The organism is candidate division KSB1 bacterium, from assembly GCA_034506255.1.
GTDB classification, from domain to species: Bacteria; Zhuqueibacterota; Zhuqueibacteria; order Zhuqueibacterales; family Zhuqueibacteraceae; genus Coneutiohabitans; species Coneutiohabitans thermophilus.
The window spans coordinates 1-57,671 of record JAPDPX010000015.1 but is presented as its reverse complement, the minus strand read 5'-3'; the positions used below and the strand labels follow the sequence as shown (position 1 = coordinate 57,671).

The window sequence follows — 57,671 nt, the reverse complement described above, 5'->3', positions numbered from 1 at the left end:
TCGAAAAACACGTCTTTCCACCACTTGCCGCCAAAGCCGCGCCGCTCTACGGCTTCCCCATTTACGGCTACTGGCGTGATGTCGGCACGCCGGAGGACCTGCGCCTGGCCAATTTGGAATTTCTCGATGGCAGACTGCCGGCCGCGTTCCTGACGCGCGCGGAAGCCGGCAGCCACCGCCATCAACGCGGCATACTCACCCGGGACGGGCGGAGTCACATCGCCGGCACCGCCCTGCTGTCACAATCTGTCATCCATCGCGGCTGCCAGATTGCACCGCATGCCCGCATCACCCGCAGCGTGCTGCTCGAGCATGTGAGCGTGGGTGAAGAAGCGACCATTGATTCCGCGATCGTGATGGACCATGCGCACATCGGCCCGGCCGCCCGGCTCCTGCCGAACAGCCTGATCGGCGAGAGCGCGCAGATTGAGGCACATGCTGTCATTCAAGCCAATGGCATCGTGCCGCCGCGGCAGCGCGTGGCCGCCGGGCAAATCGTGCCCACGCAGCGTGTGCTGCCCATCGGCTATTTGCGACGCTTCATCGACGGCGGGGAGGTGGTGGCAGCCCATTTCAGCGCGGAATTCCTGAACTGGCTGGGCAGGGCTTTCGCTGCACAACAGCGCCGCCGGGGCCGTGTTGCCGTGCCAGCAGGGCCGGCGCATGCCGGGGGCGGGCGCGCCAGGATTCTGCTGGCGGCGTCACCGGAAATGGGGTCGGCAGCGGAAATCACGCCGCTGCTGGAAGGGCTCACTGCAGCCGGGTGCGAAGTGGCTTTGTTGCAACCAGCCAGCGTCCCGCTGGCGCGGCACGCACTGCTCTCCCGCCAGTGTGCCGGCGGCGTTTATCTCGGCAAGATTGGAGAGGCAAATCTGCAGCGACTGATTCTGCTGGACCAGCAAGGCCACAATTTTTCGGCAGCCGCCACCTGCGCCCTCGAGTTCGAAGAAATCTCCCTTTCGCAGGGCGCTGGCCGGCACGAAGACCTGAATGCGGCACAGGTGCGCTGCACCTATCTCAACGCGCTGGCCGGCTTTCTCGCCCTATCATCCGCAGAAATACCCGCCGCACACGTTCATGTCGGCGATGCCGGACTGGCGCAGCTCGCCGCACACTTCGCAGAAGTATTTGCCTGGCCGCTGGCCGTCGTGGTGGATGAGCCGGCAGCAGGGCCCGACACCGTGTGCAACCGGCAGGAGGAGTGGTGTTTCTCGCTGAACGGAAACGGTGAGCGGCTGCGGTTGCGTGAGGCACACACCGGCCGGCCGGTGAGCGATATGCTGTTCAGCCTGATGCTGCAACAGCAGGATGGTTCTGCCGTCCAGATTTTCAACTGGCTGATGGCTGCGCTGGCCGGCACCATGCCCGCCCGCCGGGGGGTGTTGACGCTTGCGGGTGTGCAGCCGCGCTTTGCGGAGTTTGCCCGCATGAAGGGCCTGGCATCCTGGTTTGGTTTTGATGGCCGTGGCGGCATCATTGATTCCGCCTGGCAAGCCCAGCCGGATGCCCTGCTGACGCTCGCCCGGGTGCTGCCGCGTCTCGCTTCCCTGGCGCCGGCCGATTGGCAGGCGGGTGCCCTGGGCCGGCAATTCTTTTCCTGCCCGGCCGGGCTCAAAGCCGGCCTGATGCGCCGGCTGCTCGAACATTTCGCAGAACAAGTGACGGGCATCAGTGACGGCGTGCGATTGGGCGGGGGATGGGATTGGGTCATTGTGCGGCCGTGTGCCGGCATGGCGGCACTGGAGCTGTTCTATTGGGAGAACGCCGGGCACCGCGCCGATTCCCTCATCGCGCGGGTGTGGCACAGGCTGCAGGAGTGGCGGCAGGAGAGGGAAGACAAACTCGACCCGGAACGGTGGGAATAGAAATGCGCTGGTGGCCGGCACGGCCGCGCTTACATATCTTCGTAGAATGTGATTGCCACGATTTCGACCTTCTTGATGCGGCGGGGCAGTTTGATCTCGACGAGGTCACCCACCTTGTGCTTCATCAAAGCCTGGGCAATCGGTGATTGATAACTGATGATGTTTTTTTCCAAATCGGTCTCCCCGTCACCGAGGATGATGTACTTTTCCGTTTCTTTGGTGGCGGTGTCGACAATCGTGACCATCTTGCCCAGCGTGACAATGCCCTCCGGCAGGTCGCCCTTGCGGATGATGCGCGCATTCTGAAAGCGTTCCTGCAGCATGCCGAGCTTGGCCATGTAGTTGGCCTGTTTGTTCTTGGCGGACTCGTATTCGGCATTTTCGCGCAGATCGCCGTGCTCGCGCGCAGTTGCAATTTCCCTGGCGATGTCGTTCTTCAGATATTTTTCGATGCGCTCGATTTCCTTGCGCAGTTTTTCGTAGCCGGCTTCGGTGAAATAGTACTGCTTCATGACTGAGAGCTCCTTGAACAGGGTGAGACGGCGCCGTCTGATGGTTGAGATTGCCCGCGCAGGATAAAGCAAAGCCATTCCACAAGAAAGCGCTGGAATGGCTGAAGGGTGATCACGTGATTTTGAAAGCGCGCCAATATACAAAATTCACCCGCCGGTATCAACTGCTTTTCTTTCTCTGGAAATTTTTCCGGCGGGCCGGCTGCCAAATTTCAAGTTGCGAATCTCACCGTCCGGCCTTACATTCGCCCGCGGAAAAACGATGCCACGCACGATTCCCGATTTACATGTCCACCTGGATCGCATCCCGCCTGCTCGACGCCGGGCGTTGCAACACAAGCTGCTCCACTGGTACGCGGCGGCACAGCGTGATCTGCCCTGGCGCCGGCAACGCGACCCCTACGCCATCTGGGTCGCGGAAGTGATGCTCCAGCAAACGCAAACCGCCAAGGTCGTGGCCTACTACGACCCGTTTTTGCAGCGCTTCCCCACGCTGACAGCGCTGGCACGGGCCCCGCTTGACGATGTGCTCAAGGCGTGGGAGGGCATGGGTTATTATGCGCGCGCCCGTCATCTGCACCGGGCGGCACAATATGTTCATGAAGCCTGGCAGGGTGAACTGCCGCGCGACTATGACGGGCTGCTGCAGATTCCGGGCATCGGACCTTACACGGCGGCGGCGATTGCCAGCATCGCCTTCAACCGCGATCAGGCCGTGGTGGATGGCAATGTCGAGCGCGTACTCAGCCGGCTGTTTCAGGTGACACTGCCCCCGCGCGAACCACCGGGCAAAAAACTTTTTCGTGCCCTGGCACAAGCGCTGCTCAAAGCCGGCCGGGCGCGTGACTGGAACCAGGCCATGATGGAGTTGGGGGCGTTGGTGTGCACCCCGCGCCGCCCGGCCTGCGGGCAATGTCCCGCAAAGAACTACTGTTGTGCCTACAATCATCTGCATGACCCGGCGCAATTGCCGGCGCGCCGCCGCAAGCCGCCGCTGCCGCATCATCACCTGGCTGTGGCGCTGGTGTGGAAGCGTGGCCGGGTGCTCATCAATCAGCGCCCTGCCCGCGGCCTGCTCGGCGGATTATGGGAGTTCCCCAATACCGCGCTGCAGCAGGGTGAGCGGCATGCCACCGCGCTCCGGCGTGCGCTGCGCCGGCAGTTGGTCATCGAGGTCAAAGTCGGCAAAAGCCTGATGACGATCGAGCATGGCTACACCCATTTTCGGGCAACCCTGCACGTCTACCATTGCGCTTACCTGCGCGGTCAGCCGCAGGCGCTGGCCTGCCAGCGCTGGAAATGGGTGGCGCCTGGTGACCTGCACCAATATGCCTTCTCCACCGCGAACCGGCGCATTATTGCCGCGCTGGCAAACGAAAATGGAGTCGTATGAGCAGTCGCGCTGTCTTGTCTCCCCGGCTGGAGTCCCGATGGCGCCTCTGGCTGGGGCTTCCCACTCCCGTTGCCGATGAAGAAACCGTTGTCGAAGATGACACCGGCTCCCGCATCGGCGAACCCTGGAAGGTGATTCTCTACAACGACGACGTTCACACCTTCGACGAAGTCATTCTGCAGTTGCAAAAGGCGCTGGCATGCAGCCAGCAGCACGCTGAAAAAATCGCCTATGAGGCGCACACCCGCGGCAAGGCCATCGCCTATGACGGCGAATTCGCCGAGTGTTTTCGCATCGCCGGCGTGTTGCGCGAAATTCAACTGCTGGTCGAAATCGAAGGCTGAAGCCGTTCACCGGCTGCCGCGGCACATGAGCCCGGCCGGCTGCGCCTCGTCCACCCCCGCCCCCGCCATGGAAGACCGGCACTATCTCCTGTTCAACGAGGTGCAAGACTCGCACTGGTGGTTTCAGGCGCGCAATCGCATCATGCGCACGCTGCTCGCCGAGCACCTTTGCGACCGGCAGACCCGGTCACGTCCCGCCGGGCTGGCTCTGTTGGACGTGGGCTGCGGCACCGGTGCCATGCTGCCAATGCTGCGCGAATTCGGTGCCGTGACCGGCGTCGAGATTTCGTCGCAGGCCGTCACCCTCTGCCGGCAACGCGGCCACCATCGGGTTTTCCTCGACAGTGATCCCGCCTGGCAGCAGACCCGCTATGATGTGCTCACCTTCTTCGATGTCCTGGAACATGTCGATGATGATGCCGCCACCCTGGCGCATTACTTGCGCTGGCTCCAGCCGCATGGCCTGGTGGTGATCACCGTGCCCGCGTTCATGTGGCTCTGGAGCGAGCACGACGAGATCAACCAGCACCGCCGGCGCTACAACAAAACCCACCTGCGGCGGCTGCTGCAAGTCACCCGCCTGCAGCCGTTCCGCCTTTCCTATTACAACAGCCTGCTCTTTCTCCCCATCGCCGGCTTGCGGCTGCTGCAAAAAGCCCTGCCCGCACGGCGGCAGCCGCCGCGCTCCGATTTTGAAAAACTGTGTTCCGCCAACCGCTGTCTCGAAGCCATCTTTGCGGCTGAACGGTTCTGGCTGCGGCGACATTCCGCGCCGCTGGGCTTGTCGTTGTTGTGTCTGGCGAAACGAGGGGAGCCGGCGGAAGCAGGGAACACCCACCCGGATGGGATAAACAGCCGCATCAGATCGCATGCCGGAGGCTGCGGAGGCGCCCGGTCAGGTTTGTGACCCCGCCACCTGCAACATGCGCTGTTTGACGCGAAATTCCTGCGTGGTGTCCACCTCTGCCAGCCCTCTCTTGAGCAGGTGCATGTTGATGAAGGTTTTGTTCTTCAAATAAAGATAGGCCCAGCGCCGGTTGTTTTCGTCATATTCCGGCTGATCGAATTTCAAGAACACCTTCTGGCCGGCGACCAGCTTCTGCATGAATTCGATTGCGGCGCGTTCTCTTTCGGGAAGCGGCTTGATCCCCAGCAGGCGGATTTTGAGGCCGCCGCTGAGCTCGAGCAAATGCGGCGCTTCGACGCGCGCCACCGAGTAATATGTGATCTCTTCCTGCTCGCGGCCGCTGATTTTTGAGCCGAAATGCCGCCGGCGCGGATCGACTTTCCGGTCGAACCTCACCCGGTCGCGGAAAATGTAGGGCAGCTTTGCAATCTCGGCATGGAAGTCGATGCGGCGAGGCGGCTGTTCGATGATCTGCACGTCGGGCGCGATTGCGGCGCCGAACAGGCTGTCTTCCACGAGGCCGAGCCGGTTTTTGATGACCGGCAGAAAGGCGCGGTTGATTTCGTATCCAATCGCGTTGCGGCCCAAAGCCTGCGCCGCCACCACGGTGGTGCCGCTGCCCAGGAAGGGATCGAGCACGGTCTCGCCGGGGAAGGAGAACATGCGAATCAGGCGCCGCGGCAGCTCCACCGGAAACGCTGCGAGATGCTGATTCTGCTTCTCGCCGGGAAAATTCCAGTGGCCGTGAAAATACTCGTTCCATTCCTCCGTGGTCATCGCCGCGCCTTCCTTTTGCGCCGGTGCCGGCTTGGGTGCTGTGCCGGGTTTCTTGAACAGCAGAATGAACTCGTAATCGAGCTTGACGATGCCGTTGCGCGGATGGGGAAACGACCCCATGATGGTCGCACCGCCGCTGGTGTTGGTGGTGGTCACCTTTTGCCAGATGATCGCGCCCATGTAGTCGAAACCGATGGTCTCGCAAAATTTGATGATCTCGGTGCGGATGGGAATGATCTTGTAGCGGCCGTAATAGGCCGCACGCGCGAACTGATCGCCGATGTTGATGCACAGCCGGCAGCCGGGATGCAGAACACGGTGGCATTCCTGCCAGACAAGGTTGAGATGGTTGATATACTCCTCGTAACTGTCGTTGAAGCCGATTTGACCGGCATGGCCGTAATCCTTGAGCTGCCAGTACGGCGGGGAGGTGATGATGAGATGGACGGAGGTATTCGCCAGCTCGGTCATGGCACGGGCATCACCGAGGATGATTTTGTGTTGCGGGGTCATTCTTCACACTCTTGAAGTTCAATGCAACGGCCTGCTGTCCCGCCGCCCGCCGGCGCGGATGAATCCGTGTGCGCAACAAACGGGGGGCGGCCATGTTTCTCCCGTCCACGCTGTGCCGTTTTGCCTCGACACCGGGTTGGCCGCGCCCATCTCGCGGCGCGGGCTGCGAACCTGCCGGCAAAACGGTGCAGGCCGGGGCCTGCTCTGCAAAATCTTCACGCCCGCCCTGCTTCTGCCGCCATCCTGCTGCAATCACAACAAGCGCTGCAATGCCGCGGCAAAAGCGCCGGCAGTGGCGTAACGCCGTTCCCGATCAGGATGGAGTGCCTGCAGCAGGATTTCATCGAACGCCGCCGGCAGTCTGGGGTTGAGGGTCGTGGGCCGGGTCAGCCGGCCTGCAAGAATCTGGGTGGAAATCGCCGCGACGTTATCCCCGGCAAACGGCCGTTGCCGGGTGGCCATCTCATAAACCACTGCCGCCAGTGAAAAGACATCGGCGCGACCGTCGATCTTCTCTCCGCGCAATTGCTCCGGCGACATGTAACAGGGCGTGCCCAACACCGCACCCTCCTGGGTCAGCGTCGACTGGGCGAGATGGGCGATGCCAAAATCCAAAATCTTCACCGTGTCGCCGGCCAGGATCATCAAATTCGAAGGTTTGATGTCGCGATGCACCACGCCGCGACTGTGGGCATAATCCAGGGCGCTGGCGACCTGCGTCGTCAGACGGTGCAGGCGCGGCAGCGGCAGCGGTGCCTGCTGTTCAAGCATTTCGTCGAGCGGCTCGCCTTCGAGAAATTCCATGACAATGAAGAAATGGCCGGCCGCTTCATCCGCCTGGTGAATGGTGACGATGTTGGGATGATTCAAACTGCCGGCGGCGCGCGCCTCGCGCAAAAAACGCTCACGCATTCGCTGCCGGCCGGCGGGGGAGAGACCGGGCATCGGATGCAGAATCTTGATCGCGACTTTGCGGCCGATGGTGGGATCGATCGCCGCATAAATTTTCCCCATCGCGCCCGCCCCGGCCTCGGCGATAATTTCGAATCGGCCGAGGCGGCGCAACCCGCCGCGGTCGGTAATCACCTCGGTCACCGCGGTCGAGGGTGATGGGACCACCGGAGATGCGGCCGGGCCTTTCTTCTTTTCTGCCAGCAGCAGCGTACTGCCGCCTGTCAGAACCGGCGCCAGCGCCAAGCCAAGGCTGTGCAACCACAGTCTGCCGCCTGCAAAAGCGGCAAAGCCAAGCACCCACAGCAGCAACGCCAACCCCGCCAGCAGGACAGCGCCCGGGGTCTGCGGCCAACGCCGGCAACCCCAGAAGGCCAGCATGCCGGCGGCAAACATCAGCAGGATTTCCACTGCCACCAAATAATCCGGTCGCTGCAGCATCTCCTGCCGCAAAATGTTGGCGGTGGAGGTGGCGAGTTTTTCCACACCCGGCAGCCGGCTGGCAAAGGGCGAAGCCAGAAAATCCTGTGTGCCGGCAGCCGTGACCCCCACCAAAACGATTTTGCCCGCGAGTGCCGGCGCCCGGCCCTGCAAAAACTCCACCGCAGAAATTTGACGAAATCTACCCGCCGGGCCATAATAGTTGATGAGCGTGCAGCCGGCGCGATCAGTGGGAATGAACCGCTCGCCGAGTTGAATCCCTTGTCCGGCTTGCAAACGAATTTGGCCGCGCGTGAGTTGTTCCGCCTGCGCTGCAATCTGCAACGGCAGGGCGGGCAGATAGTACCCGCCATATCGCACGATCTGTGCCTCCCAGCGCACCACCTCGCCGCCACCGGCTTCCGTGCTGATGAGATTGATGTGGCCGCCCGGCAGGCTGGCAGAGAGCAAATCCAGCGAGGCATGATTGAGACCGGCGGCATGCAACCACGGCAGCCGGGCCACCTCCTGCGGCGGCGCATCGAACAGGATGAGGGCGCTGGCGGCGACGGGGGCGGGTGGTGGCTCACTGTCGGGCACCGGCTGCCGGCTGATCCGGGAGAAGTAATAGGGCAGAATCACGCCGGCACCGCCTTGCATGCGGCTGTCGCGCATCACCCGCGCCAGTTCCGCAGTGCCGGCGGCCTCCTCCGGCCGCGCCGGCAGAATGACATCCAAAACCACCAGCCGCGGTTGCGCCGCGAGTATGTTTTGCAGCAATCTGGCAAGTGTATGCCGCGGCCACGGCCAGGCACCCACGCGCATGAGACTGGCATCATCGATGGTCACCAGCACCACACTCGAATCGGCAGGCAGGGGGCCGCGCAACCGAAAGCAGAGATCGAGATTCTGGCGCTCGAACCATTCCAGTGTGTTTGACAACGGCAACAGGCGCAGGTGTAGCAGTGCGGCGAGCAACAACAGCACACTGGGGACAATGAGTGAAAGAGAGGGGCGAAGCGATGGTTTGGTCATCATAAACCGGAGAAGCAGGCATCACCATTCCCCTCGGAACGGTGACAAGGCATGGCCAAAAGATTCTGCCGCTGCATTGCAACGTTTGGCAATCGCGTTCCGCCCGCAGATGTGATCTCCCGTGACAGCTCACCACACAGGATCTGCCACGGCTGGGCCGCGGCATGAAGCTTCACCAGTGGGGGCAAATGCAGGCCACGGCCACAGCTTGGCTGAGCTGTCATGAATTCACCGGCGCACGGCGGAATGCATGGTGTTTTTGCAGAAGGCACCTCCCGGCGTGTTCTGCCTCTTCGGGGATGACAAACTTGGCGTGGCCGGAAACATGCCTTTTCCGAAGAAATCACGGCTCGGTATCGAGCTCGCGGTCACGCTGTTGATTCCAGTGCACCCAATCCAGCTCCGCGCCCTGGTCGCGAAACGCGCGTGGATCCGAAGGTCTGCCGTTTTTGGCAATGTGAATTTCCTGGTAAGCACGCACGAGTTTGATCCAGGTGTCGAGTGATACTTGTGCGGGCCCCGGTACCTGCTGCGGCGGGCCGATGCGTTGCGGCGGGCCGCGGCGGCCGGCGGCCGGACTGTTGCGCACTTCGACGGCGCCGTCATATACCCGCACGGTGGTGGCGCTGTCCGGCGCGACCACCGTGCGATATGTGGTGCCCTGCACCCCGGCAATCGCCGTGGGAAACTCGACCTCGATTTGCGGCTTCTGCTGCAACAATTTGGTGATGCGGGTCCACAGCGAGCCGACAGCAAATGCAAACCTGGCTTGATAGGTGCCGGCATGCTGCAACGCCGCAATGCGCAAATGGGAATTGGCATCCAGGCGCAGGACGCTGCGGTTGTCCAGCACCAGTTCCGCGCGGCCGTTTTTGCCGGTCTTGATTTCATCGCCGCTGCGCAACACCAGATTGGGCCGCGCCGCGACAAACGCCGGGCTGTACTGCGGCCGGCGACAGCTCACTTCACCCTCCAGATAGGTCAGCACCGCGCCGGCCGCCGCACTCTGCAGCACCTCGGGGAGAGCTTGATTCCCCGGCCGCGGCGGAAAGGTCAGCGTGTCACCGGCCTGCAGCTCATTCAGGTTCTTCGCAGGATTGGCGGCTGCCAGCACCGCCTGGAGGGAATCATTGAAAAAGCCGTAGTAGCGCAGCGCCAGAAAGCTGAGCGTGTCGCCGCGCCGGGCAATGACTTGTTTGGCGGACTGCTGCAGCGGAGCATGCCTTCCCGGAGAGCCGGGCCACAGCAGGGCCAGACAGGCGAACACCGGCAAAGTTGCTCTTTGATTCATCCCATGGCACCATCGAGGTTGGAGGGACCGCATCGTTGCTGCTCCCAAAGATCAGGCATTCATGATGGCGCCCGCCGGCGCCCGCGCGCTGGATTTTTTCACCGCCTAATATAGCACCGTGCCGCCCCGGGCAAAAGCGTTTTTTTGCAGGGATCTACGTCCGGCGCAGCACAAAATGACGGTCGCCGATTGCGATGACGTCGTTGTAGCGCACTTCCGCATTCATGGTGAGCAAACCATTGACCCGCACGCAGGGTGCACCGGTTTCGCTGCACAGGAAGAAACAATCGCCGCGGCGAAACAGGGAGGCACGCAGCGGCTCTTTGCCCTGCACCTGAATATCGACCCGGCCATAATTGCCGAGCACAATGCGATCCTGCGTGATCGTGAAAACCAGTTGCCCGGCTTCACTCACCAGTGCGCCGCCGGTGGTGGCCTGGGGCTTGCGCTCCCTTTTGCGGGTTGCCGGCGCAAACAAGGCCTGCAGATGATCGGTGGTGCTGCCGGATTCCGCGGCAAAACGCAGCAGGTAGGCGCCGATCCTGATCTCGTCGCCGTCCTGCAGCCGCGCCGGCCGCGTCAGCTTCCGGCCATTGCACATGATGCCGTTGGTGCTGTGGTTGTCTTCAAGCAGATAGTCGCCGGAGGGTTCGCGCTGCAGGCGTGCATGACAGCGCGAAACCGAAAGATCGCCCAGGCGGATGGTATTGCCCTCGGCGCGGCCGATGGTTACTTCGGCCCCCCGCAGCCGGACTTTGAAGAGCAGCACGTCATCTTTGGTGACGAATAATGAGGCCATGGCAGGACGAGATTGCGGTTGTCTCAGCTCTCCGGGCGGCGGGCCGCTGCGCCTCGTCACATGCCGCGCCGGGCGGCGGGGTGCAATCAGCGCAGCGGTCGCAGCGGTTTTGCCGGCGCCGGCCGGTTTTGCGCAAGCTGTTCCATACCTGCCCGAAATCAGGAAATTTCGAAGGCAGACTGCAACGGGCTGGCCGGGACCGCCTGGCTGAAGCACCCGCCCAGCCGGGGTTGGAACCTTCCCGGAACGACGCCGCTCACAGCGGCTCCCAGGGTTTGAAGCCATTGGTGATCGGCATGCGACGGTCCTTGCCGAAATTCTTGGTGCTGATCTTGATGCCGGGTGCAGCCTGCTGGCGCTTGTATTCCGCGCGATCAATAAGCCGGACCACCTGCTGCACCACACCGGCAGGCAGTCCCCGGCTGATCATTTCCGGCACACTGCGATCCTCTTCGACGTATTCTTCGATGATGCGATCGAGCAGATCATAGGGCGGCAGCGTGTCCTGGTCGGTTTGGTTGGGACGCAGCTCCGCTGTGGGCGGGCGTTCAATGGTGCGCGGCGGGATCACAGGCTGGGGAAAGCCGTGCTGGTTGATCCAGCGGGCCAAAGCATAGATCTTGCTCTTCGGCACGTCTTTGAGGACGGCAAAGCCGCCGGCCATGTCGCCATAAAGCGTGCTGTAGCCGACCGCGGTCTCGCTCTTGTTGCTGGTGATGAGCACCAGCCAGTTGAATTTGTTGGAGAGCGCCATCAACAAGTTGCCGCGGATGCGTGCCTGAATGTTTTCTTCGGTGACGTCGCGCGGCCAGCCGTGAAAGACCGGCGCCAGGGTTTCGTCATAGGCTGCCATCAAGTCGCGGATGGGAAGGGCGAGGGTCACAATGCCGAGGTTGCGCGCCAGGGCGAGCGCATCTTCATTGCTGGCCGCGGCAGTGAACGAGCTGGGCAGCAGGACGCCCACGACATTTTCCGGGCCCAGCGCGGCCACGGCAATCACGGCGGTCACCGCCGAATCGATGCCGCCACTCAAGCCGAGCACGACTTTTTGAAAGCCGTTTTTGCGCACATAATCGCGCGTGCCCAACACCAGGGCGGCGAAAATTTCATCGGCTTCTTCGCGCACGCGCGCGACGACGGGTGGCGGCGGAGCGCCAGCGGCGGGCAGAAACGGCAGGGGAATCACCGCCTCGGCCAGCTCATAACGTCCTGCCAAGCCCAGCGCCGGCCGCGGCAGACCGGTGTCTATGGCCGCTTCGGTGATGATCAAACGATCTTCGAATTGCTCGCTGCGCAGCAACAGGCGGCCCTCGGGATCAAACAGAAAAGCCTGGCCGTCAAACACCAATTCGTCCTGGCCGCCGACCATGTTGACATAGGCGAAGTAGGCGCGTGCACGCCGCGCCAGGGCAGCCACCAGGTGCTCGCGCTCGAGCCCCTTGCGAAAGTGATAGGGCGAGGCCGAAATATTGACGAGCAGGTGGGCGCCGCCCGCCGAGGCCTCAAACTCCGCGATCGGTGCCGGAGTCCAAATGTCTTCGCAGATGTTGATGCCGATGCGCAGCGCGCCCCACTGCACGACGAGCGGCCGGCTGCCGGCTTCGAAATAGCGGCGCTCATCGAAGACCCCATAGTTGGGCAGGCAAATTTTGTGATAGGTGGCGAGCCGGTGGCCGTCGACGCACACGGCCGCGGCATTGTAGATGCGGTGCGCCAGGCGCTCGGCAAAGCCGACGATGGCCACCAAGCCCTGGCTGGCGCGGGTGATCTGTTCGATGGCCGCCAGGTTGGCGCTCACGAAGTCATCGCGCAGGATCAGGTCTTCGGGGGGATAGCCGGTGACGGCCAGTTCGGGAAAGAGGATGAGCTGCACGCCCTGGCGGCGCGCCGCGTCAAGATATTTCAGGATGAGCTCGAGGTTGCGGCGCAAATCGCCGACGGTCGGATTGATTTGGGCGAGGCCGATGCGAAGGTGCTGAATCATGGCTGTACCTGTCTGAATGCAAAAACCCATCGCGGCGAGCCGGGATGGGTTTTGAAATCAGACGCGTTGATGAAGGCACGAGCAAAGCCGGAAAGGGCGGCGCACAAAGGGCATTGCCCTGCCAGCTGAAGCGTGATCGCCGGGCACGAGGTTCGGCGGCCCGCTCAGTTTTTGAGCGCCGCGTCTTTGGCGGCTTTGGCAATGCGAAATTTGAGCACGGTTTTGGCGGGAATCTTGATCGCTTCGCCCGTCTGCGGGTTGCGTCCCATGCGTGCCTTGCGCTTGACCACCACCAGTTTGCCGATGTCGGGGATGGTGAAGCCGCGCTTGGCCTCCTTGGCCGCCAGGCGGGCCAGCTCCTGAAACCACTCCATGGATTGCGCACGCGTCATATCGAACTTTTCGGCAAAATGCTTGATCAATTGTCCTTTGGTCATGGGACCTGCGCTTGCCATATTGCTCTTCTCTCCTCGATTAGGTTGTGAATAACAAATGATACCGCGGGTGCATCAACGCGCCGTGCACAGGCGGCGGGCTTGTCGCGTGTCAATGAACGCGGCTAAGATATATAGAAAATCCAGTGAAGGCAAGTGTTTTCTCGTGGGAGGGCCACCAAAACCGCAAAAAATGCGGTTTTTTTGCAGATTTTGTCCGCGTGCCGGTGACACCAGCTGCAACATGGCGCCCCCGGCCCGCACCCATACTGCGTCCAATCGCACCGGCAGCCGTCACTTTTGATGCCACTATTTTCGCGCCTCGCAAAATTCGTCTTGCATATCGCAAATTGAACGATTATTTTTTTTGGTGCGTTAAGCGAGCCTAAATCACGCGTGCGATACGCAATTCCCAAACTCTTTTGTGGAGGAAGCGATGGACAATTGGCCTTACGCCCCCTCAGATGACGACGACGAGGAGAGCTACGATCCCGCGGATTCCGAGGTGACCCCGACAGAGTCTGACGAGGACGAACCCTTTGGCGGCTCGTTGTCGGATTCCTCCTGGTCGGAGGGAGAGGAGGAAGAAGAGGAGGACACGAGCGCCGGGATGCCAGAAGCCGGCATGGAACCGCTGCCCGCGCCGATGCCAGCCAAAGCCGCCCCCAAACCGGCCGTGAAGAAGAAAGCAGCAGCCAGAAAAAAAGCCGCCAAGAAAACGGCCAAAAAGACGGTCAAAAAAGCTGCAAAAAAGGCGGCCAGGAAAAAAGCTGTCAAAGCTGCCAGGAAAAAAACAGCCAAGAAGGCGGCCAAGAAAAAAGTCGGACGTTGAAGAGGCCTCCTGCCGCTTCCACTGCGGTGAAACTCGCTTTGCCGGCAGCCGTGTGCTGCCCTCGTTGCCTTTGCACTTACCCTCCGCTCACTTTCCTTGCCCGCAGCGCAAGGGTCGGAGGGTAATTCGTTTGGGGCGGGCACCGCATGCCCGCTGCCCCGTGCAGAAAGTGCCATCAAACCAGTCCCAAACTCCGGCCGCCCACGGGCCTGCCCGCTTTGCTTGCCCTGTCATGAATGCCCAAAACCTGCAAACCCGCCTGGATGCCGCGCTCGAAGCCTGCTGGCGCGCCGGCAAGATCACGCTGGAATATTACCAAGCCCACCCCCTCACCGAAATCAAGGCCGACGGCTCTCCCGTCACCATTGCCGACAAGCGTGCCGAGCAGGAAATTCGCCGCTGGCTGACAAAATATTTCCCGCACGATGCCATTGTCGGAGAGGAGGAGGGCGCGGGGCCCAAGTCCGAGACCGGCACCTGGTACATCGATCCCATTGACGGCACCCGCAGCTTCGTTTGTGGCGTGCCCTTCTATGGCGTGCTGCTGGCCTATGAAATGCATCAGGATGTCCTGCTCGGCGTGATCAACTTCCCCGCCCTGGAAGAAATGGTCTGGGCCGCACGCGGCTATGGCTGCTTTTGGAACGGCCGGCGCGCGCACGTCTCCGGGGTCACGGAATTGCGTGAAGCCACCCTGCTCGCCACCGATTTCTTCGCCATGGACAAACTCGGCCATGCCGCAGCACGAGAACATTTGTGTGCCCTCACCAAACTGCAGCGCACCTGGGGCGATGCCTATGGCCATTTTTTGGTGGCCACCGGCCGTGCCGAAATCATGCTCGACGCGCGCATGTCGGTATGGGACTGCGGCCCGCTTTTGCCGATCATCGAAGAGGCCGGCGGCCGCTTCACCGACTGGCAGGGACAAGCCACCATTCACGGCAAAAATGCCTTTTCAACCAACGGCCATCTACACCAGGCGGTGCAGCGCATTCTGACCGGCCAGGCCGGACAGAGCACGGCCGCGGGCTGAATACGCCAGCCCGGCTGCAATCGCAAGCAAAAGGAGCATGGCAAACCACCGATAATCCTCCAAAAGAACGTGATGCGGCGATGTGCCGGATGCAAACCCGGGAGCCAACCCTGTTCCGCCACGGTTTGACCGTGGCTTTATCTTGCAATCCTGCGGAAGCGCTCTGCAGCAATGCCACGCCAAGCCGTGGCCGATCAAATTGGGGGCTGAACTGTTACAGCGGGAAAAGAGCGGGCGCAGGATCTCATGCTCCACCCCATTCTTGTGGGCGATCCTGTTGACGGCGGCCGTGTTTTACATTCGCAACCGTCCGGCCTTTTGAGCACGTCGGTCTTTTCGCTGCGCCTTGTGGCAATATCAAACATGCCGTGGCGCGGGGATCCTCCGGTGACTGTTTTGGGGTGATGCTGCCCGTCGCCACCACGATCGCGCGCGCCGGCATCATGCCAGGAGAAACACCTTGTGTTGACCGCAAAACGCATTTTTCTTGCTCTGACGCTCTGCGCCAGCACCGCTGCCGCCCAATTTGGCGAACGCACCGCTGACCGGCTGATACTCGCCGGAAGTGCCGGGATATTTCGCATCCATCACAACAACTTTACTCGCATCTATGGTCGCCGCAGTGGGCCGGCGCCGGGTGGCGCTGCGGTTGTCAAAATCCGAACGCCCTGGCATCTCGCGGTGAAATATCGCCATTTTGCACTCGACCATGCAGCGACCGTCGAGGGCGCAAAAGTGCAGTTGCAGTGGCGGGAGCGGTGGATCAATGCCGGAGTGCGCTTTCTTAATCGCGCTCCGGGCAAAATGGGCAATTTTTTCGGCTTCGGCCTGGCCTTTTTCCGCATCGAAGAAACCGGCCCGCTCAGCCTGTTTCCCGAAGCGGGGGGCGAACGCAACACTAGCGGTTTCTTCATCGATCTCGGCCTCGATTACCGTTTTGCCGGACGCGCCGCCTTCTTCGTGGAATTCGAAATCACCTCCGCGACGCCGGATGGCGGCAGCGGATTCGAAGGCGCAAGCGTGGGAGGCTATCTGCTCAGCGCCGGCCTGAATCTCTCTGTCTGGTAGCGGAGTTTATTCCGGTGCCCGTTTCCCACGGAAAGGTTGCAGCGCAGGCTGGCTGCCCGATGCGGCCAACTTTTTCGAAGCGATAACCAAAAGCCAAAACACGCAAGGACGCGAAGCCGCAGGGTCTTGCGCAAAGAGTAGCCGTTCCGCCACGGTTCGACCGCGGCTTGACCTTACGATCCTGTGTAAACTCTCTGCAAGCAGACGACAAGTTGTCTGCGCTGCATTTTCTGTGACGGGTTTGACAATCTGTAGTCGCATACTCTGATGCCCGTTAACCGGTCAACCTTTTTCAGGGTGAACTCACAGCGAGTGCCTGTGCGATTTGGAATTTTCCTGTTTCTGTTCGTGACTGTGTTTGCGAACACTGCCGCCCAGCCCGTGCAGGCAAACTTTCTCGGCAGCCTGCTCGGCGATACCCTGAACACCCGCCCGCTTGCCCAGCCTGCAGCAATTGCCCTCGATCCCGAGGGCAATCTTTATGTGGCCGATACCGGCAATCAGCGCGTGGTCAAGTGTGATCCGGAAGGCCGGTGGCTGCGGGAAGTGGGCGGATTCGGCTTCGATGCGGGGCAGTTCGACCGCCCGGTCGATGTGTGGGCCGGCAATGGCCTGGATGTGATTGTGGCCGACTACAACAATCACCGCCTGCAGCGTTTTGACCGGGACTTGAATTTCATCGCCGCTTATTCCAGCGAAGCAGGGCAGGAGCAAAGCCTGCAATTCGGCTATCCAGCCGCGGTGGCTCTTTCACCGCAGGGAGAGTTGTTGGTGGCGGATCATGAATTCAACCGGCTGCTGCGTTTCGATGCCTTCGGCAGACCCAGGGCCAGCTTCGGTGATTTCAACTGGGGCGAGGGCGGCCTCGTCCGGCCCGCGAAAATCATGATCTCCAGCCGTGGTGAAATATTCGTGAGCGATTCGGTGCGCCACGCGATCATGATCTACGATGCCTATGGCAACTTCCTTGACCTGCTGGGCGCAGGGTTGCTCGACCGCCCCTGTGGGGTGGCGGAGTGGCAGGGTCTGGTTTTGGTCGCCGATCGGGGACACCAGCGCATTGCCGGCTTCCGCCGCAGCGGCGAGCTGGTTATCGAATTCGGCCGGGCCGATTCGACCACGCCGGGCCTGCGCGCGCCGGTTGCGCTTGCTGTGCGGCCAACGCTGCCATCCGCCGGCACGCAGGCGGCTGTGGCGCGCGCCTATGTGCTGGATGCCGGCCGCCTTGCCGTGCTCGTCTATGCATTGACCCGGAAATCAAATTGACCTTGCAGCGGCTGCAACCAAGGGCAACCACGAGGCCGCCAAGGCACCAGGCCTGTTTTCCTTTGGGGTCCTCGCGCCTTCGCGGTTCAAGAAAGTCTTCGTGGTCGTGGTGGTTTTTCAAAATTCCATATTTCAACGCACGCATCAGGGAGGACGGCTTCAGGCAATTGCGACCAGCAAATTCGTTCCGGTTTCGCCAGACCCCGGACGGTAAAATGATCTTTCATCGCGTTTGAATTCTGACTTCATGCCTGCCTCTTGCCGTTCACATGCAGTGCGTTTGCCGGCGATCCGCCCAGGCCGGTGCCTGTGGCGGTTGAGCTTCTTTCTTAGTCTCACCTTCTCCGGCGGACTTTTCGCGCAAGCCACGCCCCCCGATTCACTGCCCGAGTCGTTGGCACTGCGGCAGTTCAAATTTGCCGCGGTGGCCGACACCGTCACCCTCGCTTTGCCGGACAGCTTCATCATCACCCAATCCGACACGCTGTTTTGCGGTGCCGATCGCTTGCCGCGCGGGCCATATTATCGCATTGATTACGGCCGCGCCCGCCTCACCTGGCTCGGCGGCGGCACCGCGTGCGACAGCCTGGTATTGCGCTATCACATTTTGCCGGTGCAGTTGCCGGTGCGGCTCTCACTCTATCAAATTCAGCCGGCGCGCCCCGACAGCCTGCAGACCGGGCGCGGTGAAATTGAAAGTCTGGTGCGCACCACGCCACTCACCACCGGCTTGACACGCACTCCCGGCAGCAATCTGGTCAAACGCGGCAGCCTGACGCGCGGGCTGAGCCTGGGCACCAATCAGGCGCTCACGGTGGACTCCGGCCTGCGCATGCAAATCGCCGGGCAAATCGCCGAGGGCGTGGAAGTCGTGGCCTCGCTCACCGATCAAAACACACCGATTCAACCCGAGGGCAACACCCAAACGCTGCAGGAGATCGACAAAGTCTACGTGCAGTTGCGCAGCCCGAATTTCAATGCCACCCTGGGTGATTTTGAAATTGCCTACGACGGCAGCACCTTTGCCCGTTACAGCCGCAAACTGCAGGGCGCTCGCTTCAGCCTTGGCAAAACCCGCCCGCCCTCGCAGACAGGCATGCCGCCACATTTCGAGCTGACGCTCTCCGCCGCGGTCTCCAAAGGGCAGTTTGCCACGAATGAATTCAACGGTACCGAGGGCAATCAGGGGCCGTATCAGCTCAAGGGGGAGCGCGGTCAGATCGACATCATCGTGCTGGGCGGCAGCGAGCGCGTCTGGCTCGACGGCGAATTGCTGACGCGCGGCGAAAACAACGATTACGTCATCGAATATGCCAGCGGCCAAATCACCTTCACCCGCCGCCGCCTGATCACCGCCGATTCGCGCATCACCGTCGATTTTCAATACTCCGACGAGCGCTTTCGCCGCAACCTCTACAGCGGCCAGGGCCTGCTCTCCGCGCTGCAAGACAAAGTGAAATGGCAAACCACCGTGCTGTACGAGGGCGACGACAAGAACAATCCCCTGGGCTTCACACTCGGCCGGGAAGAAGCCGCGGCGCTGGCGCAGGCCGGTGACCACCTGGCGGTGCGCGAGAGCGCCGTGCAGGTGACACCGCCGGCGCGCGGGGATTACATCCGCCTCGACTCGACCATCGTCATCTACAAGTACGTCGGCCGCGATTCCGGCAATTATCGCGTCACCTTCTCCGACGTCGGCGAGGGCCGCGGCGACTACCGGTTCCACAGCTTCGGCCACTATGAATTCGTCGGCAAAAATCAGGGCCGCTATTTGCCCGTCATCCTGCTCACGCCGGCACGCAGCCACGCTCTGATCGACAATCGTCTCTCCCTCGAACCCTGGCAGGGGGTGTCGTTGATCAACGAACTGGCACTCAGCCGCCGCGATCAAAATCTCTACTCCGGCAGGGATGACGAGGACAACAACGGCCGGGCCTGGTTCACGGCCCTGCAGGTCGGACAGCGGCCGCTCCGGGTGGGCAAAAGCAATTGGGGGCAAGTCGCGCTGCAGCTCAATTATCGCAACAAAAACGCGCGCTATCGCGACCTCGATCGCAGCGAGGTGGTGGAATTCAATCGCAAATGGAATCTCACCGCCAGCCACGCCGTCACCGCCGAAGACTTGCTGGAAGGGACCATGACCTGGCTGCCCGCCGCGGGTTGGCGCTGGCAGGGCAACCTGGGCCGGCTCACGCGCGGCCGTTCACAAGCGTCCGCACGCTGGGAACTCGACACCGAGCTGCGGCGCCCGGGCTGGCCCGAACTGCGCTACAAGATCGAAAACATCACGCGCGAGGAGAAAAGCGCAGGTACGCTCACCGCGGCAGTTGCGTACCTGCCAGCCAGCTCCGGCTGGCTGCGGCAGCGCGGCACCCTCACCTGGAAGCTCGGTCGCTGGACGCCGCTGACCGGCTATGAAGCGGAGAATCGCGAGGACATTTTCGCCGATTCCACCGGCGGTTTTCGGTTTCGCAGTGTCACCGCCGGACTGGGCGTCGCCATCAGCCGCCATCTTTCATTGCAGACCTCCCGGAACGAACGCCGGGACGAGACCCGCACCCGCCCGGGCCTGCAGCCGGCTTCGACTTCGCGCACGCAAAACTATGCTCTGGATGTGAAGCAATGGCACGCACTCGCACTCAATTTCAATTTCACGCACCGCGAACGCGTCTTTGCCGGCGACACGATCCCGGCCACCCGCAGCGATCTCGCGGATTTGCGCGTCACCTTTGCGCCTTTTCGCCGCGCGCTCAACACCGACTGGCAATACCAAATCACCAACACGCAAGCCTCGCAACAGCAGCGCGTTTTCTTCAAAGTCGAGCAAGGCCGGGGCAACTATCGCTACGATCCCGGGCAGAACGAGTACATTCCGGATCCGCTGTTCGGCGATCATGTGTTGCGGCTGGTGAACACCGGGCGGTTCGTGCCGGTTGCAGAGGTGCGGCTGCGCAGCAACATTCGTCTGACCTTCAAGGAATTGTTCCCGCCGCGGCAGCCCGCCTCCGGCCCGTCGCGGCGCTCATGGTGGACCCGCCTGCTCCTGCCGCTTTCGCTGAATACGTTTTTGCGGCTGGAGGAAAAAACGCAGGATCCGCAGGTCTGGCAGATTTATCGCTTGAATCTTTCGCGCTTTCAGAATGAGAAGCTGACCCTTTACGGCACGCAGAGTGTCCAGCAGGAAATCCATCTCTGGGAAAACCGCCGCGAACAATCGCTGCGCTACCGTCTCACCGCATTGCGCGAGCGCAACAACCAGTTGCTGGACGAGGGCGCGCGCCGCACACAAGTGCAGCATGAGTGGCGCCTGACCTGGGCGCTGTCACCGCGCCTCACCAGCCTGAGTGAATTCAAGCTCAACCGGGAAGATCGCATTTTCGACACCGCACGCCGCCTCGACCGCCTGGTGCGCAGCCGGCAGGTGGAGGTGGAGCTGTCTTACCGTCCGCAGCCACAGCTCGAGCTGGCGAATCGCAGCGGGGTGGCGCTTGACCGTGACTTGTATGCCGATGCCACGCGGCAGCCGCTGCGCGCGCAGGCGCTTTTCCTGCGGCCGCGGCTGGCCTATGCGCTGCGCGGCCGGGGCCGCCTGCAGGGTGAGGTGGAGTGGGTGCGCGTCAGCGCCGAACCCGCCGGGCAAGTGTTGCCTTATGAGCTGGCGAAAGGCAATCGTGAAGGCACCACCTGGCGCTGGAATCTTTCCGCCGAATATCGTGTGAGCAACAATGTCAATTTCTCGGCAACCTATTTCGGCCGCTGCGAACCGGACCTGCCGCAGACACTGCATCTCGGCAAGGTGGAGATGCGCGCGTTTTTTTGAGGTGGAGTATGATCGCTTGCCAAGATTGTTGATTTTTGTTGGGTGATCCATTACTTTGCCGGTGTTCATACACCCATCTTTGATCTTGAAATAAACCAGGAAATACGATGCCGGTTTTGTCCATGTTCCACGGTATCATCGTTCGCATGTACTTTTTTCGATGACAAGCAGCACCACGACCCTCACATTCATGTAGAATACGGAGATTCAAGAGCTGTGATAGATATCCTGGATGGCGATATTCTGGCAGGAAAGCTGAATCATCCGAATTTTGCGTGCATTTTGCGACAACAAGATGAAAAGAATCGCAAAATCAGTTCCGTGCCTTCTCCGCTGAGATCCACTTGCCCCAACGTGATAGCGAACGGCCCACTCACCCAGGGGTGAAATGTTTATGGTAATTGTCAACCCCTCCAACTGCAAACTCCCTTGGGAGTGACATGTAACGGCGTTTGCATTCAATTCAAGATGAGATCAATGAGAATGCACGATACACCTGTCACCCCGCTGGGGTTTCATTTCGGCGAACGGCACTTGGCTATAAACATCTCACTCCTGGCGGAATTCATCAGAGGCAAAGAACAGTCATGTGGCCATGTACGCTTGAGTCGGATGATCTGAAAAAAGTTCGAAAATACCTCTTGCTGCGGCAAGCTTCAAGATGGGTTCACCGGGTGGATACGTTGCTCCTTCAGGGACCACAGTCGTGATCTGCTGAGGGCGCCTGAAGGCGCGATTACAAACCTCGCGCCGGTGCGGGCTCGAAGCAGCGGATGTTGCGAGCCGTGGAAAACCGGTGATCGGTCGCCGCATGCGACAGCCGAACTTGGGCAAGATTATTTCAGAATGCCAATGAGGTGCAGAAACTCTTCCGGTGTAACGACGGAAATTGCCTGTTGGGCGAAGTGTTTTTTGTTGCGGGTGATGAGGTAGTCAACCTGCATTGCTTTGGCAGAATAGAATTGAGTGTTGTCTTCAAAATCCGGTAATGAGGAATCAAGCGCCTCAAATTATTTGGCGCGTCAAAAGGGACAATTTCAAAGTCTTTCGTGACAAACTTCGCATCGGCTCGCGCCTGCGTTTCCCCCAATTTGCGAAGTCTTTGAAAATGGATAATGGCCATCGTCAAGGCCGAAATGAACCCGCTGACACCCCGAGGTTTCAAGCTTTTGAGGGCAGCGACACTTTCCATCCAGCCGGCACGTTGCGTTGAAACATCCTTGACCACGTTGATATCGACATGGACTTTCATTTGCCGTATTTCGCCTCAAGCGCATCGATGAGCAAGTCTTTGTCAGAAACACCTTCCGGCACGGTCATACTGCCCACCAGGCTAAAAAATTCAGCTTCAACATTGACATCAGGATACTTCTGCCGAAACTCTTCTTCCGGCGTCAACGTGCCTTGCGGTTGCGGCGATTCGAGATGATCGGCATTGTCGGGCGCAGGCATCTTCAGATCGATCTCCATGATCGCGCGATTGCCGCGTGCCTGATAATGAACCAGATCATCGAGAGCAACGCCCAATTTTTCGGCCGCTTCTTTGAGGGTGGCGGTTGTCATGATCAATCTCCTTGATTGGCGCGAAAAAGATAGTGACTTCTCGACGTTGGGTCAATTGCGTCTTTGACGACGTGACGCACCGATTTGAATTTTAGTGTATCGAGGCCGATTTTGCGCCATTTCCTCACCCAAAACAAGTTGCCCGCCTTTCTCATTTTGTTTTCTTCCTTTTGCACTGCCGGCTTTCCCCAAACCCACCCTGACAGCGCCGGCAGCACGTTGGTCTTCGTGTGCGACGGCAAACCGATCAACGCCGCGGCAGCCGGCGTGCACATGAAAACCGCAAAAAACCGCGCCGAACTGGAAGCCGCAGCCCGGCAGGCCCTGGAAAGTCTCCGACAAAATCGTTTCTATTTCGCCCGGGTCGATAGCGTCGTTCGCACCCCAGCGCGCAAAAGCAAAACCGCTGAGATTCGCTTGTATCTGAATGCCGGTCCACGCTTCGAGCTTGCCGCGCAAATCCATTTGCGTGACAGCAGTACTTCAATCGAATCCTGGCAGCGCGAGCTGCACGGCGTACATGATGAAACCGCCTGGCTGGCGCGCCTCAACAATGTTCTCACCGGCCTGGCGCGCGAGGGCCATCCGCTGGCTTCATTCACATTGGATTCGGTGACGGTGCCGGGCGAAGCTACGAAGAGGGATTCCCGCCTGGCGTTGTTGCATCTCCAACTCGATCCCGGTCCGGTGGTGCGGCTCGATTCGATTTTGATTCGCGGCAACAACATCACCAAAACCAATGTGCTGCTGCGCGAGCTGCCAATCAGGCCGGGAGATAAATTCAATCTCGCTGAGGTCGCAAGCATTCCCGAGCGGCTCATGCGGCTGGGTTTTCTGCAGGCGGTGGCGCCGCCGCAATTGCGCCGCACCAGTGCCGGCCGCTATCTGCTCGATCTCACCGTCACCGAGGGCAACAGCAATTTCCTGAATGGCGTGGCGGGCTACACTCCCGGGAGCGGCGGGGAAAGGGGCTTCCTCACCGGTTTGATCGATCTGAAATTCGGCAACCTGCTGGGCACCGGCCGGCTGGTCAACGCGCGCTGGGAGAAACGCAGCCGCGCGACGCAGGAACTCGCACTGCGTTATCGCGAGCCGTGGGTGGCGGGCTGGCCGCTGCATCTCACCGGCGGCTTCCAGCAGTTGATTCAGGACACGCTCTACGTCGAGCGGCGCTGGGAAGTGACCGCAGAAATTCCCGCCGGTCAAAAGGTGACGCTCATCGGCCAGCTCGTGCGCGCGACGGTCTCGCCGGATTCGCTGGCGGCGGTGCAGTTCGGCCTGCCGGAGAGCCGCGTGACCGGCGCGGCCGTTGGCCTGCGCTATGATTCGCGCGATGACCTGCGCAATCCCCGCAGCGGAGTTTACTACGCCACTTCCCTCGAAACCGGCCGCAAGCGGGTGGCCCGCAACGCCGATCGTCAAACCTTTTCCCGCAAGAAACTCTTCATCGACTTCGAGTGGCTGCTGCCGGTGCGCGGGCCGCAGGTGCTGAGCCTGTCCCTGCGCGGCCGCGACGTCACCTCCGGCGAGCCCTTCCTGGCAATCACTGATCAGGTGCGTTTTGGCGGCGCCACCAGTCTGCGCGGTTACCGTGAAGAGCAGTTTCGCGGCAGCCGGGTGGCGTGGAGCAATCTGGAATACCGCTACCTGCTCTCGCGCCAGTCGCGCGCTTTTGTCTTTTTGGATTTGGGCTATTACTTCCGCGAGGAACCGCAGGCGGGCACGGTGCCGCAGGCGCGGGCCAAAGTGGAGGCGGTCAAACGTGCGTGGGGGCTCGGCGCACGGGTGGACACGCCGCTCGGCATCGTGGGGCTCGACTACGGTCTGGGCGAGGGGGATGCTTTGCTCAACGGCAAGGTGCATGTGAGCCTGGTCAACAGTTTTTGAAAGGAAGCCGGATGACAGATCCCGCTGCCGCGATTTTGATAACCCGCCCGGTCAATGTGGCAATCGCCGGACTTTCGATTTTGCTGGCCGCCGGGCTGGTGCGGCCCTTTGTTTTCAGCGGCCCTGTCGTGTGTGCCATGCTTGCCGGCATGCTGATCACCGCCGGCGCCAATGTCATCAACGATTACTATGATCTTGCCATCGATCGCATCAACAAACCCGGCCGCATGCTGCCGGCCGGCCGCATGTCGCCCGCCGGCGCCCGGCGCTACGCGATATTTCTGTTTGCTTGCGGCGTAATTTTTAGTATATTTGCCAGCCTTTTTGGCGCGGTGATTGCGTTGATCACCAGCCTGCTGCTCGTCGCGTACAGCCGCTGGTTCAAACGTCAGCCCGTGATCGGCAATCTGACGGTTAGTTTGGCTACGGCGTTGTCATTCATCTTCGGCGCGCTTGCCGCCGGGGAGGGGGCCATGGCGTTGCAGCACACGCACCTCCCGCTCGGCAGTTGGCGGCCAGGAATTTTTCCTGCCGTGTTTTCCTTCCTCTTCCACTTCGGCCGGGAAGTCATCAAGGACATCGAAGACCAGGCGGGAGATCACGCGGCCGGTGCCCGAACCCTGCCCCTGGCCTTTGGCCTGCGGCCGGCGCAACTCATCGCTTCATCTGCGTTCATCATCCTGGCTGGCGTCGTCTGGCTCCCGCACTTGACCGGCATGTATCGTCCGCCGTATTTGTGGATCATTCTGGCCGGCGTCTATCCGGCCATCGCTTTCGCCCTCTGGCAGCTCTGGCAAAATCCCGACGTCAGACGCATGCGCCTGACCAGCCGTGTGCTCAAGGCCGACATGCTGGTCGGCTTGCTGGCGATTTATGCGGGGACAGACGGTCTGTTACCCTAATGCTGCAACGTTAAGTTCTAAAATCCGCTCCGCAACCCAAAACTGTCATTCCGAAGGAATCTTCCCGAGTACCGGGATTGATGCTTATTCTGACATTATCCCAAGCACTCAGGAAGATTCTTGCAGAATGACTGTCGAGGGTGGAGGTGCCAACTTAACGTTGTACCACCAACAGGGATTTTTTCCGGCACGCCTCCCGCTGCTGTGTGCCCAAAATTCCTGCGGTTGCTCTCGTTTGCAAGGGACAAGACGCATCACGGCGACAAGGCAGCAGGCGCAGCCGGGTTCCTTACCGGACAGCGGCCGGGCGCGCCGCGGAGGCCGCGATACGACAATCAGCCGGACGCTTCCCGGCAGTTGGAAACCGTCATCTTGTAAGGCCTCAGCTATGTGCGGGGAGGCGGCACAGACACCTTATCTTTCTTGTCTGCAGGGATGCCTGCGCTACTCCCCATGTTACCGGGGGGGATTACGGCATCTTGTATTGATGATCCGACGCCATGCGGGCACTTCTCCAACGTGTAAAAAAAGGCTCGGTCAAAGTCAACGGCCGGGTTGTTGGCGCGATTGAGCAGGGTCTGGTGATTCTCCTGGGCGTTGCCCGGAATGACACCATTGCGGATGCGGTTTATCTCGCCGACAAATGCGTGAACCTGCGCATTTTCGAGGACGAGAACAGCCATTTCAATCACTCCCTGCTGGAGACGGGCGGCGGCGTGCTGGTGGTGTCGCAGTTCACACTTTATGGCGATACCCGCAAAGGGCGGCGGCCGGGCTTCGAAGAAGCGGCTCGCCCGGAGCAGGCGGAGCCGCTCTACCGTGCTTTCATCCAAGAGTTGCAGCGTCACGGTCTGACCGTGGCGGAGGGCGTGTTTGGCGCCATGATGCTGGTTGAGATTCACAATGACGGCCCGGTGACGTTCCTGGTCGAATCCAAACCCAAAAACGACAAAAGTTCCGCGGCATGAATTTCCCGCTGGCCATGCCCAACAAGCCCGTCATTCTCGCCTCCGCCTCCCCGCGCCGCGCCGAGCTGCTGCGCAAGATTGGATTGGACTTTGAAGTTCATCCCAGTCACATCGACGAGGAGGATGGCGTCTATCATTTGCATCCGGCGGAAATGGTAGTGGAGCTGGCGCGGCGCAAGGCGCTGGCCGTGGCCGACCGGTATGATTCCGCACTGGTGATCGGCGCAGATACCACGGTGGTGCTCGAGGGTGTTGTGCTGGGCAAGCCCGCGACACCGGAGGAGGCGGCAGCGATGCTGGCCCGCCTCGCCGGCCGCACCCACGAGGTCTACACCGGCTTCGCCATTGTGGACCGACCCACCGGCCGGCTGGCCCGGGGCGTCGAAAAAACCGAGGTCACTTTTCGGCCTTTGCGGCCGGAGGAGATCGCAGCTTACGTGGCCAGCGGCGCACCCATGGACAAGGCCGGGGCGTATGGCATTCAGGATTTCAGCGCGGTCTTCGTCGAGCGCATCGCCGGCTGCTTCTACAACGTCGTGGGCTTTCCGCTGACGCGCTTCTACCGAACCCTGCAGGAATTTTGTGAGAGCTTGGCACAGGTGACGGCATGACGGAAATCGGTGAAAAACTCAAAGCCGCGCGCACCAGCAAGGGTTTACAACTCGCAGAGATCGCCAACCGCACGCGCATCAATCCGGCTTACTTGAAAAGCATGGAAGAAGGCCGTTTCGATTTTCTGCCCAAACCCATTGTGATTGGTTTCTTGAAGACGTTTGCCCGGGAAGTGGGACTCGATGGCAATGCCCTGGCGCTGGAACTGCAACAGCCGCCGCCGGCGGCACCGGTCATGGAAATGCCGGCGCGACAGGCTGCGACCACCCAGGTTTCCACGCCCGCCAAATCCGCCGAGCCCGCTCTGGTCATGCCGCGGCCGGGTTTCCCATTTCTCAAGGAAGTGGTGATCGGTCTTGGGGTGCTGGCGCTGATGGCCCTGCTGCTTTATGTGGTGGCGCAGCGGCCGCAGGAACCGGAAGTGCGGGATCTGCCGGCGACAGAACAAACCCAGCCGCCGGCGCGCGACAAGACTGTGCAGGAAATCTCGCTTGCACAGATGGCGGCTGAGGCGGCACAGCAGACGCAGCCGGATTCCACCGTGGCGCCCAAACCGGTGCAGGTCACCTTGCAGGCAAAGATCAAAGAGCGGGTTTGGCTGCAGGTGACAGTCGATGATTCTTTGACAACGGACTCCATCTATCCGCCCGGCATGCCGCAAAGCTGGACGGCCAGGCGCAGCTTCCGCATTCGCATGGGCAATGCCGGCGCCGCCACCTTTGTACTCGAGGGCAAGGATTTGGGCGTAATCGGGCCGGCGGGGCAGGTGGCGGATCTCGTGATCACACCGGCCGGCATCATCGAGAAACGACTGCGCCGGCCGCAGCGCAGCCGCAACGAGCGCCAGATTCCCGAAGTGCGCATTCACCCGAACTGAGCACGGTTTTGCTTGCGCCAGGCGCTTCCGGCGCGCGGCAGGGTGCCATGTAATTTTTCAGAGCTGTTTTGCCACTTCAATACGCATTTCAATACGCAAAAGGAAGAAGATGTCGCAAAGGATTCATTTGATTGCGATCTGCGGCACAGGAATGGCCGCTTTGGCGGGTATGCTGAAGGAACGCGGCTGTGAGGTCACCGGCTCGGATGAGAACATTTATCCGCCGATGAGCACCTTTTTGCAGGAGAAGGGCATTCCGGTAATGTCGCCGTTTGCCGCAAAGAATCTTCAGCCCGCGCCGGATCTCGTGGTGGTGGGCAATGCCATGTCGCGCGGCAATCCCGAAGTCGAACACGTGCTCAATGAGCAGCTTCGCTATGTTTCGCTGCCGGAAATGCTGCGCGAGTATTTCATCCGGGGCAAATATTCCTGCGTGGTGGCCGGCACCCACGGCAAAACCACCACCACCAGCCTGCTGGCGTGGAGTCTGTATCATGCCGGCCAGGATCCCGGTTTTTTCATCGGCGGCATCCCGGAAAATTTCGGCCAGGGTTATCGCCTCGGCCGCGGCCGCCATTTCGTGCTGGAAGGTGATGAGTATGACACCGCCTTCTTCGACAAGCGCCCGAAATTTCTGCACTATCTGCCCAATCTCGTCATTCTCAACAATGTCGAATTCGATCATGCCGACATCTACCGCAACCTCGACGAGGTGCAGCTCGCCTTTCAACGCCTCCTCAATCTCATCCCCGGCAACGGCTTTTTGATTGCCAACCAGGATGATGCGATCGTGCGCACGCTGGCCGGACGTGCTTTCTGCAAAGTCATCACCTTCGGCCTCAGCGAGCCAGCCGACTGGCGGGCCGGCGATATTCGCACGCGCACTCAGGGCGTCGAGTTTACCGTGCTGCACGCCGGCAGCGCACGCGCGCGCGCCTGGCTGCCGCTGGCCGGCGAGCACAATGTCAGGAATGCGCTCGCCGTGCTGGCCGCAGGTGAGGTGCTGGGCCTGCCGCTGGAGCAACGGCTGGCCGCGCTGGCCTCCTTCCGCGGCGTCCAACGGCGGCTGCAGTTGCGGCTGGATGACGGCAAGCATCTCATCTATGATGATTTCGCACATCACCCCACCGCGGTGAAAGCGACCATCGCCGGCTTGCGGCAGCGCCATCCCGGGCGCCGGCTGTGGGCGGTGTTCGAGCCGCGCACCGCCAGCACCAAGCGCAAGGTTTTCGAACAGGACTATATCGCGGCGTTTGCCGCAGCCGATCATGTCGTGTTCGCCCCGCTGCACCGCGCCGACAAGGTGCCGGAGGCGGAACGACTCTCCCTGCCGGCCGTCATCGCAGGCCTCCGCGCCCAGGGCAAACCGGTTGACCTGGTGCCGGCGGGGAGTGAAATGGCCAATTTCATCGCACGCCAACTGCAAGCCGGTGACGTCGTGCTCTTCATGAGCAACGGCGACTTCGGTGGAACACCGGCGCTGCTGGCGAGCCGTCTGCAGTCTGCCGCGGCAGCCAACCATGCGGCCGGGCAGGACGGTTAACCCCATCGGTACGAGGAGAACTATGACCGAACAACATGATCACCAGGCACCGGCTGTCAACACCGAGGGCTGTTCGACCGCAGCCGGTCATTCCGAATCAAACGAACGCCGCAAGCCTGCCGGTGGCCGGCGGGAAGGCAGGGAGGGACGGCCGCGCGGCGGCCCGCGGCGCGGCAGCAAGGGATTCGGCGGCGGTCGACCTCACCACCGCAGCGAAGAGCCGCCCGATCCCAAAATCATTCAACTGATTCGTGAAGTCGAGGAGAAACTCAGCTCCTCCCATGCGCCGGTGCAAATCCCCAAGCTCAGCCCTTTTGAACGCAAGCAAATGCACCGCCATTTCGAGCGCAAAAAAACGCTCTACGAAACCAAGACCTACCGTGACGGTGACGATCATGTGCTGTGGATTTTTCCGGTGGCAAACCTCAAAAAATTTGTGGAGAGCAAGGCGCAGGAGGCCCTCGACAGCGGAGAGGACGTGGCCCTGCCGCCGATGAGCAGTTACGAACGCTTCATCGTGCACAACGTGTTGAAGGAATTCGGCAGCATCGAAACCACTTCCGTGGGAGAGGGCGCCGAACGCCACATCGAAATCCATCCCAAAAGATTCGGCCGCGGCCTCAAACGCATCGCGAAGAAGATCAAACTGTTCTAACACTGCCGGTGGAGCGGACACAGCCGCCGGGCAACGGGCCATGTCCCGCGGCACGGCGCCGGACACCCGGTGCCGCCAGCACATTGGAAGCTGGTCCGCTCGCGCGCCGCCCCTGCTCTCCTGGCACATACCAACAAGAACTTCCTCCGCGGCGGCGTGTCCGCGGCTGTGCCGGCGATTCGGCCAACGCAAGCGGACGCCTCCCGGTGTTGACACCCGGTCACACCCGGGAAGGTGCCATTCATCCTGCGGCAGCATTCCTCCCCACACTCATCCCAGGTCAACGTCATTTTTTGAGCTGGCGCGCAAGGTTGAAGCGTTGCGCGCCGGGATTCAAATTGCAACCTGCAACGGGTAATCTCTCAGTAAACGTGTGGAGCCGCGCGGGTATCCCTGCACACCGGCAAACTGCTCCACCGGGGCATCATTTGAACGAGAAGGGCAATGCCCTGCAAGCCGATCTGCCGGCCGGCAAACAGAACGCACGACTCATGGTTGTTCATCTCCGCGGCTGGCTGCGCAGGAGAGGAAGCCGGCCGGTTGACGGCTTGCTGGGGCAGCACGAGTTCTCAAAGCTTCTCATCAACAAAACCGCCGGGCGCGGCACTTCGAGAAAGGGAGTTCACGTTCGCATCTTCGGATTCACACACGCTTGTCTTGTCATCCCCGGCATTTTATTTGCCGGAGAGGAAAAACCCCGGTACAAAAATCCTGCTCTGCCGGTTGAAGAACGCGTCGCAGATCTTCTCGGGCGCATGACACTGGAGGAAAAAGTCGGGCAGCTCGTTTTTTCTACTGCCAGGACACCAGCGCTTTTGACGACAACGGGAATTTTATCGGAACCCCGGATACCTCCTTTCTCAAGCACGGGGCCGGTGCTTTTGGCGCACACAGCTTTGATCACGGCAAATCCGCCCGTCACCGCGCGCAATGCCGCAACGGCATACAAAAATACATGCTCACGCAGACGCGTCTGGGTATTCCGGTTCTCATGCTCGACGAGGCCCTGCACGGTCTGATGCTGCCGGGCGCAACCAGCTTTCCGCAGGCCATTGCCCTGGGCAGCACGTGGGACATCACACTGGTCGAACAAATTTTTGCCGTGGCTGCCCGCGAAGGCCGCGCTCGCGGCATACGTCAGGTCTTGTTCTGGATTTGGCGCGCGACCCGCGCTGGGGAAGAACCGAAGCATGCTACAGCGAAGACCCCTATCTGGTCTCCCGTCTCGGCATGGCGGCGGTTTTCGGTTTTCAGGGCCGGGGCAAAATCCCGGGCAGGAACAATCTCGTCGCGACCTTGAAACATTTTGCCGGGCATGGTCAACCCGAGGGTGGCAGGAACATCGCGCCGGTCAATTATTCGGAACGGGTTTTTCGCGAAACCCATCTTTATCCATTCGAGATGGCGGTCAAACGCGCCCATGCCCTCTCCGTAATGGCCTCGTACAACGAATGGGATGGTGTTCCCAATCACGTCAATCGCCGGCTGTTGAGCGATCTTCTGCGCAAAGAATGGGGCTTCAATGGCTATGTCCTGAGCGATGGCGGCGGCATGCAGGTTACCTGGCGCGACCATCGGGCCGCGGCTGATATGGCGGAATCCGGCGTGCTCTCCGTGATGGCCGGCATCGATTTCGAGCTGGGCAGTGGCGCCTGTTTCAAACCGTTGGTTGAGCAGGTCAAAAAGGGCCTGGTCGCCGAGGCGCACATCACGCGCGCCGCACAAAATGTCCTGCGGGTGAAATGCACTGCCGGGCTGTTCGACGACCCTTATATCGATCTCGACAACATGGACAAAGTTTACAACACTCCAGAGCACAAAGCCCTGGCCTTGCAAGCGGCGCACGAGGCCATGGTGCTGCTGAAAAATGAAAACCACACACTGCCCTTTGATGCGGCAAAAATCAAAACGCTGGCGGTGATTGGCCCCAATGCGCCGGATATTCATCTCGGCGGCTATTCGGCCTGGCCCATGCAGGGGGTGAGCGTGTTGCAGGGGATGCGGGAATTTGCTGCTGGCGAATTCAACGTCGTTTATGCCGAAGGTTGCAAATTGACGCTCAACAAAGAGTGCCACTGGCAGGTAAATGAGAATCCGATTTTGGGTGATCCGGAAACCGGTCGGAAATTAATTGCCGAGGCCGTGAAAGTCGCCAGGCAAAGTGATGCCGTGGTTTTGGTGCTGGGCGAAAATGAATTGCTCTGCCGTGAGGCCTGGAGTGAATCGCATTTGGGTGATCGCGATGATCTGGATTTGGTCGGCAGGCAAAACGAGCTGGCCAAAGCCATCTGCAAAACCGGCAAGCCGGTGGTCGTGCTGTTGATCAACGGGCGCCCCCTCACCATCAACTATTTGCAGGAAAACGCTCCGGCCCTCATCGAATGCTGGTATTTGGGCCAGGAAACCGGTCATGCCGTGGCCGAGGTGATTTTCGGCAAAGTGAATCCCGGCGGCAAATTGCCGGTGACCTTCCCGCGCACGGTGGGACAGTTGCCCTGCTATTACAACACAAAGCCCAGTCTGTTTCGCGATTACGTTTTGGCGGAATCCACACCCCTGTATCCTTTCGGCTTCGGGTTGAGCTACACCACCTTCGAGTACAAAAATTTGAAAATCACCCCTGCAGCAATACCGGTGGGCGGCACGGCGGAGGTCACGGTGGAAGTGACCAACACCGGCAAAATGAAAGGCGATGAAATCGTGCAGCTTTATATTCACGATGTCATCAGTCTGCCCACCCGGCCGGTGAAGGAATTGAAGGACTTTGCCAGGATTACACTTCCTACCCGGAGAAACGAAGACGGTAAGATTTGCGCTCACTCCGGAAAAACTCGAGGCCTACGATTTGGACATGAAGCGAGTGGTGCAGCCGGGTAAATTCGAAATCATGGTGGGAAAGAGTTCGGTGGAGGGGTTGGTGGATACGCTGACGGTGAAATAATCCCAACCGGCACCAGCGGCTGGGGCGGTCCGCCCGGGGAAATGCCGGTGCTGTGATAGCATTTTCCGCTTTTGGGTTTGTGGCCCGAAGCATCTGGAAAAACGGTTTCATGCTGATCGGTGCGGAAAAGCCATATGGCGAAGACAGAGGCCGTTCGAGGAGAAAGCTCCGGTGCCTGTGCCCCGCGCTCCTGGCCAGGAGCCGGCATCATTGGGGGATGGTTTGCAGTGCCGCAGGCACTGGCAATGTTGCCCGGCAGGGATCATACCAGCCAAAAACAAAACCACCGGAATCTTGTTTGTCAATGAGGTGATCACATGAATGCTTCATCCTTCACGTCGAAGATCATAACATACCTGGGCTGGCTGGCAATTGTCTTTTTTGTGGCGATTTACGGTATCGAGCTCATCCCGCATCATGGACCGCCCGTCACGGTTCGATGGCTGCGGGAAACATTCGGACAGGCGGGCCTCATCGTTCTGAACATTCTCATTGTGCTGGCCTTTCTGGCTTTGCTTCCTTATCGCCGTCCCACGAAACACTTCTGGAAATCACAGGGTGCTTTCATTGCCTTTGTCATCGCGCTCATGACCGAAATGTTCGGTTGGCCGCTTGTTCTTTTCCTCGTCTCACCCTTTTTCGACATTCCCATCATTGCCCCAAAATATTTTGGGAGCCTCGGACATTCGCCGGCAACAGTGGGCACTGCCATCAGTATTGCCGGCGTGGTTTTAATTGCCGCCGGTTGGCGGCAAATACACCGGTCGGAGGGATTGATCACTTCGGGATTGTATCGTTACATCAGACACCCGCAGTACACGGGCATTCTGCTCTTCACGTTTGGATGGCTTTTACACTGGCCCTCTGCCGTAACGCTGATCCTCTGGCCTGTTTTGGTGATGGCCTATACCTGGCTGGCAAAACAGGAAGAGAAGCAGGCTCTTGAAGAGTTTGGAGCGCGCTACACGGAGTACGCCCGGCAGACAAAGCGCTTCATTCCGTTTTTGATTTAGGCGGTGTGGTAAACTAGCGGATCGTCCTGGGCTTGCCGGGATGTTGCAGATGGAGACAAATTTATGCCATCGCTGCTGACGTCAATCGTTATCGTGTCTTTGGCCCTGGCCGCCTTCGCAATCGGCGGGAAGGCCATTCTGCGTCGTAAAATTGTCCTGGGCAGCCGGCTGCGGGGGACACAGCAAACATGGATCGGGCCGGCGGCGATTCTGCAAGGCCTGCTGTTCATCCTGTTCGGAATTTTCCTCCTTGGTGCAACTGCTTTGGTCCATTTGAACAAGGGCGGTGAACTCGTGCGCTACTTTGCACGCCGCCCGGGGCTGCTGTTGATTCTGATCGGAACGTTTTGCCTGATACAAGCCGCGGTTTCGTTTCTGGGTGCGCTGGAGGACCGGGAAGGGCCGCGTTGGATGGTGCTTTTGCATTTTCAGATTTCCCGCCGCTTGCCGGCGCTGGTTCTGGCAACGATGGGAATGGCGGCTGCAGCCCTGGGCGTCTTCGAGCTTATGGCTCCGGACATGTTCGACCAGATGGGCGGCAGGGTTTTGGAGATGATGTACGGGATAAGATGATTGTGTGGACAAACGCCCGCGTGACGGCAAATGTCGCCCGGACATGGCCGGCGATGGCAGGAGGGCGGGGGTGTGGCACGATGTCACGAAAAACATGCCGCCCCGCTCCAACCAGCAAGCATGCCGGCCGGAGCAGGGCGAGACAGCGCGGAATTTTACAACATCAAATCGAAGCGGTCGAGGTTCATCACCTTGTGCCACGCCGCCACAAAATCGTTGACGAATTTTTCCTGCGCGTCGGCACAGGCATAGACTTCGGCCAAAGCGCGCAATTCAGAGTTGAACCCGAAGATGAGGTCAACGCGCGTGGCGGTCCATTTGAGCTTGCCCGTCCTGCGGTCGCGGCCTTCGAAAAGCTCCTGCCGGCCGTTGGTGCGTGACGGTCGCCACTCCGTTCCCATGTCGAGCAGGTTGACGAAAAAATCATTGGTGAGTGCGCCGGGACGCTGCGTGAACACGCCGTGGGGGCTGCCACCACAATTGGCGCCGAGCATGCGCATGCCGCCGACCAGCACCGTCATCTCCGGCGCGGTCAGGGTCAACAATTGCGCCTTGTCCACCAGCAGCGCCTCCACCGGCACGCTGGTTTTTGCCTTGAGATAGTTGCGGAAGCCATCGGCCAGGGGTTCGAGCACGGCAAACGATTCGACATCTGTCTGCTCCTGCGCCGCATCCATGCGGCCGGGCGAGAACGGCACGGTGACATTGCAGCCCGCTTTTTTCGCTGCCTGCTCGACTGCCGCGCAGCCACCCAGGACGATCAAATCCGCCAGCGAAATCTTCTTGCCGTTCTTTTGACTGCGGTTGAATTCGCTTTGCATGCCCTCGAGCGTGCCCAACACCTTCGCCAATTGCTCGGGCTGATTGACTTCCCAGTCCCTCTGGGGCAGCAGACGGATGCGGCCGCCGTTGGCCCCGCCACGCTTGTCCGAGCCGCGGAAGGTGGAGGCTGCCGACCAGGCGGTGTAGACCAGTTCTGCTATCGACAACCCGGAGGCCAGCACCCTGGCCTTGAGCGCGGCAATGTCGTGGTTGTCGACCAGTTTGTGATCGACCGCCGGAATCGGGTCCTGCCAGATCAGCTCTTCCTTGGGCACTTCCGGGCCGAGATAACGAACGCGCGGACCCATGTCGCGGTGGGTGAGCTTGAACCAGGCGCGCGCGAAGGCGTCGGCGAATTCGTCGGGATGCTCGTAAAAGCGCCGCGAAATCTTTTCGTAGATTGGATCGAAGCGCAACGACAAGTCAGTGGTGAGCATCGTGGGCGGATGTTTCTTGTTGGGATCATAGGCGTCGGGAATCACAGCGGGCGCGCCTTTGGCCACCCACTGCCACGCCCCCGCCGGACTTTTGGTCAGCTCCCACTCGTAGGAGAACAGGTTCTCAAAAAAGTTGTTGCTCCATTTTGTCGGCGTTTTGGTCCAGGTGACTTCCGGGCCGCCGGTGATGGTGTCGGGGCCTTTGCCACTGCCGTGGCTGCTCAGCCAACCCAGGCCCTGTGCCTCGATGGGCGCAGCTTCCGGCGCGGGACCGACACGGCTGGCCGGGCCGGCGCCGTGCGCCTTGCCGAAGGTGTGGCCGCCGGCGATCAGCGCCACCGTCTCTTCATCGTTCATGGCCATGCGCCGAAAGGTCTCGCGAATGTCGCGGGCCGCAGCGAGAGGATCAGGATTGCCATTCGGGCCTTCGGGATTCACGTAGATCAAACCCATCTGCACGGCCGCCAGCGGGTTTTGCAGTTCACGATCGCTGGAATAACGCTTGTCCTCGAGCCATTTGCCTTCCGGGCCCCAATAGACGGACTCATCCGGCTCCCATGCGTCCACACGCCCGCCGGCAAAACCAAAGGTCTTGAAGCCCATCGATTCGAGCGCGACATTGCCGGCGAGGATCATGAGATCCGCCCAGGAAATTTTGCGGCCATACTTTTGTTTGATCGGCCAGAGCAAGCGGCGCGCCTTGTCAAGATTGGCATTGTCGGGCCAACTGTTGAGCGGGGCGAAGCGCTGTTGCCCCGAGCCGGCGCCGCCGCGACCGTCGGCTATGCGATACGTGCCGGCACTGTGCCAGGCCATGCGGATGAAAAGCCCGCCATAATGGCCAAAGTCGGCCGGCCACCAGTCCTGGGAGTCGGTCATCAACGCCAGCAAATCTTGCTTCACCGCTGCCAGGTCGAGGCTGTTGAACTCTTTCGCATAGTCGAAGTCTTTGCCCATGGGATCGGAAAGCGGCGAATGCTGCCGCAGGATTCTGAGATTGAGCTGGTTGGGCCACCAGTCGCGGTTGGTTTTCACCTCACCGGCAGCGGCGGTGGGGAAGGGGCATTTTACTTCTGTGGACATGGATGCTCCTCACATGGTTGGTCGTTGGTCGGCATTTACCTGCTTGTCGCGATGACTGTTCGCATGAAACAAAGTCCAATTTAGGAGCGCCAGCTTGCGATGCCAAGACTCTGTTTGGATAAAAGTGATAGGCTATGGCTATGAGCTACCCACCCCCTCCCTTCACTTTGCGCCAACTGCAATACGCGGTTGCCGTCGCCGAGTCGCTCAGCTTTTGCAAGGCGGCGGAGAACTGCCACGTCTCCCAGCCCTCCCTGAGTGCACAACTCGCGCAGTTGGAGGAGGTGCTCGGCGTGCGGCTCTTCGAGCGTAACCGGCGCCGCGTAATCGTCACTGCCGCCGGCCGGGAGATCATCGCGCGGGCCCGCATGATTCTGGGTGAAACCGGCGACTTGCTGGAGTTCGCGCACCGCTCCGTCGATCCGCTCGCCGGCGTGCTGCGCATCGGGGTGATTTCGACCCTGTCGCCCTACTTTTTGCCACGCTTGACCGCCGCGCTGCGCAAGACTTACCCGCAACTGACCGTTCTCTGGACGGAAGACAAAACCGGAGCCCTCATGCGAAGCCTGAACGATGGCACGCTCGACGCCGTTCTGCTTGCGCTCGAGGCGGAAATCGGAATTGTCGAACATGAAATCATCGGAACAGACCCGTTTGTGCTCGCCACGCCGGTGGGGCATCCGCTGGGGGCCAAAGCTTCTCCCGCACGGGCTGCCGAGCTGAAAAACGCCAGCGTGCTGCTGCTCGACGAGGGACATTGCTTCCGCGAGCAGGCACTGGCTTTCTGTGCGAACGCCAGAGCCCGCGAGCTCGAGTTCCGGGCCACCAGTCTTTCCACGCTCGCGCAGATGGTTGCCGGCGGCGCGGGGGTCACGCTGCTGCCTGCCATTGCAGTGGCAACCGAGACGAAGCGCGCCGAGCTGAAGATCCGGCCCTTTGCACAACCTGCACCCAGTCGCACCGTCGCACTGGCATGGCGATACCGCTCACCTCTTGGTCCGGCGCTGCGGCAGCTTGCCGGCACCGCCCGGACCGCTTTCAACAGTGCGCCGCCGGTGAGCGTTCGACACCATGCAGCGGAAAAGCGGCGGCAGGCAGGTAAAACCAAAGGCAAACAATCGCCCGCAAAATAGTTCGCAGGTTTTCTTGTTCGGAATAATTTGCCATGCCGCGCGCGGTACCGACCCTGAAGGGTCTACTACAAAAGTCTTTTCGTGGTAATTACAGGCAGGAAAATATTCCCGGCAGCCTGTGCAGAAACGGCTGCTCGCGGTTATTGCTGGTGGGTGGAGAATTAGCGTGTACTTTTCCAGCGGCCGGCCCTGTTCCTTTCCCCCCGCCAATCTCTTCTCACCCCGTTTGCAAGTCCGGTTTCGGGATGGTGAAATAAACCGTTGCGCCTTCGCCCGGCGAGGACTCCAGGCGCACCGAGCCCTGATGATTTTCAATCAGGCGCCGCACGATGGCCAGACCGGCGCCGGTGCCGGCAATGTGATGTGACTGCGGGCCGCGTTGAAACAGTTCGAACGCCTTTGGAATGAACTCTGCGGGCATGCCCATGCCGTTGTCGCGCACCCAGAACTCATGGCCGGCCGGCCGCTCCCGCCAGCCAATCTCCAGCCGCAACGCCACCTCCGGCCGGCGATACTTCATGGCATTGCTCAACAGGTTTTCGAGCACGGTGCGCAGGGCCTGGCGGTCGGCGAAAAGTCGCGGCCAGCGTGAGGGCAACAACAACGTGGTATTTCGATCACAGGAATGTGGCGGGCCGTTTGTGCCTGCCATCACACCGAGCTCTTCGAGCACGCCAGCAATAACCTCGCCGGGATCAAACCACTCACGCCGCACCGGCTCGCTGCCGATGCGGAAAAATTCGAACAAATCGAGGATGCGGCGCTCCATGATCGCGGCGTTGTGTTGAATGCGATCGAGAAAATGCGCATGCTCTTTGTCGAGCCGGGCGCCCAGTTCCTCGCGCAGCAACGACACGAAACCCTGCACGGCAAGCAGCGGCCCTTTTAGGCTGTGGGCAATCAGATGCACATAGCTCTCCAGTTCCCGGCAGTGCTGGTGCAGCCGGGCTTGGGCAGCCCGCTGTGCGGCAAGATCATGGAGAAACACCAGATACGCCACCGGCCAGCCGCCGGGATTGAAGCCGCAGGAAATCGACACCCGGACCGGAAGGCGCGTGCCGTCGCGGTGCAACACACTGGTCTCGAAATGCTGCAGGCTGCCGTGTTCGCGGCGCAGGCGGGAGAGCAAACGGCGCCGCTCGCGGCTGCGTGGCTGCCAGAGCTGCCACACCGTCCGTCCGAACAAATCCGCGGCGCGATAGCCCAGCAGCTCTTCTGCTCCCCGGCTGACGAGCGAAATGCGGGCGTGGCTGTCCGCGCTGAGAATCGCTTCGCGGCTCTCTGCGAGCAACACCGCAAGCTGTTCCGAACCGTCCAGACGCCAATAATGGCGGGCGGAAGCCGAAGACAAGGGCGGTGCTTTTTGCGGTCCAAACCGCGAGGGTGGGGAGTGATGCCGGGCCGCGGGCGTGGCAGCGGTGGCGGGAGGGGTGACTTTGCGGGAATGGGCCGGACTTGCGCTCATGATGCAACCTCTGGATTCCGGCTTGCCCATGGCCTAGGCCATGATTGATTTTTACCGGAGCAAACCACGACGCAAAATACGGCTTTGACGTTGATTTGCAAGCAGGAAGATCGATGTTACGAACATTTAACCGCGTCAGTACACGATCATCTTGCGGGTCATCTGCCCGCGGTCGGTGGTCAGGCGATAAAAATAGATTCCGCACGGCAGCAATATGCCCTGCTCATCGCGGCCGTTCCACATCGCTTCATGTTCCCCCGCCGCTCTTTTTCCCGCCAACAGCAGGCGAAGGCGCCGGCCGGTGAGATCGAGCAGCTCCAGCCGCACATTTTCCGGCTGCCGCAGGCGAAAGCGGAAGCGCGTGAACCGTGCAAAGGGATTGGGGTTATTCTGCCGCAGCTCAAAAGCGCCGGGCAGATTCATTGCCGGCGCCGCGGCCACCGAAGAGGCGGCCGTCTCCTCCAGCAAAAACGGTTCGTAACCCAAAGCCAGCACCGCGCGCCGGAAGCGGGCCGCCAGGTCGTGCAAATTTGTAAACCCGCGTGCGTGAATCGGCACTTGCGGCGAGGCGGGTCACCGCCGTGAAGCCGCGCAACTTCTCCACCAGCAGTTTGTATGTGTGAAATTGCGGCTTCTCACGGTAGCCTTCCTGCCGCGTGCCCAACAGATTGATCCAGCCGATTTCCTGGAAGGGCGGGTTGCGTAACTGCGCCACCTCATTGCTGCCGGACACCGAAACCCGTTCGGCGCCTTCGTCGAGCGCGGTCACCACTGCTTTCAGCAACTGCCGGGCGCCATGGGCTTCGTACCAGCGCAACGCGGCGGCATCGCCGTTTTGCAATTCCTGCCGCAGATCATCATGCGGATTGCGGGTGGCAAACAGCGGGTTCGGAAAATCACCATACAGACACTGCACCCAGTCAAACGGCGCGGGTGGATTTGCCGGCGCTGCGTTGAATTGCGCCTCCCCGGGAATGGCGGGAAACACGCCGGCGGTGTAACCCTGGGCAACGATGTTGCCCCACATGTCATCGACATGGACGGGCTTGCTGCCGGCGAATGCGCGCAACAGGCGGAATTCCTGATCGATCACGCGTCAACTGAAATGGGGATGCCAGCCGAGATAATCGCAGGCGGTGCCGTTGCGGTCATCCCCCAGGCCGGCCAGCAGCTTTTTCAAATCACTCCAGCCGCGGGCATAACTGACGCCGTGGAAATTCTGACCATTCAACCGCCGCCAGATCAGGCCGTCGGTGGAGTCAAATGCCGGATAGTCGGGAAAATCAGCGTAGAGATCCCTCAACACCGCGCTGCTGGAAACCAGTTTGGTTCTGCCGCCGGGCATGAGGTAAAAACAGATGGGAATGGTGAGACCCGGCATGTCGCCGCTGCCGTCGCCATCATAGCGCTCCACCACGGCGCGCACACAGGCCTGCCAGTCACGAAAATGCCGTAGCGCAGGCTTCCAGCCTGCTGCAGAGAAGATGTCTGCGCTACATTTTCACTCCGATGGGTGGCCATAGGGCATGGCAAATTCTTACAGAATGACGTTGGGGGGTGAGGTGCCAACTTAACGTTGTACTATTAAGCCTCGTTGCAAACCTGAAGCGTCGCACGCCGAGACTCCAATTCCCCCCAAACCAGCAACGAAGAAACAGAGGGGCAACGGCTCTTCTTTGCAACGAAAAGTACGGCACTTCGAAGCCGGTGGCCGTTGAGCGGGTTTCGCTGCCAGCCGCGCGCATGGCTGCACAGCGGGATTCAGAACAACGCCTTGGCTTCTTCGATCACCTGCGGGATCACGTCCTTCAGCGGGCCGTCCACCAGCGCGCCGGCGGCAAAGGGGTGGCCGCCGCCGCCGAACTGATTGGCCAGGCCGTTGATGACGATGCGGCCCTTCGAGCGAAAACTGATCTTGGCCCTGCCGTCCTTCGTTTCCAGAAACATGATGCAGATTTCCACGCCGCGGATGGTGCGCGGGAAATCGGCGAAGCCTTCGGTGTCGAGCGGCGTGGTGTTGGTGGCTTTCATGGTCTCCTGGCTGACCACGAACCACACCAGCCGGCCGTCCTTTTCATACTCGAGATTGTTGAGAATGTAGGCGAGCAGCCGCATCTTGTGCGGTGGCTGATTCTCATAAACATTTTGATAGATTTGATGCGGATTGACACCGGCCAGCAGCAACTCCGCCGCCACCCGGTGTGCCTCCGGCGAGGTGTTGGAATAGCGGAAGGACCCGGTGTCGGTCATCACCGCCGTGTAGAGCGCCTCGGCAATGCGGCCGCGCAGGTTGGCCCCGAGATGCGTCAGCAGCCGGTAAACCAACTCACCGGTGGAGGAGGCCAGCGGGTAGATGACATCGAGATCGGCAAAAGGCTGGCTGACCGGATGGTGATCGATGCACACTTTCGGCAGCGTGAGCGTGCGCAGCAGCTCACCCAGATCGCGCAGGCGCTTCCAGTCGCTGATGTCGAGAATGAAAGCCACGTCACATTCCCGCACGCTTTGCTCGTGCAGCTCGCGCCGGTAGAGTTGAATGTCGCCCAGCGGATCGAGAAATTCGCAATTGTCAGGCGTCTCGCTGTGGTTGAGAATCAACACCTGCTTGCCGAGATGGCGCAGATGAGTGGCCAGCGCAATTTCCGAACCGATGCCGTCACCATCGGGATTGACGTGGGTGGTGAGCAGGAAGCGGTGGTTCGAATCAATGAGAGATTTGATTTGCTGCAATTCGTTGGTCGCAATCATCAGGGTCCTTTGCTGCTTGAATCATGGGCGTGTTGACGCAAAGATTATCACTGTGGCACAACCGCCTTGCTGAAGCCGGCGTTGCCGTTAGCATCCGTGACTTTGACCGCCAGCATCTTGCCGCGCGCCTCTGCCGCCAGGGGAATTTGAAAACGCTCGTGCAATTGATCGGCCACCTGATCAACGGGATAAAGGAGTTGCCACTCGCCGGCATCGAGACTGTACCACGCCTCACTCAGGCGCGACAGGCGATCGCCGGCCTCGAACACGGCCAGACGGCCGCCGGCAGTGTTGTTGAACGTGATCGCACTCACGACCGGCGGCGTGTTGTCTATGAGAAACAGCTCGCTGGTTTTCTGCACGCTGAGCGCCAGTGCCGGAGGATTGCTCGGGCGATCGCTGGCGGTTAGGCGCACCTGATATTCACCGTCAGGCAGCGACTGGCTGTCGAGGGTGTAGACCTGGCCGCGATACTTTTTCACCAGCTCGCGCCATGCCTTTTCCCCGCTGCCGCGAATTTCCAGTTGAAACTCGAGCTGATCCTTGTTTTCGTCGCGCGCCTTCCAGCCGAAAGATTGCGCCCCTTTTTGGTTGACTTTGCGGCCGGCCGGCGGCGTGCCGGCACCAGACTCGCCGCTGCTGCTTTCGGCGGCATGATCGCTGGCATTTTGCGCCGCTTCGGGAAAAGCCTCGCCGGGCGGATAGATTTTGATTTGTGTGATCTCCGGGGCCAGGTTCGCCGGCAAATATGAAATCTGCATCTCCCGCACATGGGCTGCCGGCTCACCGCCGCCGGCGAGCACAACTTTCCATTGCAGAAAACGGCCGGCCGGACTGGCGATGGCGCCGCTGCTGCCGGCGGCCGGCACCATTGCCCATTCGCTCCACGTCCGGTCCGGCTTGCCGGTGTTGCCGCTGCGCGTGAACACCTTCACCGAGGCGGCGGCATTGGTTTGCCACGTCGCGGCGCCCCACTGCGCCGGCGCGCCGGCATCGATCACCTCCGCCAGGTATTCCCCCTGGTCACGGCGGGTTTGCCCGAGCAATTGCACCACACCGGGGTTGGCCGTCGTCAAAACGATCCGGCCATTCGATTCCGGACCGAGGGAGGTGATCTGGCTGGCCTCGGACTCCAGCAGCAACGTACGGCTGCCCTCGGCGTTCAGCAGAATAACTTTGCCCTTGTCGCCGGTGCCAACCAGCAGGTGAAAATTCTCCTCTTTGGTGGCATAAGCGGTGGTCAGGTGCATGGCGTGCACGCGCTCGCTGCGCGAGGTCCACAGGATGCGTGCGATGCCGTTGGGCGAGACACGATAAACCGCACCCATACCCGCCTCTGCAGAGGCGGCACCGGATGGAGTCCCCTCGGAGGCCGTTCCGCTGCCCTCCCCACTCGCGGTTATCACGATCACGTTCTCATCTTCGTGTTCGCCGGTTTCTGCGCCGCCCCCGGTCGTGGCAGCCGGCGCCGTGGTCGGAGGCAAAAACGGCAGGACACCCGCCGCGGCGCCGGCGAGATAGAGATCGCCATTCTCGTGCAGGGCAATGGCGACAATCTCGGCGGAGGGCGCATCATAGAGCACCGCGACCTTCCGGTCTGCGGTAAGGCGATAGAGATAACCATTGCCGCTCGAGCCGGCATACAACACCTGCGCGCGATGGTCCCAGCGCAGACAGCGCAAATGTGTTTCTTCGGATTCAAAAAAGGTTTCGACTGCGCCGGCAGCCGGAATCTGCAAAATGGTGCCCGGCTCGCCCGTGGCTGCGAAGAGACGGCCGCCCGCACCCGGCTCCAGCGCCCACACGTATTTGGCCCCGGGTTTGTAAACCGGCTCCGCCTTGCCGTCGGGCGAATAGCGATAAATCTGGCCATCCGGTGAGGTGGCAAAATAAAGCCGGTCGGTGGCAAAGGTCATGGCCATCACCGCCACTTCCTTGCTGGCAAATATGGTGTCCGCCTTTTGCCGTGCGTCGAGGCGCAACACCACCGCGGGGTTGCCGCCGCCAAAATAGACGTTGCCCTGCGGGTCTGTGGCCGCGCACCAAATCGCGGGAAGGCTGGGTCGGTGGAGCTCCTGCACGGCGGGTGCGAGCAGGAGCTGGCCCAGAGAATTGATCGCAACGCCCCGGGCTTTGCCTCTCTCCAATTGTTCCTGCGTCGAAAAAGTTTTGAAGGTGGCAGAAGTGGCGAAAAGGCTGGTGGTGAAAATGCCGGTCAGCAGTATACCAAATGAGCGCGTGTGCATTGTAATCCTGTCAGTCATCATGGGACGCTTTTGTTGATTGCCGCCGTGCTTCAAAGCTTGGTCCGGGCTTTGGGGAATGGCGGGCGGCGGCGGTCAGGACAGCGAGGCCAGTCTTTCCCGCAGCGAGTCAATGGTGGCGCCAATCCTGGCAGCTTCGGCCCTGGTCGATTGAATGAACTCGGGCCTGGCCTGCTGCAGGAAGCGTTCATCCTTCAGTTTCTGTTCGAGGCGGGCCAGGCGCTGCTGCTCGGTTTCGAGCTGCCGGGTCAGGCGGTTGCGTTCCACTGCGAGGTCGGCCTGGCTCAGGCTGACCGCCACCGTGAACGCGGCATCCACTGCCACCACGGCATTGCGCAGCGCGGTGGCCGAGGTCTGCGGCGTGTTCTCGATCACCGGTTCGGTGGTGCGGGCCAGGCGGGCAATGATCTCGCGGCAGGCGGCGAAGATGTGCGCCTGTTGACGCGGCTGAATCAGGACGTCGACCCTGGCGGTGGGCGGGATTTCCTTTTCCGAGCGGATACGGCGAATTTCCGTGAGCAAACGCACCACCGCATCGACGCCTTCCACCTCCGCCGGCCAGTCATGGGCCGCCACAATTTCCGGCCACCTGGCGCGCACCAGAAAGCCCGGCCGCCCGAGTTCCTGCCAGATCTGCTCGGTCACAAAGGGAATGAGGGGATGAAACAGCCGCAAATAACAATCGAAGGTGTGGCGCAGCACCGCGGCGGTCTCGTCGCGCTGTTTGAGCGACTCGAGTTTGATCGCTTCGAGATAAAAGTCACAAAACTCGCCCCAAAACGAGGCGCGGATGTGTTCGGCGGCATCGTTGAAGGCATAGACCGCGAGACGATGATTGACGATGCTGATCAACGTCTTCAGCCGCATCAACATCCAGCGGTTCACGGGATGTTCCACGTTCACGGGTGTTGCCGCGGTTGCCGGTGCGTTTGCCAGCGTGCGCTCCACCAGCTTGGCGGCATTCCAGATTTTGTTGACCAGCCGTTTGCAGGCGGTGATCTGCTCCTTCGCCAGGCGCGTGTCCCGGCCGGCGGAACTGCTCAACACCATCGCCAGCCGCAGCGCGTCGGCGCCGTCTTCGCGAATCACATCGAGGGGATCGATGCTGGTCTCCGGCTTGGTCTTCGACATTTTCTCGCCGTCCTTGTCCAGCACCATGCCGTGCAAATAAACCACTCGAAAGGGCACCTGGCCGGTGACGTAGGTGGTCATCAAGATCATGCGCGCCACCCAAAAGAACAGAATGTCCCAGCCGGTTTCCATCACCGAGGTGGGATGGAAACGCTGGAAATCCGGACTGGCGGCGAGTATCTGTTTGAGATCGCGCTGCGGATCGGCGGCGACTTTGGGATCGACCAGCGTGCTCCACGTCCACAAAGCCGAAGAGAACCAGGTGTCGAGCGTGTCGGGATCCTGCACCCAGCCTTCCTCCTGCGGCGGGCGATGGCCGACATAGAACTCTTCCGGTCCGCGATACCAGGCGGGGATGCGGTGGCCCCACCAGATCTGCCGTGAGATGCACCAGTCGCGCAGATTGTCGATCCAGTGGAAATATTTCTTTTCTTCGTGCTCCGGCACGATGCGAATCTCGCCGGATTCCACCACCGATCGCATCACCTGTTTGAGGCTGAGCAATTTGCCACGCCACGGCACCGCCGGCTTGTTGACATCGATGAACCACTGATTTTTCGGTAAAGGCTCGATGGGCTGCTTGGAGCGATGACAGATTGAGATCGGCTGGGTATAGGTTTCGATCTTCGCCATCAACCCGGCGGCCTCGAGATCGCGCACGAAGGCTTCGCGGCATTCCAGCACGGTCATGCCGGCATAGGGCCCGGCGGCTTCGGTCATGCGGCCGTCCTCGCCGATCACCTGAATCAGCGGCAGGCCGTGTTTGCGTGCAATCTCGAAATCGACCTGACTGTGGGCGGGAGTGACACCCAGCGCGCCGGTGCCGGTGGCGGGGTCGACGAACTCCGCATCCGCCACGACCTTGACGGTGATGGTGGGCCCTTTGGGCCAGGGCACTTCGATGGTCCGGCCGATGTAGGCCTGCCAGCGCGGGTCATCGGGATGCACCGCGACCGCGGTATCACCGAGTTTGGTTTCCGGCCGGCTGGTGCCCACCAAAAAGGGGCCGTAGTGCATGGTGTAAAATTTTGCCTCCCGCTCGACGTGATCGATTTCATCGTCCGATACCGTGGTTTGCAGTGCCGGGTCCCAGTTGACAATGCGCGGGCCGCGATAGATTAAACCATCGCGAAACATGCGGCTGAACACCGCGGTGACACAGCGCGACAACGCGGCATCCATGGTGTAGCGCTCGCGCGACCAGTCGCAGCTCGCGCCCATGGCACGAATCTGCGCACGGATGGTGGCTTGCGCGTCGGCGACGTAGCCGATGATGCGCCGCACCAGCTCTTCGCGGCCGAGCGTCTTGCGCGGGTCGGCGATACCTTCCTTCTGCAGCATCTTGATGACCACATTTTCCGTGGCGATGGCGGCATGATCCGTTCCCGGCACCCACAGCGCCTCATCGCCGGACATGCGGCGCCAGCGGATCATCAGGTCTTCGAGAGCGAGCATGATGGCGTGGCCGAGATGCAGCGTGCCCGTGGCATTGGGGGGCGGCATCGCGATGGTGAAGGCCGGCTTGCTGGAGTCCCGGTCAGCGATGAAGCAGCCGCTTTCCTCCCAGCGGCGGTATAGCTCCGGCTCACAGGTCTTATGGTCGAAGTATTCCGAGAAAGGCATGTGTTGAACGTGCTCCTGAAAATGAGGTGCGCGGCGGGCGCGCCTGCCGTTTCTTGACATCATGGCGCAGCCAGTCGCCGCAACCAATTCATTCGTGGCGGCGGCGCAGGGGCGCGAAGCTTCATGCCAGATTCATCTTTTAGCTTTGCGGCCTGCGCATATTTGCGTTTAAAATCTTTGCCGTCGTGATATATACTTGTTTGGCATTGGATTTTCAGTTTCGGAGCGCAAAGCTTCAGTTTTGCACTCCAGCTTGAAAAGTAAACCTCCTGATTTTTTCATCCAGATTGATCCTCTCGCGGGAAACGCCGATTTGATCGCGACGCCCCCACCCACGGGGAGGTGCATTAAAAATTTTGCGGCCACCGTGCCGTCAACTCCTCACGGAGTTTTGTGAACACGCCTTTTATTCCAGGCAACAGCAAGCCAGCATGCGAAATTCAGGCACTCGAAAAAGCGGATGATTCCCGCGGCGCACAGGCTGCCTGCGACAGGACGAAACAACCCGCCATATCAAGGATTCCTGCCGAAATCCCCTGAAAATTCCGGCAGTGGGCCGGATCTGTTCAACGCAAAAAGCCCCTGGTGAGCTTCATGAGTTCATCGCGATCGGCGTCGGCGAGCTTTGCCAATGGCGTTTGCAGCAGATCGATATCATTGCGGCGTTGCGCGATCTGCCGCACCAGTTCCGCCATCCACGGTTCCACTGCCGGCGCAGGACCCGCTCCGGCAAAATGGCTGGCGCTCCAGGCGGCGACTTTTTCGAACAGGAACGGACAGATCGGACTGAAAGATGTGGCCATGCAGGCAATCACCGCAGCCACGGTTGCCGCCGCCGCACCGGGATCCCGACCCGCCTGCTTGCGCGCGGCGACCAGATTGGTATAGCGGCCCAACGCTTCGATCATCTCGCTCAAAATCACTGCCGCCTCGGCATAATGATGGACGATATAGGCTTTGCGCACCGTTTCGGCCGCGGTCTCCGCCTGCGCGATCAGCCAGCGGTCGGCGGGCCGCGCTTCCCCCGCCGGCCTGGCGTCGCCGAGCAATTGCTGCAAGCCCGTCAGTTTGGCCAGCAGCAAATGCACCGTCTTGCGGCCGCGACGCAATTTGCTTTCCGAAGCCGTGACCACCTCCTGAAAGCCGCTCTCCAGGCAGAGCAGGCAGCCCAGGCGAAGGGCATCCGCACCGAAACGGCGAATGAGTGTGCGGGGCTGCACGACATTCCCCAGACTGCGGCGCATCGGCCGGTGCACTCTGCGAAAGTAAAAACGCTCCTCATCGGGCAAATCGCCGGCCGCGCCCGGGACCGCGAGCAACACGCGTTCGGAAACCTGCAGGCTGCCGTGCACGTGGATGTGCTGGAACACCGGCCGTCCGGTGATCGCATACGCCACGATCTGTGACGGCACCACCCAGCGCAGCAACAAATCCGGATCGACGAAGACTTCTTCGATGGGTGGCGGCATGGGTTGTGCCGGCCAGCCTGCGCCCTGCAGCGACCAGGCAGCCAGTGAAAACCAGGTGGAAAACACTTCCTGCGGATTTTCAGGAATCTCGTTGCCCCACCAGTGCTGCCGCGAAATGCACCAGGGCTCCAGCGCGTCCAGATGCGCGAGCACGCGCTCCCGCCAGCGGGGATGGGAAAAATGCACCGCACCCGTTTCAATGCCGCGACGCAAATGGCCGGCGCCGGCCTCCACGCGCACGAACAACTGCTCGGAGCAGCGCTGGTAGACCACGGCCTCACAGCGCCGGCAGCGATGCGCCTCGATCGCCTCGTGTCCGGGAATCCGCGTCGCAGCCGCGCCGATGTGCTCCAGCACCTTGCGCCGCGCCTCCGGCAGGGAGAGATGCTCATAACCTGGAATGCACACCGCACCCTTTTCATCAAAGACCACGATGCGCTCCTCCAGGCGGGCGAGGCGCGCGATTTGCTCATCGTTGCGGTTGTGCGCGGGCACCAGAAATACGGCGTCCGCGGCCAGCTCATCCACTCCCAGAATCGGCAGGGCCGCGCCGCTCACCGGATGCGAGGCCGTCTCTCCGGCAAAACGGCCGAAGGGGCCGGAGGCCTTCACCGCCACCGCCACCGCGCCCAAAACCAACTCGGGAAAATGCGTCTTGGTCTCGAGCACGCCGGTTTTGCTGCGGAAGCGAATGCTGTAATGATGATCGACTTTGAGCCGGGCGCGACTGACATCCGAAGCCACCAGCACGGTTTGACAGCGCGGGCAATGGTAGGCCCAACGCTTCTCGCGCACGAGCAAACCCGCATCCTTCAGGCTGTAAAACAGGCGCTCCACCGCACGCCGGCCGGCTTCGGACATGGGATTGAGCCAACCGGCCGGATCGAAACCGATGCCGAGCTGCTGCAATTGTTCGCGAATCTCGGCATCATTGCGATTGAAAAAATCCCGGCAGATCGCGGTGAATTCCGGCCGGCCCACCTCCTCGCGCTCATATGGCAGCGAGTTTTCAATGGCGAGCTGCAGCGCCAGGCCGCCGTGATCGGTGCCCAGCACGCGACGCGGCCGCTGGTTGGTGAGCATCTCGCGGGCGCGCGCCCGCACATCGAGCAGCAGTGGTGAAATAAACGAGGCCAAATTGGGGCTGGCCACCGCCGAAATCGGCGCGGCGGCGAGACGGCCCTGCTCCCCGCGAAAACGCCCCTGTTTGTCCCATGCCACCCGCCGCACCGGTTCATCCAGTGGCGGATCGAAGATCTGCCGGGTGGTGTCATGCGTGCGCGGCCGCCCGGCGCCGCTCCAATTCGACGCCAGCAAGTGATCGATGATACGGCGGCCGCGATGCCCCAGAATGGGATGCAACTCGCTGGCGGCGACATCGGCCAGTTCATTGGCCGCCTGGGTCGGCGGAATGAACAGGTTGCGGGCATGCCGCAGGACGCGCAGGGTGTCGGGATAAACGCGCTCGGCGGCAATGCGGATGTCATCCTGCAAATAGCCGTGCCATTCGTCACAGCAATTGGTAATGCCCATGCGGTTGCACACGTAATCCGGCACGAAAGTGATCCCGCGGCGCCAGAGCCGCTCCGGATCGTAGCGTTCCTCCAGCAGAATGTTGTTGGCGGCACCGCAGACCAGCCGCACTTTCAGCCGTGGAATGGTGTGGGCGTTGATCACGCCGCCGCGCGCACAGGGTGCGAGAATATCCGCTTCGAGATCGAAAATTTCCTCCGGTCCGACCACGTGCAGGCGTGGCCGTCTGGCCTTCAATGCCTGAACGGCCTGCTGATTGACGTCGGCGACCCACACCACCGCGCCCAAATCATCCAGCATTTCGATCAATGGCCGGCCGACGTTGCCGGCGCCCTGCACAGCCACGCGCACGCCGCGCAAATCATCCGAGCCGGTGAGAAAGCGCCAGGCCGCCTGCATGCCGCGCAGCACGCCCTGCGCCGTGAACGGGGATGGATTGCCACTGCCGCCGAGCGCGGTCGAAATGCAGGTGGTGAAGCGATTCTGGCTGAGTATGGCATCCATGTCCGCGGTCTTGGTGCCGACATCTTCCGCGGTGTAGTACACGCCTCCCAGGCTGGCCACGAAACGGCCGTAGGCTTCAAACAGCCGGCGACGCGCGGGGCCGGGCGGCAGATCATCCGGCATTCTGAGATCGGGTGGCAGTGGAATAATGCCCTTGCCGCCGCCCCACCACAAACCGGCCAGCGCATTCTTGCGGGTCATGCCCTGCGCCAGGCGCAGACCATCAACCAGCACCTCGGCCAGAGTGTCGTAACGCCAGAAACGCAATCCGCCCTGCGCCAGGCCGCGGCGGGTGTCGTGCACGAACGCGAAGAACAGCATGGCAATGCCGTCCTCCCGGCCGATGAAAACCGCCTCATGATTGCTGAAATCCTGGGACAGTTCAAAGAACGCCTGCACGGGCGCGAGAATCTGCGGATGCGACAGCGTGAACTCCCCATTCTCATACACAACAAATGCGCGATAGATGCCGGCCTGCTCCAACTGGCGCTGAAAATCGGCCACGCTCCACTGGCGCACCATGCGCGCCAGGGCGCGGCGTTTTTCATCGACTGTTTGACGGACGATTCGTTCGGGCATGGCCACGTCTCTCCCGGTTCTGGGCTTCCGGTTCTGCAGTCATCGCGATGACTTGGGATCTATTTGCAACGGTCAACCTTGTGCAGCGTCGACCGATCGACGTCCCCAGTTTGTCGAGCAGCGGCCCGATGCAGCGTCAATCCACCCCTAAGGTCGTGGGTGCGATGTTGCTTGCCCGGTGACAAACCGATGATGAACCGATCTCCTTCGCGGCCGGAGCGGACGATGTTCCTGGCTGTCTCAGCGGTTCGGCTCTACCGGCCTTCTTCCTTCTCTCCACCGCCGTGAGACAATGCCGACTAAAAAGGCCCTCTCTCATTGCGAGAGCACCATGTCGCTGGTGCGGCAGCAAAGATTTATTTCAAAACAAGAGGAGAAATCCTCGCGTGAAACCGAAGTTCCCGCAAAAATAACCGTGAACCATTTCATGGGATTGGAATTTATGCGGGGAAACCCGATGGAATCGCCAGGCAGAACAAAGCTACTTCACCCTCACCCGGATCGTCTTCATGCCCGAGATGGCATAGGGCCTGGCCCCGGTTTTCTGCCGGGTCGAGGCCTCCGGGAACGCCACCGGCTGTGCCACTTCCGCCAAGACGCGCTGCCGCGCAAAGGAAGTGTTGCCCTTCAAATTCTGCGCCTGCAAAATCGCAAATGCGGTGGGCGGCAGCGAGCTGAGCTCATCGCCCTCCACAATCAACCCGCGGTCGGGCGTGCTCAACTGAAAATAGATGGCATCGTTGCGCCGGCGTTCATTAAGCAACGCCGCCAACTGCGCAAAGCTGCGCGGGGAAAAACGGCCCGGAAAGAACTGCTGCTCCTGGCGGGTCAGCTCGCGGCTGCCGCCCACCGTGACGGTGAGCATGTTGCCCTCCAGCGCCGCGGGAATGACGAGCCGCTGTTGCACGACCACCTCCGGACCGCGATAGGCTTTCACGCGGGCAAACACATTGATGCTGTCACCCGCCTCCACCAGGCTGCGGTCCAGCCAAACTTGCTCAACCGTGGCATATCGCCAGCCCGGTAGTGAGGTGAAATGCAAAGCCACTCCCGCGATTTTCACCGGCTCGAGATCGTTGGCCATTACCGTGCCCAGGGCTGCGGCAATCTCTCCGGTGGCCTGCAGAATGCCGTTCAAAAACCCCTGTCCGGGAAGCGGTAGCATGCCGGGATAAAAATTCGCCAGTTTGATCTTGGCGCCGTCGCGCAGCCGAAGCTCGCCATCAAGCTGCAGACTGTTTTCGCCGGTGGCAAGCCGTGCAGATTCGAGCGTATTGACCAGCACAAAGCGCAGCACCAGCGGCATCAGCGTGTTGATCGCACGCTCATCGCTGAACTCGAAAGTAAAGCGGATTTGCCTGCCGGTTTCGTCGGTGTAGGTCACGGCCAGCGGCACCAGATTCGCCACGCTGCCAACTTCAGCATAAATGCCGGTGGTGCGATCCTGGCGCAGTGTGCCGAGCACTCCGGCACTCGCGCCAATCTTGAAGGCGCTCAATTCACTCGGCACGACGGTGAGAATTTTGGCGAGCGCGACCGGTATCGCCACCGGCCCGACATCGAAAAAAGGATGGCCGAAGGCGAGCACGCGGTTGCCCTGACGATAGGTTACCGTGCCAATGGCGTCAATACTCGCGTCGCCGCGCAGCAAGACCGCACTAATTGCGGCACCAGGGACCAGTTGATCGGCGGTGACGGCTTCCTCCGTGAGGGTGCCGGCGCTCACCGCCACCAGGCCGGCGGGCTGCAGCAAGCCCGCCGCCTGCTCCACCAGCCGGGATTGAAAACCTGAAAAGGCAAGCGGTAACGGCAGGGGTTTGATGTGATCCGCGGCATGCATGCGCCGCTGCAAGAGTGCTTTCGGAATGAAACTCTCCCACGAGGGTTCAGCCAGGCCCAGCGCCATTTCCAGAAAGGGGCTGTCGCTGGCGGGGGTGAAAGCCGCCAGCTCCTGCTCGCGCACCGCTTCGCGTGCGATGATCTCGAGCATTTCATGAATCGGGGTGACGCCGGCAAGTGGCTGCTTCAAGAACACGCTGATGGAATAAGAGAGGGCACCCGCGAGTTTGCCATCGATGTAAATGGGGCTGCCGCTCATGCCGGCGGCAACGCCGGTGAAGCGGGCATTCTCGCTGTCGAGCCGGATGAGAATCAGATTGCGCCTGGGGTAGAAGTCCCGCAGCACCTCGACCACTTCGAAGTCGAATTCTTCGGGTTGATAACCGCTGAACACGGTGCGGCCCTTGCCTTTCATACCCGGCTTGATTTGATCGAGCGGCATCAAGTCTTGCGCCAGCGTGGTGGAAACCAGAAGAGCGGGCAGGCAAAGATATTTGAAAAAACGGCGGAAAGGCGTTCGTTGCAGTCCCATATCAATCCGTGGGTAACCGTGAACCATGCGTTGGGATGGCTGATTTATGACGAACGGTCAGGCAAGCCTGGCCCAAATTTGAACACGAAAAATAAAGGAAAAGAGCACGAATTGCAATGAAAATAACGCCCCGCCGCAATCCCCCTCAGCATCGTGCGGCGTGGAGAAAGCATGCCTGCCTGCAGACAAGATGTTCAATGTCACTGATTTTTCAAACAGGGCAAAAACTCTCATGCAAAGCCGCAAAGAGTTTTTCTGCAGCGCTTGCCGAACAGCAAGCCTCAGCACCACAAAAATCACACAGGCCGGCAGGTTTCCCTCGTGCCTTTGGCGGGTTGCGCGGTTGAAAAAATCTTCGCTCTCACCGTTCAGTCTCCTTTCATGGCAGATTTGTTCCATCTGGAATTTTTTAAGGTTCCATGCCAACCGGTGTGGGTTCAGCATAACGCGGCAAACGGCCGCCAACAAATTTTCTGCAAGCTGCCCAACGCCGTGCCGCGCTGATTTTATTCGTTGCAATCGCTACAAACCTGTGTGGCCAATTTCAAACATTGGGATGCTGCGCCTGCCGGGAAGAGGCTTGCACCAGATTGGCCGGCGGCGGTGGGATTATCCTGCAACAGCGCAAGAGGTGTGAGGAGCACAGCAATCCCCGCACGGGGTGCGCAGGCAACCCCAAAATAGAAAAGGCGCGGCTTACCTTCCGTGGGTCACCGCGCCAGTTCGGATGCAGTGCTAAGCTGTGGTACCAAGAATGCGCCGAAGCGCTTTCGGGTCGTCCCTGGCCCTGGGCTCCTGCCTGAGCCCGGCAACGCGTGCGCGCTGCCGTCGTGATATTGTCCGGCCTGCCGGATCAGCCGCGGCGCCGTGCCTGGCACCGTGGAGCAATTGCCCGCCGAATCTGTCCTGTGTAATGCGTGGGCACTTGATCCAATCCCTGGCGGCTTCCCTGCCGCCGACTGGGCCGCCGGCCGGTCGGAACAATCAAACAAAGATCAAGAGCGAAATTCGCGATCATCCTGATGCGCTGCTGGTTTGAACGATGCCCTCCTGGCAAAGGTTCAAACTTTGTTGTGGGAGTCACCGGACCGCTCTTGCTGATGCCCGGTGTGAGGTGATTTGTGCGTCCTGCCTGCCATACGAATCTGAAACACCTTGAGACAGCGTGATTCAAATTTGTAAGTCCAACCACAATCGCAGATGCAAATCCTGTTTTTGGACGACTGCCCTGACATATTTGCATTTAACGTGCCAGAGTATGCGGCATGAAATTCCACTCTGACCGGTGTCTGCTCGAAAATGTCTCACCTCCTGTGACACACTTGACGGTTAAATCCGCCAGGTTGGTTACCGCCTGTGCGCTCGGGCACATAGCCGTTGCCTGTGAAATCATACCCGTTTGAGCTGGCGTGCAAAGCTGAGGCTTTCGCCAACAGAAATTCAAACTTCAACTTTCAACGAGCATGGTGAGCATGCCAACCGGCAGCGCCACACGCCGTCTGTCACGAATTGTCCTTGCAAGCATGCCATTTTCTTGCCATCTTCACTGGCAAGTTCACTGCGCAGCCATACCCAACAGAGTCAGGCGATGTGTGCACACTGGTACAGCCGGTTTCTCACTGTCGCATTATTCGGCGTGGTCGCCGGTTGCGGGCCGGCAATCAAAATCATCGACCGACCCATTCCGTTTTCCGCCGAACGGGTGCAGCTCACACGCGACTATCTCGCCATGCACTATGGCGTGACGGCGGCGGATATCACGATTACACCGCGCGTGATTGTGCTGCACTGGACTGCGATCGATGACTTCGAAAAATCTTTTGCCACGTTCGCGCCGGAACGGCTGCCGGCCTCGCGTCCGGAACTGCGCCACGCCGGCGAAGCGAACGTCGCCATCCATTTTCTCGTCGGGCAGGACGGCAGCATCCACCGCCTCATGCCGGAAAACTGGATGGCGCGCCATTGCATTGGCTTGAATTACGAGTCGATCGGCGTGGAAAATGTCGGCGGCCAGGACGGGGTGGACAATCTCACCGACGCGCAGGTGGCGGCCAACATCAAACTGGTGCACTACCTGGTGCAGAAATTCCCCACCCTCGAGTATCTGATCGGCCATCATGAGTATCTGGAATTCGTCGGACATCCGCTGTGGCGCGAGCGCGACCCCAATTATCGCACGGAAAAGATCGACCCCGGCGACCGTTTCATGACCGCAGTGCGCACCGGCGTGGCCGCGCTCAACTTGAAAGGTGTCGTCGAAATTCGCCAGGAAAAACAATTACCGAACTGAGATGGCGTTCAAGGATCATTTTTCCAAACAAGCAGAAGATTATGCCAGATATCGCCCGCGCTACCCCGACGAGCTGTTTGCCTTTCTCGCGGGCCTGGTGCCGGAGCATGACTGTGCCTGGGATTGCGGCACCGGCAGCGGCCAAGCCGCGCTGGCACTCGCCCGACATTTTGCCCGCGTCATTGCCAGCGACCCCAGCGCCCGGCAAATCGCACAGGCGCGGTCACATGCGCGCGTTTGTTATGTCATGGCGGAAGCGGAACACATCGGCATCGCCGCGCAGGCGGTGGATTTGATCACCGTCGCGCAGGCGCTGCACTGGTTTCAACTGGACGTTTTTTATGCCGAAGTGCGGCGGGTTCTCAAACCCGGTGGTGTTCTGGCCGTCTGGTGTTATGATTTGCTCCGCCTCACGCCGGAAATCGATGCCCTGCTCGATGATTTCAATCGCACTGTTGTCGGTGCCTTCTGGCCGCTGGAACGCCAGTGGGTCGGTGCCCGTTTTGCCGAATTGCCGTTCCCCTTTGCCGAGCTTGCCGTGCCAGCCTTCGAGATGTCGGCATCCTGGCGCTTGCAGGATTTGCTCGGCTATCTCGGCACCTGGTCGGCAACGCAGCGGTTCATCGCGGCGCGGGGCTTCGATCCAGTCACGCAGTTGGGCGAGCGGCTCGCATTGGTTTGGGGCAATCCGGCGGACGCCAGGCATATGCGCTGGCCGTTGTTCGTGCGTGCTGGCATGCTCCGCCACTGAGGCTCTCCCGCCGTCAAAGTGAGAGGAGGACGACATCAAAAGCATGCTTTGCACCGCGAAGCGCCGTGTCTATCTGACGAGTGAAATCAAATGGCCTGCGAAAAGGTGCGAATCCTGCAGAAACGATCAAACCTCATATTGCGGGAGAAAAACTTCACTCCTCGCTGATGAACATGCCTGCGATCTATCTGGATTACAACGCCTCCACCCCTGTTGCTCCTGAAGTCTTGGAAAGCATGCTGCCTTTTCTCACAACCGGCTTTGGCAATGCCGGCAGCAGTCATGCCCATGGCCGGCACTGTCGCAGTGCGATTGTACGGGCGCGCGAACAGGTTGCGGCATTGCTCGGTTGTGCGCCGGAGGAAATCATCTTCACCAGCGGCGGCAGCGAGGCCAACAATCTGGCAATCAAGGGTTATCTCGAGGGGCATCGCGCGGCGGGAGATCACCTCGTTACCACGGCAATCGAACATCCCTCGATAAGCGAGCCCTGCCGCTATTGGCAGCGCATGCGCGGCTATCGCCTGACATTTGTGCCAGTGGATGAGTATGGTCGCGTGCAACCGTATCCACCCGGTGAACCCATCTTGAAGCTTGCCACAGTAAGAGATATTTTTGAACTTTTTTCAGCGCGCGCTTTTGTGGCGACCAGCCGGAAATGGCAACCGAATGGCAATTCAGCCAACAACA

The 57,671-nt window shown here is 60.7% G+C and carries 46 protein-coding genes and 2 pseudogenes (1 of these 48 running past the window's edge); 27 read left to right on the top strand and 21 right to left on the bottom strand.

Features of this window, described 5'->3' with window-relative positions; genetic code table 11:
• Positions 1–1,865, top strand: the 3' portion of a protein-coding gene (locus ONB52_21605; GenBank protein ID MDZ7418729.1) for a sugar phosphate nucleotidyltransferase. Its footprint begins 574 nt before the window's first position; the window shows 1,865 of its 2,439 coding nt (coding positions 575–2,439); the start codon falls outside the window, past its left edge; its stop codon occupies positions 1,863–1,865.
• Between the two features lie 29 nt (positions 1,866–1,894).
• Here the strand turns inward: ONB52_21605 and greA are convergent, their stop codons facing one another.
• Positions 1,895–2,377 carry a transcription elongation factor GreA gene (gene greA, locus ONB52_21600; GenBank protein ID MDZ7418728.1) on the bottom strand — a complete coding sequence of 161 codons (483 nt, stop codon included), beginning with the start codon at positions 2,375–2,377 and terminating at the stop codon, positions 1,895–1,897.
• Positions 2,378–2,639: 262 nt separating this feature from the next.
• Between greA and mutY the strand changes: the two genes are divergently transcribed.
• The 3 genes from mutY to ONB52_21585 are packed head-to-tail and all read left to right on the top strand — an operon-like array spanning position 2,640 to position 5,021.
• Positions 2,640–3,770 carry an A/G-specific adenine glycosylase gene (gene mutY, locus ONB52_21595; protein ID MDZ7418727.1) on the top strand — a complete coding sequence of 377 codons (1,131 nt, stop codon included), beginning with the start codon at positions 2,640–2,642 and terminating at the stop codon, positions 3,768–3,770.
• Positions 3,767–4,114, top strand: a complete 348-nt coding sequence (locus ONB52_21590; protein MDZ7418726.1) for an ATP-dependent Clp protease adaptor ClpS — start codon at positions 3,767–3,769, stop codon at positions 4,112–4,114. The genes mutY and ONB52_21590 overlap by 4 nt, the downstream gene beginning before the upstream one ends.
• A gap of 25 nt (positions 4,115–4,139) precedes the next feature.
• On the top strand, positions 4,140–5,021 hold the full coding sequence (locus ONB52_21585; protein ID MDZ7418725.1) for a class I SAM-dependent methyltransferase: 882 nt from the start codon (positions 4,140–4,142) through the stop codon (positions 5,019–5,021).
• Here the strand turns inward: ONB52_21585 and ONB52_21580 are convergent.
• From ONB52_21580 to ONB52_21555, 6 genes are all read right to left on the bottom strand, one after another.
• Complete coding sequence (locus ONB52_21580) at positions 5,010–6,311, bottom strand: DNA methyltransferase (GenBank protein MDZ7418724.1); 1,302 nt, start codon at positions 6,309–6,311, stop codon at positions 5,010–5,012. The two genes, ONB52_21585 and ONB52_21580, sit on opposite strands and share 12 nt — an antisense overlap.
• Before the next feature lie 252 nt (positions 6,312–6,563).
• Complete coding sequence (locus tag ONB52_21575) at positions 6,564–8,720, bottom strand: serine/threonine-protein kinase (GenBank protein MDZ7418723.1); 2,157 nt, start codon at positions 8,718–8,720, stop codon at positions 6,564–6,566.
• Positions 8,721–9,060: 340 nt separating this feature from the next.
• Entirely contained in the window at positions 9,061–10,008 is a 948-nt protein-coding gene (locus ONB52_21570) for a FecR domain-containing protein (protein MDZ7418722.1), read from the bottom strand.
• Between the two features lie 154 nt (positions 10,009–10,162).
• On the bottom strand, positions 10,163–10,807 hold the full coding sequence (locus ONB52_21565; GenBank protein ID MDZ7418721.1) for an FHA domain-containing protein: 645 nt from the start codon (positions 10,805–10,807) through the stop codon (positions 10,163–10,165).
• A gap of 256 nt (positions 10,808–11,063) precedes the next feature.
• Positions 11,064–12,791, bottom strand: a complete 1,728-nt coding sequence (locus ONB52_21560; GenBank protein MDZ7418720.1) for an NAD+ synthase — start codon at positions 12,789–12,791, stop codon at positions 11,064–11,066.
• 164 nt (positions 12,792–12,955) lie between these two features.
• The gene (locus ONB52_21555) at positions 12,956–13,246 is read right to left on the bottom strand and encodes an HU family DNA-binding protein (protein ID MDZ7418719.1); all 291 of its coding nucleotides are present in this window, start codon (positions 13,244–13,246) and stop codon (positions 12,956–12,958) included.
• A gap of 415 nt (positions 13,247–13,661) precedes the next feature.
• On the opposite strand from ONB52_21555, the gene ONB52_21550 reads away from it, so the two are divergent.
• From ONB52_21550 to ONB52_21525, 6 genes are all read left to right on the top strand, one after another.
• Positions 13,662–14,057, top strand: coding sequence for a hypothetical protein (locus ONB52_21550; GenBank protein ID MDZ7418718.1), 396 nt, complete (start codon positions 13,662–13,664; stop codon positions 14,055–14,057).
• A gap of 232 nt (positions 14,058–14,289) precedes the next feature.
• Positions 14,290–15,090, top strand: coding sequence for a histidinol phosphate phosphatase (locus tag ONB52_21545; GenBank protein MDZ7418717.1), 801 nt, complete (start codon positions 14,290–14,292; stop codon positions 15,088–15,090).
• Between the two features lie 462 nt (positions 15,091–15,552).
• Positions 15,553–16,158, top strand: a complete 606-nt coding sequence (locus ONB52_21540; protein ID MDZ7418716.1) for a hypothetical protein — start codon at positions 15,553–15,555, stop codon at positions 16,156–16,158.
• Positions 16,159–16,476: 318 nt separating this feature from the next.
• Positions 16,477–17,424, top strand: coding sequence for an NHL repeat-containing protein (locus ONB52_21535; GenBank protein ID MDZ7418715.1), 948 nt, complete (start codon positions 16,477–16,479; stop codon positions 17,422–17,424).
• Between the two features lie 316 nt (positions 17,425–17,740).
• On the top strand, positions 17,741–21,244 hold the full coding sequence (locus ONB52_21530) for a hypothetical protein (protein MDZ7418714.1): 3,504 nt from the start codon (positions 17,741–17,743) through the stop codon (positions 21,242–21,244).
• 42 nt (positions 21,245–21,286) lie between these two features.
• On the top strand, positions 21,287–21,631 hold the full coding sequence (locus ONB52_21525; GenBank protein ID MDZ7418713.1) for a DUF4160 domain-containing protein: 345 nt from the start codon (positions 21,287–21,289) through the stop codon (positions 21,629–21,631).
• Positions 21,632–22,085: 454 nt separating this feature from the next.
• Here ONB52_21525 and ONB52_21520 read toward each other — a convergent pair whose 3' ends face one another.
• From ONB52_21520 to ONB52_21510, 3 genes are read right to left on the bottom strand one after another with little or no spacing between them, the layout of a single operon-like run.
• A complete protein-coding gene (locus ONB52_21520) occupies positions 22,086–22,496 on the bottom strand; it encodes a hypothetical protein (GenBank protein MDZ7418712.1) in 411 nt (136 codons plus the stop codon).
• A complete protein-coding gene (locus ONB52_21515) occupies positions 22,493–22,807 on the bottom strand; it encodes a hypothetical protein (protein ID MDZ7418711.1) in 315 nt (104 codons plus the stop codon). Before ONB52_21515 ends, ONB52_21520 begins: the two co-directional genes overlap by 4 nt.
• Before the next feature lie 51 nt (positions 22,808–22,858).
• Positions 22,859–23,272 (bottom strand): hypothetical protein, encoded by a 414-nt coding sequence (locus ONB52_21510; GenBank protein ID MDZ7418710.1) that lies wholly within the window; start codon positions 23,270–23,272, stop codon positions 22,859–22,861.
• On the opposite strand from ONB52_21510, the gene ONB52_21505 reads away from it, so the two are divergent.
• The 13 genes and pseudogenes from ONB52_21505 to ONB52_21445 all read left to right on the top strand — a co-directional run bounded on the left by ONB52_21505 (position 23,273) and on the right by ONB52_21445 (position 34,778).
• Positions 23,273–24,694: a BamA/TamA family outer membrane protein gene (locus ONB52_21505; protein MDZ7418709.1), complete on the top strand. Its 1,422-nt coding sequence runs from the start codon at positions 23,273–23,275 to the stop codon at positions 24,692–24,694.
• An 11-nt stretch (positions 24,695–24,705) separates the two neighbouring features.
• Positions 24,706–25,596 carry a geranylgeranylglycerol-phosphate geranylgeranyltransferase gene (locus tag ONB52_21500; protein MDZ7418708.1) on the top strand — a complete coding sequence of 297 codons (891 nt, stop codon included), beginning with the start codon at positions 24,706–24,708 and terminating at the stop codon, positions 25,594–25,596.
• Between the two features lie 500 nt (positions 25,597–26,096).
• The gene (dtd, locus tag ONB52_21495; GenBank protein ID MDZ7418707.1) at positions 26,097–26,564 is read left to right on the top strand and encodes a D-aminoacyl-tRNA deacylase; all 468 of its coding nucleotides are present in this window, start codon (positions 26,097–26,099) and stop codon (positions 26,562–26,564) included.
• Positions 26,561–27,175 carry a Maf family protein gene (locus tag ONB52_21490; protein MDZ7418706.1) on the top strand — a complete coding sequence of 205 codons (615 nt, stop codon included), beginning with the start codon at positions 26,561–26,563 and terminating at the stop codon, positions 27,173–27,175. The genes dtd and ONB52_21490 overlap by 4 nt, the downstream gene beginning before the upstream one ends.
• On the top strand, positions 27,172–28,053 hold the full coding sequence (locus tag ONB52_21485; protein MDZ7418705.1) for a DUF4115 domain-containing protein: 882 nt from the start codon (positions 27,172–27,174) through the stop codon (positions 28,051–28,053). Before ONB52_21490 ends, ONB52_21485 begins: the two co-directional genes overlap by 4 nt.
• Positions 28,054–28,162: 109 nt before the next feature.
• Positions 28,163–29,596 (top strand): UDP-N-acetylmuramate:L-alanyl-gamma-D-glutamyl-meso-diaminopimelate ligase, encoded by a 1,434-nt coding sequence (gene mpl / locus ONB52_21480; protein MDZ7418704.1) that lies wholly within the window; start codon positions 28,163–28,165, stop codon positions 29,594–29,596.
• 22 nt (positions 29,597–29,618) lie between these two features.
• Positions 29,619–30,251, top strand: a complete 633-nt coding sequence (locus ONB52_21475) for a hypothetical protein (GenBank protein ID MDZ7418703.1) — start codon at positions 29,619–29,621, stop codon at positions 30,249–30,251.
• 428 nt (positions 30,252–30,679) lie between these two features.
• Positions 30,680–31,270 carry a hypothetical protein gene (locus ONB52_21470; protein ID MDZ7418702.1) on the top strand — a complete coding sequence of 197 codons (591 nt, stop codon included), beginning with the start codon at positions 30,680–30,682 and terminating at the stop codon, positions 31,268–31,270.
• Positions 31,207–31,551 (top strand): hypothetical protein, encoded by a 345-nt coding sequence (locus tag ONB52_21465; GenBank protein ID MDZ7418701.1) that lies wholly within the window; start codon positions 31,207–31,209, stop codon positions 31,549–31,551. Before ONB52_21470 ends, ONB52_21465 begins: the two co-directional genes overlap by 64 nt.
• A pseudogene (locus ONB52_21460) lies at positions 31,458–32,777 on the top strand (glycoside hydrolase family 3 C-terminal domain-containing protein). The gene ONB52_21465 and the pseudogene ONB52_21460 overlap by 94 nt, the downstream one beginning before the upstream one ends.
• Before the next feature lie 238 nt (positions 32,778–33,015).
• A pseudogene (locus ONB52_21455) lies at positions 33,016–33,099 on the top strand (hypothetical protein).
• 410 nt (positions 33,100–33,509) lie between these two features.
• A complete protein-coding gene (locus ONB52_21450) occupies positions 33,510–34,205 on the top strand; it encodes an isoprenylcysteine carboxylmethyltransferase family protein (GenBank protein MDZ7418700.1) in 696 nt (231 codons plus the stop codon).
• Between the two features lie 63 nt (positions 34,206–34,268).
• Positions 34,269–34,778: a hypothetical protein gene (locus ONB52_21445; protein ID MDZ7418699.1), complete on the top strand. Its 510-nt coding sequence runs from the start codon at positions 34,269–34,271 to the stop codon at positions 34,776–34,778.
• A 155-nt stretch (positions 34,779–34,933) separates the two neighbouring features.
• Here ONB52_21445 and katG read toward each other — a convergent pair whose 3' ends face one another.
• Positions 34,934–37,120 carry a catalase/peroxidase HPI gene (gene katG, locus ONB52_21440; protein ID MDZ7418698.1) on the bottom strand — a complete coding sequence of 729 codons (2,187 nt, stop codon included), beginning with the start codon at positions 37,118–37,120 and terminating at the stop codon, positions 34,934–34,936.
• Between the two features lie 140 nt (positions 37,121–37,260).
• On the opposite strand from katG, the gene ONB52_21435 reads away from it, so the two are divergent.
• Positions 37,261–38,253, top strand: coding sequence for a LysR substrate-binding domain-containing protein (locus tag ONB52_21435; protein ID MDZ7418697.1), 993 nt, complete (start codon positions 37,261–37,263; stop codon positions 38,251–38,253).
• A gap of 217 nt (positions 38,254–38,470) precedes the next feature.
• Here the strand turns inward: ONB52_21435 and ONB52_21430 are convergent, their stop codons facing one another.
• The 10 genes from ONB52_21430 to ONB52_21385 all read right to left on the bottom strand — a co-directional run bounded on the left by ONB52_21430 (position 38,471) and on the right by ONB52_21385 (position 54,459).
• Positions 38,471–39,718: a PAS domain-containing sensor histidine kinase gene (locus ONB52_21430; protein ID MDZ7418696.1), complete on the bottom strand. Its 1,248-nt coding sequence runs from the start codon at positions 39,716–39,718 to the stop codon at positions 38,471–38,473.
• Positions 39,719–39,853: 135 nt separating this feature from the next.
• Positions 39,854–40,141, bottom strand: coding sequence for a T9SS type A sorting domain-containing protein (locus tag ONB52_21425; GenBank protein ID MDZ7418695.1), 288 nt, complete (start codon positions 40,139–40,141; stop codon positions 39,854–39,856).
• Positions 40,119–40,811: a hypothetical protein gene (locus ONB52_21420; GenBank protein ID MDZ7418694.1), complete on the bottom strand. Its 693-nt coding sequence runs from the start codon at positions 40,809–40,811 to the stop codon at positions 40,119–40,121. Before ONB52_21420 ends, ONB52_21425 begins: the two co-directional genes overlap by 23 nt.
• Positions 40,812–40,814: 3 nt before the next feature.
• Complete coding sequence (locus ONB52_21415) at positions 40,815–41,144, bottom strand: hypothetical protein (protein ID MDZ7418693.1); 330 nt, start codon at positions 41,142–41,144, stop codon at positions 40,815–40,817.
• Between the two features lie 335 nt (positions 41,145–41,479).
• Positions 41,480–42,466, bottom strand: coding sequence for a bifunctional oligoribonuclease/PAP phosphatase NrnA (locus tag ONB52_21410; protein ID MDZ7418692.1), 987 nt, complete (start codon positions 42,464–42,466; stop codon positions 41,480–41,482).
• A 47-nt stretch (positions 42,467–42,513) separates the two neighbouring features.
• Entirely contained in the window at positions 42,514–44,712 is a 2,199-nt protein-coding gene (locus ONB52_21405; GenBank protein ID MDZ7418691.1) for a hypothetical protein, read from the bottom strand.
• A 93-nt stretch (positions 44,713–44,805) separates the two neighbouring features.
• Positions 44,806–47,484 (bottom strand): valine--tRNA ligase, encoded by a 2,679-nt coding sequence (locus tag ONB52_21400; GenBank protein MDZ7418690.1) that lies wholly within the window; start codon positions 47,482–47,484, stop codon positions 44,806–44,808.
• A 566-nt stretch (positions 47,485–48,050) separates the two neighbouring features.
• Complete coding sequence (locus tag ONB52_21395) at positions 48,051–51,569, bottom strand: class I tRNA ligase family protein (protein ID MDZ7418689.1); 3,519 nt, start codon at positions 51,567–51,569, stop codon at positions 48,051–48,053.
• Positions 51,570–52,050: 481 nt separating this feature from the next.
• Positions 52,051–53,940: a hypothetical protein gene (locus ONB52_21390; GenBank protein ID MDZ7418688.1), complete on the bottom strand. Its 1,890-nt coding sequence runs from the start codon at positions 53,938–53,940 to the stop codon at positions 52,051–52,053.
• 57 nt (positions 53,941–53,997) lie between these two features.
• Complete coding sequence (locus ONB52_21385) at positions 53,998–54,459, bottom strand: hypothetical protein (GenBank protein MDZ7418687.1); 462 nt, start codon at positions 54,457–54,459, stop codon at positions 53,998–54,000.
• A 1,069-nt stretch (positions 54,460–55,528) separates the two neighbouring features.
• On the opposite strand from ONB52_21385, the gene ONB52_21380 reads away from it, so the two are divergent.
• From ONB52_21380 to ONB52_21370, 3 genes are all read left to right on the top strand, one after another.
• Positions 55,529–56,230: a peptidoglycan recognition protein family protein gene (locus ONB52_21380; GenBank protein ID MDZ7418686.1), complete on the top strand. Its 702-nt coding sequence runs from the start codon at positions 55,529–55,531 to the stop codon at positions 56,228–56,230.
• Between the two features lies 1 nt (position 56,231).
• Positions 56,232–56,981, top strand: coding sequence for a class I SAM-dependent methyltransferase (locus tag ONB52_21375; GenBank protein MDZ7418685.1), 750 nt, complete (start codon positions 56,232–56,234; stop codon positions 56,979–56,981).
• A gap of 173 nt (positions 56,982–57,154) precedes the next feature.
• A partial coding sequence (locus ONB52_21370; protein ID MDZ7418684.1) for an aminotransferase class V-fold PLP-dependent enzyme occupies positions 57,155–57,671 on the top strand: 517 nt, incomplete at its 3' end.

Excerpts from the sequence above, each read along its gene's own strand:
- greA (MDZ7418728.1), bottom strand. The coding sequence starts at position 2,377 with ATGAAGCAGTACTATTTCACCGAAGCCGGCTACGAAAAACTGCGCAAG.
- mutY (MDZ7418727.1), top strand. The coding sequence starts at position 2,640 with ATGCCACGCACGATTCCCGATTTACATGTCCACCTGGATCGCATCCCG.
- ONB52_21590 (MDZ7418726.1), top strand. The coding sequence starts at position 3,767 with ATGAGCAGTCGCGCTGTCTTGTCTCCCCGGCTGGAGTCCCGATGGCGC.
- ONB52_21585 (MDZ7418725.1), top strand. The coding sequence starts at position 4,140 with ATGAGCCCGGCCGGCTGCGCCTCGTCCACCCCCGCCCCCGCCATGGAA.
- ONB52_21580 (MDZ7418724.1), bottom strand. The coding sequence starts at position 6,311 with ATGACCCCGCAACACAAAATCATCCTCGGTGATGCCCGTGCCATGACC.
- ONB52_21575 (MDZ7418723.1), bottom strand. The coding sequence starts at position 8,720 with ATGATGACCAAACCATCGCTTCGCCCCTCTCTTTCACTCATTGTCCCC.
- ONB52_21570 (MDZ7418722.1), bottom strand. The coding sequence starts at position 10,008 with ATGAATCAAAGAGCAACTTTGCCGGTGTTCGCCTGTCTGGCCCTGCTG.
- ONB52_21565 (MDZ7418721.1), bottom strand. The coding sequence starts at position 10,807 with ATGGCCTCATTATTCGTCACCAAAGATGACGTGCTGCTCTTCAAAGTC.
- ONB52_21560 (MDZ7418720.1), bottom strand. The coding sequence starts at position 12,791 with ATGATTCAGCACCTTCGCATCGGCCTCGCCCAAATCAATCCGACCGTC.
- ONB52_21555 (MDZ7418719.1), bottom strand. The coding sequence starts at position 13,246 with ATGGCAAGCGCAGGTCCCATGACCAAAGGACAATTGATCAAGCATTTT.
- ONB52_21550 (MDZ7418718.1), top strand. The coding sequence starts at position 13,662 with ATGGACAATTGGCCTTACGCCCCCTCAGATGACGACGACGAGGAGAGC.
- ONB52_21545 (MDZ7418717.1), top strand. The coding sequence starts at position 14,290 with ATGAATGCCCAAAACCTGCAAACCCGCCTGGATGCCGCGCTCGAAGCC.
- ONB52_21520 (MDZ7418712.1), bottom strand. The coding sequence starts at position 22,496 with ATGAAAGTCCATGTCGATATCAACGTGGTCAAGGATGTTTCAACGCAA.
- ONB52_21515 (MDZ7418711.1), bottom strand. The coding sequence starts at position 22,807 with ATGACAACCGCCACCCTCAAAGAAGCGGCCGAAAAATTGGGCGTTGCT.
- ONB52_21510 (MDZ7418710.1), bottom strand. The coding sequence starts at position 23,272 with ATGGATTTGCGCGGCAAGCTCGAAGCGTGGACCGGCATTCAGATACAA.
- ONB52_21500 (MDZ7418708.1), top strand. The coding sequence starts at position 24,706 with ATGACAGATCCCGCTGCCGCGATTTTGATAACCCGCCCGGTCAATGTG.
- dtd (MDZ7418707.1), top strand. The coding sequence starts at position 26,097 with ATGCGGGCACTTCTCCAACGTGTAAAAAAAGGCTCGGTCAAAGTCAAC.
- ONB52_21490 (MDZ7418706.1), top strand. The coding sequence starts at position 26,561 with ATGAATTTCCCGCTGGCCATGCCCAACAAGCCCGTCATTCTCGCCTCC.
- ONB52_21485 (MDZ7418705.1), top strand. The coding sequence starts at position 27,172 with ATGACGGAAATCGGTGAAAAACTCAAAGCCGCGCGCACCAGCAAGGGT.
- mpl (MDZ7418704.1), top strand. The coding sequence starts at position 28,163 with ATGTCGCAAAGGATTCATTTGATTGCGATCTGCGGCACAGGAATGGCC.
- ONB52_21475 (MDZ7418703.1), top strand. The coding sequence starts at position 29,619 with ATGACCGAACAACATGATCACCAGGCACCGGCTGTCAACACCGAGGGC.
- ONB52_21465 (MDZ7418701.1), top strand. The coding sequence starts at position 31,207 with ATGCTCACGCAGACGCGTCTGGGTATTCCGGTTCTCATGCTCGACGAG.
- ONB52_21450 (MDZ7418700.1), top strand. The coding sequence starts at position 33,510 with ATGAATGCTTCATCCTTCACGTCGAAGATCATAACATACCTGGGCTGG.
- ONB52_21445 (MDZ7418699.1), top strand. The coding sequence starts at position 34,269 with ATGCCATCGCTGCTGACGTCAATCGTTATCGTGTCTTTGGCCCTGGCC.
- katG (MDZ7418698.1), bottom strand. The coding sequence starts at position 37,120 with ATGTCCACAGAAGTAAAATGCCCCTTCCCCACCGCCGCTGCCGGTGAG.
- ONB52_21435 (MDZ7418697.1), top strand. The coding sequence starts at position 37,261 with ATGAGCTACCCACCCCCTCCCTTCACTTTGCGCCAACTGCAATACGCG.
- ONB52_21430 (MDZ7418696.1), bottom strand. The coding sequence starts at position 39,718 with ATGAGCGCAAGTCCGGCCCATTCCCGCAAAGTCACCCCTCCCGCCACC.
- ONB52_21425 (MDZ7418695.1), bottom strand. The coding sequence starts at position 40,141 with ATGAATCTGCCCGGCGCTTTTGAGCTGCGGCAGAATAACCCCAATCCC.
- ONB52_21410 (MDZ7418692.1), bottom strand. The coding sequence starts at position 42,466 with ATGATTGCGACCAACGAATTGCAGCAAATCAAATCTCTCATTGATTCG.
- ONB52_21405 (MDZ7418691.1), bottom strand. The coding sequence starts at position 44,712 with ATGCACACGCGCTCATTTGGTATACTGCTGACCGGCATTTTCACCACC.
- ONB52_21400 (MDZ7418690.1), bottom strand. The coding sequence starts at position 47,484 with ATGCCTTTCTCGGAATACTTCGACCATAAGACCTGTGAGCCGGAGCTA.
- ONB52_21395 (MDZ7418689.1), bottom strand. The coding sequence starts at position 51,569 with ATGCCCGAACGAATCGTCCGTCAAACAGTCGATGAAAAACGCCGCGCC.
- ONB52_21390 (MDZ7418688.1), bottom strand. The coding sequence starts at position 53,940 with ATGGGACTGCAACGAACGCCTTTCCGCCGTTTTTTCAAATATCTTTGC.
- ONB52_21380 (MDZ7418686.1), top strand. The coding sequence starts at position 55,529 with ATGTGTGCACACTGGTACAGCCGGTTTCTCACTGTCGCATTATTCGGC.
- ONB52_21375 (MDZ7418685.1), top strand. The coding sequence starts at position 56,232 with ATGGCGTTCAAGGATCATTTTTCCAAACAAGCAGAAGATTATGCCAGA.